This is a genomic window from Asticcacaulis sp. P2_B1 (assembly GCF_056404915.1).
Genome location: NZ_JBFUDD010000004.1, coordinates 228,045 through 285,715 on the forward strand (window position 1 = coordinate 228,045; position 57,671 = coordinate 285,715).

Sequence of the window (57,671 nt, forward strand, 5' to 3'; positions counted from 1 at the left end):
TCGACATAGCCGCCGACCGTCAGGTCGAAGGTTGAATAATCGGACATACCGTGCTTCAGACCCATAGTATGGCCGATTTCGTGCATGATCGTGGCCTGGCCCCAGTTGCCGATCTGGGGCGTCAGATAAAAGGGCTGAGGATTGCTGGCGCTCTTGCCGACCCATATATCGCCGTCGGAAGCGTCGCTGCCTGGGAAATTGCCCTCGGCAGAGGCTTCCTGCGTGCTGCTGGTCTGGGAGATGCGGATATTGCCGTGGGTATCTGCGGATTCCGTAACCTGGGTAAAGGTCACGTTCGTATAGGCACTGATCAGGCCAAAGGCATATTGCGCTGCCGTTTGTTGTTGGGCGTTAAGCGCGACCTGATGGAGCAGAAAGTCGGGCTTGTAATACGGCGTGTTGTAATTGGTCGCGTCAGTCGGGAAGCTGTAGGTCAAGTTGAGGGTCGACCATTTCGAACCGAACAGGGCGGCATCTATGTCCTGATTGCCGCTGAAATGCCAGGTGCCGTCTTGCTGATATTCCGTGAGCTTTTCGGTCAAACCTGGACCCGAAGCGCCGGTCAGGCCGCCGGTCGAGGACGTGCGCCCGCCACCATCGGCAAAGCCAGTGGGGAAGTGATAGGCGCCATCGGTCTGGCTGCCGCGCGTGACCACGGCGACCGGATCGAGAAGGCCATGTTGGGAAAAGGCATCGCCATTGTAGCCGAGCGTCGCCGCGGTCAGGCCCGTAGCCAGTCTGGCGCTGCTCGCCAAGGCATCGTCAGCGCCCGAGGCCGGCGCATCGAGATTGGTGGGTACGGCAAAAATACGCGACGAATTGATATATGGATTAAACATGGCAAAACCCCCTGAAATGTAATTGTCACATTCCTGCCATGGTTAACACAATATTACCAGTATTAAATAACAACTCTAGGTGTTTAGTTACCACACCATATGTGCATTGACATCGACCACGTTGGCATTCCACACGGTGATGACATTGCTGCCACCAAGGCTGATTACGACATCATCGCCCGATTGCGAGATGAAGCCCGGTTGCGCGACACCGTGGGTATAGGTGTGGACATCGATACTGTCGCCCTCTCCGGCTGAAAAGTCCGCGATGGTGTCGGCGCCGCTGGCGGTCGAGAAGACGAAGGTGTCGGCACCCAGGCCGCCCTGCAGCAAATCGGCGCCATAACCGCCATTGAGGCGATTATTGCCGTCATTGCCGGTCATATAGTTGGCCAGACTGTTGCCGGTGGCATTGATATCGTCGCTACCTTGCAGGTTTAGGTTCTCGACCTGGAGCCCCGACAGGCTGTAGCTCACGTAACTCACGACAATGTCGGTACCGCCGCCGACCATTTCGGAGACGACATCGCCGGTATTGTCGACCCAAAAGACGTCGTCGCCCTTGCCGCCAATCATGGTGTCGGCACCGGTGTCGCCATCCAGGGTGTCATTGCCGTAGCCGCCATCCAGGACGTTGGCGCTGGCATTGCCATAGATACTGTTATTGAGGCTGTTGCCGGTGCCGTTCATAGTGCCAATGCCGGTCAGGTACAGCAATTCGACGAAGGTGCCAGCCAGACTCCAGGTCAAGGTCGCGCGAACGGCGTCATAGCCCTGGCCAGTGGTCTCGATCACTTTGTCGCCAGCATTGTCGACCTGGAAATAGTCGTCGCCCGCGCCGCCATACAGGGTGTCGGCGCCCGCGTCGCCGTCGAGCGTATCGCCGCCGGCGCCGCCGGTCAGGACATTGGCGCCGCTGTTGCCGCGCAGGTAGTTGACGGCGTCGTCGCCGGTGGCGTTGATATCCGCGCCGCCGCTCAAGATCATGTCATGGACAAAGGTTCCGGATAGATCGTAGCTGACCGAGGCATAGATGAAGCCGAGACCGTTCGGGCCGCCATCGTCGCGCACCAGGTCGTTGACATCGTCGACGGTATAGTAGTCTTCGCCGGCGCCGCCGAACATCAGGTCGGCACCTTCTCCACCGTCCAGGCTATCGTCCCCGGACGTGCCGTAGACATACTGGCTGCCGGAAAGGTCGTTGGTCGCCAGGACTGTCTTCTGGTAGATGCTGCCGCTGGTGCCGCCGCCGGCATGGGCATAACTGGTCCAGGTGACGACGAAGCCGTCATCGGCCACACCCGTGACGCCGAACTGGCCGCCATAGCCGTTGCTGTCGCCCGTCGAGGGAATGAGCGTCTCATAGCCGACCCTGGTGTCGTCGCTATCAAAGCGCTGGAAACAGACCTGGCGGTAGGAGGCAAAGAAGTCGTCGGAATCCCAGGTGACGACATAGCCGCCACCGCTCAGCGCCGCGACCCGAGGGGTCAGGTTGTCGCTCGGCATGTGCGTCGTTACCAGGACGTCACCGCTCAGGTCGGTGTCGTCGGCGGCGTAATGGCGCAGGTGGATCTGGGCGTCGTCACCGCTGGTGTGGACGGCCTGCCAGGCGACGACATAGCTGCCATCATTGAGCACCGTCGTCGACGGGGCACCGGATGAGAGGTCAGTTGCCGAATCGAGGCGGGTTTCCCCGTCAATGGCGACGCCGCCCGAGGTATAGTGCTGGGAAAAGATACCGTTGGCACCGGGCTGGTCCCCGTGCCAGGCGACGATGAAGCTGTCGTCGTGGAGCACGACGATGTCGGCATTGTCCTGGAAGCCGGCGGTGGTGGAGTTGACGCGGGTCTCGACCCCGACCCGGTCGCCGGTGGCGTTGTAGCGTTGCATGTAGACGCCGGGATCGGCGCCGATAGTGTCCTGGGTCCAGCCGTCCCACGCGACGACATAACCGCCGTCGCTCAACGGCTTGACGACGGAATCGGCCTGGGCGCTGTGGACGGTGGTATTGACGAGGTCGGCCGAGCCGACGGCGACCCCGGTGGCGTCGAAGCGCTGCATATAGACGCCGTAGCCGTCGCTGTCCTGGACGTCGCTGGTCCAGGTGATGACGTAGCCTCCGCCGGCAAGGCCGGTGACCGCGGGCTCGAGCTGATCGTGGTCCGTATAGGTGTTGATGCGGGTTTCGCTGCCGACCGCATTACCCGTGGCATCGTAGCGCTGGGCGTAGATTTCGTTCTTGTCCTGGCTGTTGTCGCCGCCGTACCAGACGATGATATAGCCGCCGTCAACGAGGTGGGCTATGGCGGGGCGGAAGTCACCGGCGGCGTCGACGACGGTATTGACACGCGTTTCCACGGTGTTGGTAAAGACACTGACCATGACAGATCTCCCTGTTTTATGGCATGTGTCCAGCAGCCCGCCGCCATCCGGTCACCCATATAGCGACGTTATCATCTGGCGAAACCATGGCAACTGGTAAAGTTTACCAGACGATATGGCCGGTCAGATCGGCGACCAAGGTATTTTGCACCGTAATGACATTGCCGCCGCCGAGATCAATGACGGTATCATTGCCAACCTGGCTGAGCAGCAAATCGTTTTCCGTGCCCTGGGTATAGGTATGGATATTGATGCGGTCGTTGTCGCTGGCGGAGAAGTCGGTGATGGTGTCGACGCCGCTGCCGAAGCCAAACCAGAAGGCGTCGGCGCCCGGGCCGCCGGTCAGGGTGTCGTGGCCGAAGCCGCCGATAAAACGGTTGTCGGCATCGTTGCCGATCAGGATATTGTCCTGGCCATTGCCGGTCGCCTGATAGGCGGTGCCGGTCAGGTGCAGGGTTTCGACGAAGGTGCCGGCCAGGCTGTAACTGACGGAACTCAGGATGGTGTCATTCCCCTCGCCGTTGATTTCCTTGACCACATCGCCGGCGTTGTCGATCGTATAGGTGTCGTCACCCTTACCGCCGATCAGGATATCCGCCCCTGCTCCGCCGTCGAGCCAATCATTGCCCGCTCCGCCGGTCAGGGTGTTGACGCCGTCGTTGCCGGTCAGGGTATTGGCCAGGCTGTTACCGGTGGCGTCGATATTGTCCGTGGCGGTCAGGGTCAGGTTTTCGACAAAGGTCCCAGCCAGAGTGAAGGTGACCGATGAGAAGACCAGGTCCGTACCCTGACCCGACAGTTCCGTGACGATGTCGGCGGCGTTGTCGACATAAAAGGTGTCGTCGCCGAAGCCGCCAATCATGGTGTCGGCGCCATAACCACCATCCAGGGTATCATTGCCGCCCATGCCGGTCAGGACATTGTCGGAGGTATTACCGGTCAGGACGTTATTCAGGCTGTTGCCTGTGGCGTTATGAGCTAAGGCCGTCAGGCTCACATCCTCGGCATTGATGCCGGACAGGCTGAAATTGACGGCGGAAAAGACGGTATCGTGGCCTTCGCCGGCTTTTTCGACGACCGTGTCGCCGACAGAATCGACAATGAAGGTATCGTCACCCAGACCGCCGGTCATGGCGTCGTTACCTTGGCCACCGATCAGGGTGTCATTGCCGGCGCCGCCATTCAGGGTGTCGTTGCCGCTCGAGGTTTGCAGGATATTGCCCTGGCCGTCGCCGGCCAGGGTGATGTTGGTAAAGACCGCGGTCAGGCCGAGGGTGGCATCCGCCGACGCGCCGGTGGCCTGGACATTGACGTTCTCGAAATGGCTGATCGTGTTGCTACCGCTGCCGAAGGTAAAGATGCCGGTCGAGAGATCGATGCTGAGCGCCTGGGCAACGAAGCTTGAGCTGTTGCCACCATAGCCGATTTGCAGCACCAGACTGTCATTGCCGTCACCACCGTCGAACGTGTTGCCGGAGATGGACAGGCTGCCGCTACCGGCGTCTGGTGTGGGCTGGCCCGGCAGAGGCAAGCTGGACAGGCCGCCCGTGGCGCCCATGATGGCGGTCAGGCTGTCGTCGCCGCTACTCCCGGTGAAGCTGTTATCCGCGATCGTTGTCGACGCATTGCCGCCATGGCCGTTCACCGAACCGGAACCGCCCTGCCCGCCCATGGCCGTCAGGCTGACTCCGCCCGTGGTGAAGTGAAGTTGGTTGCCGGTAAAGGTCAGGCTGGCATTGCCGCCATAGCCGCCGTGGCCGCGTGTGCTGCCGCCGCCGCCATTACCGCCGTTACCGCCCTGGACCGTGGTGGAAAACTGCGTAGTGAGGCCGGCCGCGGTCACGGTGTTGTTGGTGAAGGTCAGTCCCGCCCCAAGCGCGGTCCCGCCGCCGCCGCCCACCCCTTGGGTCGAAATACCGCCGCCGCCGCCCGTACCGCCCGCGCCCCCCGGCCCGCCGGTCACGGTGATGGCCGCGCTCAGTAGGGTCACGGAATCGACGCCAAGCGACCCAAGGCCGCCCCGGCCGCCGGAAGCACCGACACCGCCGGTCAGGCCGGGGTCAGCCGGGCCGCCGGGGCCGCCGGGGCCGCCAATACCGCCGGCAACAAGGATCGTGACGGCGGTGACGCCGAAATCGGCCTGACCAAGTGTAATCTGTTCGGCGCCGCCGTCACCGCCGGAGAGGCCCCCGAGGCCGCCTACGCCGGGTATGTAGCCGCCAGGCGCGCCGGGAGCTCCGGTCGTTCCGATATAATTGGCCATGTCACGCTCTCCAGATGTCTTGCGCCCCCGCGGCGTCCATCGCGATCACCGTTACGCGGCTGAAACCAAGCATCAAGGCGTGATCAAAAATGTTCCACCTGTCCAATAAACGTGAAACATCGTCAAAAAGCGGTGGAATAGGATCCACGAAAGCGTTACGCAATAACGTAGTGTATTGAGTCCCACCTTGTCATGGACGGGTACAATAATGCCTGACGACAGCGATCTGCACAGCTGGACCTATACCGGCGCTGAAGACGACGACGTGACCGTGGCGCGCATGGAGGCGCACCCCGCCTTTGCCGCGGCGTGCCATGCTCTGGCGCGCAACATGCTGGCGGCGGCCGAGGCCGACAAGGCGCTGAACGGCATCTTCATGGATGTCGGGCGCTATGCGGTGGCCTTTATAGCCATCCATCTCCACCTGACCGGCGGGCTGACCCTGCCGCGCCTGAAGGCGCTGACCATCGGATCGGGGCTATCCAGTCCCGGCCGGGCGCGTGCCGTCCTGCTCTACATGCGCTATCTCGGTTTTGTCACGCGTGGGGCCCGGACACCGGGAGAACCCGATTTGTTCGTGTTGACTCCGCGATGCGAGCAAGCCTGGTCGACGCATCTGATGGCGGCCGTGCGCAGTGCCGCAGTCATCGATCCGGCGGTCCTGCCCGTTTTGGCGGCCTTCGACCGTCCCGAGGTCTATCGGACATTCGCCACGGTGCACGGGGCGATGCTGATGTCATCCTTTACACGGGCGCCGAAGCGGGAGACGCCGTTTTTCAAGTCGTTCCTGCACCGCCACGCCGGCTCGTTTATCCTGTGGACGCTGATCCTGGCCGACGAGAGCGGATCGTTTCCGCCGCTGCGCACGCGGCCGCTGGCCATCTCCGACATGGCGCGGCGCTTCGGCGTGTCGCGGCCGCATATCCGGCGCATGTTCGAAGCCTCAGGGCGCGACGGCATGCTGACGCGCGACGGTGACGCCGTCGTGTTCGAGGCCAGTGTGCGAACCTTCCTGAGCTATCTCTATGCCACCCAGATGGTCTGGCTGGTCGCAGCGGCGGCCCGGACGCTGGAGGCGCATCCGGACCTCAGCCAGGCATCGGCTACCAGATAATATGGCTGCTGATATCGGCGATCGTCGCGCCGGCGACGGTAATGATATTGCCGCCGCCGAGATCGATCAGGGTATCGCCGCCCACCTCGCTGAGATAGCCTGATTGCGTCACCCCTTGCGTATAGGTGTGGACATTGATGCGGTCGTTTTCGATCGCGGAGAAGTCGGTAATCGTGTCGGCGCCGCTGTTGAAACCGAAATAGAAAGCGTCGGCACCGAAGCCTCCAGTCAGGGTATCGTGGCCGAAGCCGCCGATCAGGCGATTGTCGAAGGTGTTGCCGGTCAGGGTGTTGTCGAGGCCGTTGCCTGTCGCCTGATAGGCCGAGCCGGTCAGGGTCAGGTTTTCGACGAATATCCCCGCCAGGCTGTAGCTGATCGAGCTCTCGACTGTGTCGGTGCCCTGGCCTGTCAGTTCCTTGACGACATCGGTTAAACTGTCGACGATGTAGGTATCATTGCCCTTGCCGCCGATCAGGGTGTCGTTGCCGGTACCACCGTCCAGCGTGTCGTCACCGAGAAGCCCGGTCAAGGTGTTGTCGAAGGTGTTGCCGGTCAGGACGTTGTTCAGGCTGTTGCCGGTCGCCGTGAAGGCGGCGCCGATCAGGGTCATGTTTTCGGTAAAGCTGCCGGCCAGGGAGAAGTTGACCGAGGCCACGACCGTGTCAGCCGTGCCTTGATTGGATACTTCGACAACCGTGTCGCCGACATCATCGACCCAAAAGATATCGTTGCCCTTGCCGCCGGTCATGACATCGTGGCCCAGGCCACCGATCAGGGTGTCGTTACCCGCGCCTCCGTTCAGCGTATCATTGCCGGTGCCTGCCTGAAGATAGTTGGCGGCGCCCGTGCCGGTCAGGCTGATGTCGATCGAGGTCGCGGTGGCGACACCACCGGCAAAATAGCCGCCGTTGTAATAGACGATGGCGTTCTCAAAACCGTGGACCGTATTGGATTGGCCATCGACCAGGAGCACGCCGGTGGTCAGGTTGAGCGACAGGCTGTGGGCGCCGTAATCTGCCAGCAGGCCACCGGTAAAGGCCAGGGTCAGATCCAGTTCGTCATTGCCCGCGCCGCCTTCGAAATCATTGCCGGCAAAAGTCATGCTTGCGTCACCGTCGGTGGCGCTATTGGCCTGGCCGGGTTCTCCCGCCGCGCCGGCAACGGCCGACAGGGTGACGCCCAACTGGTCGTCGCCGGTGCTACCGCTCAGGGTGTTGTCGCTGAAATAGGTGCTGGCGTCGCCGCCGGAACCGGCAAAGCCGGCGTCGTGCTGGGTCGTGGCCGGGCTGGCAGCACCGCCGGCGCCGCCTTGACTGACCACTGAAACGGCGCCCAGCGTGAAATGGAAAGTGCTCTGCCCGACATCGGCTTCGGCGTCCCCGCCATTCCCGCCGATGCCGCCCGCGGCGGCGACGACAAGGTCTCCGTCAGGGTCGCCGCCGGCGCCACCCGCCCCGCCGCCGCCGCCCGTAGCGTGGATGATGGCGCCGCTGCCGCCGATATCGCTAAAGGTGCTGGTATACAGCGAGGTTTGCGCGTCGGCGGACCAGCCGCCATCGCCGCCCGCGCCCCCGAAGCCGAAATCGGCCGCGCCCATGCCGCCGGCTCCACCGGCGCCACCATTGCCGCTGAAGGTTTCGAGATCGACGCTTACGGTCGTGACAGCGGTTTCGTTTAAGGTGGCACGGCCGCCATTACCGCCGAAGCCGCCGGATCCTCCCACCAGGTCGAAGCCAATGGCAGCTCCGCCGGCACCACCCCAGCCACCGCTGCCGCCATAAACAATCAGATTGTCGTCGCCAGCCGTCGTGACTTCGGCCTGATTGAGCGTAATGTCTTCGTTCTGGCCCGAGCCACCTGCGCCACCGTCGCCATCACCCGGCAAGCTGTCCGTACCGTTTACGCCCGAAGTACCGATAATATCCAACATGGCCGCCGTCCCTGTATTTTTCTGATGACAGCGTTATCTGTAGGCGCAACGGTAAGGTTTAGCCATGGTGATGCGGTAATAAATTAAATTTATTATTGTGCGCCGCGGCGCAAACAAGCGAAAATTGTATCGCCTGTAGTACCTGAATATATCGGTGAAGACGTTGCCCCGTTTAGCCGCCCGGCGTCGTATCGTGAATATGACTGAGAAAGGCCGAATCCGTCGCATTGGTGTTCAGGACGGTTACCGTCATGCCATTGATCGTGATGACGGCATCGGAACCCACCTGGGTGACGACATAATTGGCCCCGACGTAACGGAAGTTGATCGTATCGCCCTCGGCCGCCGAGAAATCGGTGACGACGTCGTTGCCGGCATTTTGAGTAAAGGTGAAGGCATCGGCGCCGGCACCGCCCGTGAGTTGGTCGTCGCCAAAACTACCGTTGATATTATTGGCGGCGGCATTGCCGACGATCATATTGCCCAAGGCATTGCCATAGGCGTTCTGACCGGCGAGCAGAACGAGATTTTCCACCTGGTGTGTCGCCGGGTCGCCAGTCCCACCAAGATTGTAGTTCGATGTCGCGTAGATGGTGTCGTTCCCGCCTCCGGCCAATTCGATGACAACATCCTGGTTGGTGTCGACATAGTAGCTATCATCTCCAGCACCACCACTCAGGTGATCAACGCCGGCGCCGCCATCCAGGACATTGTTACCGGCATTGCCGGTCAGTTTATTGCTGCCATCATGTCCCGTCAGGTTGAGATCGGCCGAACCGGACAGGGTGGCGTTCTCGAAATTGGCGTAATTCGCCAGATCAATGGAGAAGGGTGCTACGACCGTATCCACACCGCCTCCGGCAAGTTCAACAAGCGTGTCACTGGCATCGATCCAGTAGACATCGTCTCGTGCGCCCCCAATAAGGGTATCCGCGCCGCCGCCTCCCGTCAGGACATTGTCACTCGCGTTGCCGGTCAAAATATTGTCCAGACCGTTACCCGTTACATTGGCAGCCAGGGCCCCCATCAGGGTCAGGTTTTCGACAAAGCCTCCGCTCAAACTGAAACTGACCCGGCTATAAACGATATCCGTGCCCTGGCCGGATAATTCAGTGACGGTGTCGCCGCTATTGTCGACCCAATAGGTGTCATTGCCGGCACCACCGACCATAGTGTCCTTACCCGCACTGCCGTCCAGGACATTATTGCCGGCATTGCCGGTGAGGACATTGTTCGCGCCATTGCCGGTGCCATTGACATTGGCCATGCCGCTCAGTGTCAGATTCTCGATCTGGGTGTCGACCAGGCTGTAGTTCAATCCCGTCACGACCGTGTCCGTGCCGCCATTGGCCAATTCGACAATGCTGTCGGAAAGATCGTCGATCCGGTAGGTGTCATTTCCCTTGCCGCCGACCATGGTGTCGGTACCGCCCCCACCGCTCAGCACATTGTTCCCGCTGTTGCCGGTCAGAAGGTTATCCAGTCCGTTGCCTTGGGCGTTGATATCGCCGGTGCCGGTTAGGGTCAGGTTTTCGATCGCCGTACCGCTCAGGCCGAAGCTCACCGAGGCCATGACGGTGTCCATGCCTTGGCCGGTATAATCGAAGACCTTGTCGCCGGCATTGTCGACGACAAAGGTATCGTTGCCATTACCTCCGTACAGGCTGTCGGCGCCCAGGCCGCCATTGAGCACATCATTGCCGTCAAGGCCGCGCAAAGCGTTATTGCCGGCGTTCCCGGTCAAAAGATTTCCCATGGTATTGCCAGTGCCCAGACGGTTAAATACGCCCGTCAGGGTGAGGTTTTCCAGGTCATCCGTCAGTACGTAGGAAACGCTGGATTCGACCGAATCCGTGCCTTCACCGCCGTATTCGGCGACGATATCGCCAGTATTGTCGACAATATAGGTATCGTTGCCCGAACCACCGATCAGGACGTCGGCGCCCAGTCCGCCGTCGATCCGGTTATTGGCGCCATTGCCGGTGATCGTATTGTTAAGGTCGTTGCCGGCGGCCGAATAGTTGCCTGTCCCGATCAGGGTCAGGTCCTCGACATTGGCGCCCAGGGTGTAGCCGAGATGAGCGTAGATGTGGTCGAGGCCCTCATTGGCGCCTTCGGTGACGACATCGCCGGCATTGTCGACAAAGTAGGTATCGTCGCCCGTGCCGCCGTTCAGGGTATCCTTGCCAATACCGCCATCCAATGTGTCGTCGCCATCCTCGCCATAAAGAGTATCATTGCCGGTACCGCCGTCGACCGTGTCGTCGCCAGCGCCGGCCTGGACGGTGTCATCGCCGCCAAGCGCCTTGATGGTGTCCCCGGCCGTCGTGCCGGTCAGGGATTCGCCGGCGTCGGTGCCTGTGATTTTCATGGACGTCTCCTTGGATGGAAGCTTGGTGGCGAATATACTGCCGAAAGGATGGAAGTATGACTGAGGAAAGGTTGGTGCGCACGACAGGAAGACGCCGCGCGGCGCCGTATCCGCCTAATCGATAAATTGAATCCGTGTAAGCAGGCTATGGTCGGCCAAGGTGTTCAGGAAAGTGATGGACTGGCCTTTAAGAGTGAGAACAGCATCAGGGCCTGCCTGCGTCAAGCCGTAGTGACTGCCGATATGATAAATCCTTACCACATCGTGTTCGGCGATTGAGAAGTCGGTGATGGTATCGTGGCCGAAATTGCCGATGAAATCAAATTCATCACGGCCGGCGCCACCCGTCAGCCGGTCATTACCATAATCGCCCAGAATCACGTTGTTGGCGCTGTTGCCTGTCAGGTTGTTGTCCAAGGAATTGCCTTCACAAAGAACGGCTTGCGACCCGGTCAAAACCAGGTTTTCCACAAATGTCCCGAACAGGTTGAACGGACCGGCGGCGTAGATGGTGTCCGTACCTTCACCGGCGTGTTCGATGACACGATCGGTTGAATGGGCATAGTAGACATCGTTGCCCGCCCCGCCGGCCATGGTGTCTCCGCCAAACACGCCATCGAGAACATTATTGCCGCTATTGCCGGTCAGGACGTTGGCTTCATTGTTACCGGTTAGATTGACATTGCCGTTTCCGGAGAGTGAGACATTTTCGACATTACGATAGACCTGAAGGTCGATGGAAAAGCCGGCCTCAATAGTATCGTTGCCTTCGCTGGCCCATTCGGTGACAGTGTCGTACGTGTCACCCAGTTGGTAGATATCATTGCCCGGACCGCCGATCAGTGAATCGGCGCCAAAACCGCCATTCAGGACATTGTTGCCGCTATTGCCGGTGAGGACGTTGCCAAGGCTGTTACCCATGGCATTGATGGAGTTGGTTCCAACCAAGGTCAGGCCTTCGACAAAACTGCCGCTCAGGCTGAAGCTGACAGCGGCCATCACAATGTCGATGCCGCTATCGTTACGCTCGACGACTTGATCGCGGGCATTGTCGACATAGTAGGTATCGCCGCCCGTACCACCGATCAGTATGTCGGCGCCGATACCGCCGTCCAGGATGTCATTCCCGCTGCCACCGTCGACGGTGTCATCGCCCGCGCCGGCGTGGACGGTGTCGTCGCCGCCCAGCGCCTTGATGGTATCGCTATCGCCTGTACCGGTCAGGGATTCGCCCGCGTCAGTGCCCGTGATTTTCATGAGGGGCCTCTTGGCTATTTAACCGTGTTGTATGTGACTGAGGAAGTCTGGATCCGTGGCGTTGGTATTGAGAACAGTAACGGTTTGACCATTTAAAGTGATGACCGCGTCGGCACCGACCTGGGTAATGACAAAGTCATGAGTTGTATCGTTGAAAAGTATCCTGTCGCCTTCCGCCGCCGAAAAATCAGTGATGACATCCGCACCGAACGCTCGCAGGAAATGGAACGCATCCGCACCGGCGCCGCCCGTGAGACGATCATTGCCATAACTGCCGTCGATATAATTATCTCCGGCGTTGCCGATCAAGGTATTGGCCTGCGAATTACCCAGGGCATAGTCGGAGGCAGATCCGGTTAGAATGAGCGTTTCGACGAAAGTCCCATAAAGATTGAAGCCCGCGGCCGCATAGACCGTATCGTTACCGCCGCCGGCGCTTTCAACGACCCGGTCGTCCGCACGAGCGGCATAGAAGATATCGTCGCCGTCGCCGCCTATGAGAGTATCGGCGCCGGCACCCCCGTCCAGCACATCGTTGCCGCTCCCGCCATCGATATGGTTAATGCCGGCATTGCCGGTGAGGTGATTGTCGAGCGAATTGCCAGTAGCATTGATATCACCACTACCCTTCATCACCAGGTCTTCGACAAAGGCGCCGGCCAGGCTGAATGTAACCGAGGCATGAACGACATCCATGCCCTCGCCGGCATTTTCCACGATGTGGTCGCCAGCATTCTCGACGACATAGGTATCATTGCCGGCGCCACCAATCATGGTGTCGTTGCCGTCGAGGCCGCGCAGAACGTTGTCCCSGGCATTGCCTGTCAGCACATTGRCCAGTCCATTACCGGTAGCGTTGAGATTGGCGCTGCCCGTGAGTGTCAGGTTATCGAGATAGGCGCCGAGTTGATAGGACATGCCGGTAATAACCGTGTCGATACCGGAGCCAGGATCCTCGACAAGGGTGTCGCTGCCATCGACAAAATAGGTATCGTTGCCAAGGCCGCCTATCAGGGTGTCGACGCCCCCACCGCCACGCAGCGCGTTGTCCCCGCTATTGCCGACAAGGGTATTACCCAACCCGTTGCCCGTGGCATCGATATTGGCGGCGCCGGTTAGGTTCACGTTTTCGATGGCCGTGCCGCTGAGGCTGAGGGTCACTGAGGAAAACACCCGGTCCGTTCCCTGGCCGGTATAGTCGTGAACCGTGTCACCGGTGTTGTCGACATAGAAGACATCATCACCCATGCCGCCATACATGGCGTCTGCGCCGGCGCCGCCGGTGATAACATCATTGCCGTCATTGCCGCGCAGGGTATTGGCTCCCGAATTGCCGTTCAGCACATTGTCGAGGGCATTGCCATTGCCGTAGCGATTACCGCTTCCCGTCAGGGTCAGGCTTTCGAGATTGTCGCCCAGGCTGTAGGACGCAGAAGCTTCGACCGAGTCGGTACCCTCGCCGCCATATTCGACGACCAAGTCGTTGACGTTATCGACAACATAGGTGTCGTTGCCGATGCCGCCGACCAGGACATCGCCACCCAAGCCGCCATCGAGGCGATTATTACCGACATTGCCGGTGATCGTATTGTCGAGGTCGTTGCCCGTGCCGGCATAGTTGCCGCCACCGATCAGGGTCAGGTTCTCGACATCGGCGGTCAGCTCGTAACTGAGATGGGCGATGACATTGTCGGTGCCGGCGTCGGCCAGTTCGGTGACGCTGTCGCCGGCGTTATCGACATAATAGGTGTCATTCCCCTGGAGGCCAGCCAGCGTGTCAGCGCCAAAACTGCCGTCCAGAATGTTATCGCGAAAGGTACCTGTGATGACATTGTCGAGACGATTACCGGTACCCTGTTCGGCGGAACTGCCCACCAGAATAAGGTTTTCGACATTTTCGCTCAGCACCATGCTGGCGCCCGAGGTGACGGTGTCGATCCCCTCATTTACGCCTTCGACAATGGTGGCGCCGTCCTGCGTGAAATACTGGTCGTTGCCCGATCCGCCGTACAACGTATTGAGCGGCCCATTCCCGGTCAGGACATCGTCGCCGTCATCTCCATAAAGCATACCGAAGCCACTATTGACCGTGATCGTGTCATTACCAGCCCCACCGTGCGCTTCTTCGTGAAACCCGATGCCGTTATCTGCTCCCAGGTGAATGATGTCATCGCCATCGCCTCCAAAAGCCACATCGTTGCCGCCATTGCCTTCGATGGTGTCATTGCCAGCCAGGCCTTCGATATGGTCGTCGCCGGCTGTGCCAGTGAGGTGGTCATTTTCCGGTGTGCCCGTGATATCCATGTTTGTCTCTCCTGTGTCTGTCTAAAGCGTCCGCAACCGTATGCTGCTACCACACCATGTGGGCGGCGACGTCGGCGGCAGTGGCGTTAAGGATGGTGATGGTGGCATAGCCGAGGTTGATATGGACATCGCCGCCTGACTGGACGATCAGGTGATCCTTGGCGTCGCCGTGGGTCAGTGCGTGGGTGTCGATATGGTCGCCCTGAGCACCTGAGAAATCGCTAACCGTGTCATTGCCGCCGGTCTCGAAGACAAAGGTGTCAGCCCCCAGGCCCCCGCTCAGAACATCATGACCGTAGCCGCCGTTAAGAACATTATCCCCGCTGTTGCCAGTGATGACGTTATCGAGATGGTTGCCGGTACCATTGATATCGCCGCTACCGGTCAGGACCAGGTCCTCGATAAAGTTGGCACGGCCGGTCAGCGACCACGACACAGAAGCCATGACCGTATCGTGGCCCTCGCCATCGTTTTCGATGACCCGGTCGCCCGTATCGACGATAAAGGTATCGTTGCCGGTGCCGCCATAGAGCGCATTATGCCCCTTGCCGCCGTCGAGCGTATCATTGCCGCCCCAGCCATAGAGGCTGTCGTCGCCGCTCAGGCCGCTCAAGCTATTGGCGCCGTCATTGCCGGCGATGACATTGTCGAGGCCATTGCCCGTGCCATTAATGGCGCCCGTTTCGGACAGGGTCAGGTTCTCGAGCCATGTGCCCAGCGTGAAATCGATGGAAGACTGCACCAGGTCGGTGCCGGCATTGGCGCCGCCGACATTGTCATAGACGCGGTCGCCGGCATTATCGACGACAAAGGTGTCGTCGCCGGCCCCGCCTTCCATGCGGTCGCCGCCGCCCTCACCATTGATGATGTCATTGCCGGCGCCGCCATAGAGGGCATTGGCCGCGGCATTGCCGGTGACGACATTGTCGAGTGCATTGCCGGTACCGCTGATCGCCGTGCCGGTCAGCAGCAGGGTCTCGATATTGTCGCCCAGAACATAGCTGACCGAGGATTCGACCGTGTCCAGCCCGGTATCGCCATATTCGACGGCGACATCGCCGCTGTTGTCAACAATAAAGGTGTCGGAGCCGATGCCGCCATATAGGGTATCGGCGCCCGCCTTGCCGTCCAGCCAGTTATTGCCGTCATTGCCGGTGATGATATTGGACAGCGCATTGCCGGTGCCGGCATAGTCACCATTGCCCTGAAGCGTGAGGTCCTCGACATTGTTGGTCAAGGTGTAGCTGATGTGCGAAAAGACGCTGTCGTGGCCTTCTCCCACCAATTCGACCACGCCGTCGCCGGTATTGTCGACATAATAGGTATCATTTCCCATGCCGCCCTTCATGGTATCGCCGCCGAATGCCCCGTCGAGAATATCGTCGCCCAGACTTCCGGTCAGCAGATTGTCGAGCCCATTGCCGACGCCGTGACCGTCGATCGTCAGGTTTTCGAAATTGTCACCCAGAACGTAGAAGCTTGGACGATTGTAATTTTCGATGCGAACGGTGTCGATGCCTTCACCGACGTTCTCGACAAGAGTGCCAATCTGGCCCGTTTGGGCACTGGCCTGGATAACATAGGTGTCGTTACCGTTACCGCCATAGACATGCGAGGTCGCATCACGCATGTCGAAGGCCAAGAGATCGTTGCCGTCTCCGCCATAGAGATTGCAGTTGTAAAACTCTCCATTGACATAATCATCGCCAGCGCCGCCGTCGATTGTGGTATCGTGAATGTAAGAAGCCGTTATCGCGTCGTCACCGGTGCCGCCAAAAACCTGGTTGCTGTTCCCATAGAGGCTGACTCGGTCATCGCCGGCACCGCCGAAAACCTGATTCCCGACTCCTCCGACGGTAATCTGATCATTGTCGGCGCCGCCGTCCACCAAGCCATTCGACCCGGACATGGTCATATGATCCCGGTTGGCATCGCCATAGATCATGCTGCCGGACCCGGAGGCGGAAATCGTGTCATAGCCATTACCGCCATGGATGACGTCACGGCCACCATTGCCGTTCAAGGTATCATTGCCGTCATTGCCGTCGATCGTGTCATCACCGGTCGTGCCGGTGTAATTGTCGTTGGTCGGTGTTCCCACAAAAACAGCCATGCTTGTCTCTCCCGTAAATCATTATAGATGTTGGTATTTTTACCAAATAATATTCAAATGCGCTGTGTCGGCGTTGAGCACGGTAATGACATTGCCGCCGCCCATGTCGATCTGCACGTCGCTGCCGACCTGGATCAGCCATTCGCTGTGCACGACATTGACCGAAATGGCGTGAAGATCGATGGTGTCGCGATGGGCCTCCAGACTGTCGGTCGCGTGATAGTCGGTGATCGTGTCGGCGCCGCCCTTCTTTTCGAACAGGAAGGTGTCATAGCCTTCGCCGCCTGTCAGGGTGTCGGCGCCGAAGCCGCCCGCCAGGATATTGTCGCCGTCATTGCCGATCAGGGCATTGGCCAGGCTGTTGCCGGTAGCGTTGATGTTCGCCGTGCCGGTCAATTGGAGGTTCTCGACGAAGCTTCCGGCCAGGGTCCAGGTGAGCGAAGCGTGGATCGTGTCGGTGCCGGCGCCGGCCTTTTCCGTCACCACGTCACCGGCATTGTCGACCCAGAAAGTATCGTCGCCGGTGCCGCCGATCATGGTGTCCGCGCCCGCGCCACCATCCAGGGCATCATTACCGGCGCCGCCATCCAGCTTGTTGATAGCGCCATTGCCGGTGATGACGTTGCCGTCGCCATTGCCGGTACCGTCGATCGCCGCCGATCCGGTCAGGGTCAGATTGTCGACATTCGCCGCCAGTTTCAGGGTTATCGACGACAGGACGGTGTCCGTGCCCTCGCCGACGGCTTCGACGATCGTGCTGCCAGCGGCATTGACAATATAGGTGTCGTCGCCCAGCCCGCCGGCCAAAACATCCGTGCCGCCACCACCGCTCAGCACATCGTCGCCGCCCATGCCGAACAGCGAATTATTACCGCTATTGCCGGTGATGGTCTCGCTGTCATCGCTGCCGGTACCGTTGATATTGCCGGTGCCGGTGAGCAGGAAAATTTCGACGCCCGTGGCGATAGTGAAGCTCACTGCTGCCTTGACCGTATCTACACCTGTATCGCCGAATTCCAGGACATAGTCGTCGGCATTGTCGACCATATAGGTATCCGAACCGATACCGCCGATCATGGTGTCGGCACCGGCCTGGCCATCGATCAGGTTGTTGCCGTCATTGCCGGTCAGGATGTTTTCGGAGGCATTGCCGGTGGCGCTGTAATTGCCGTTGCCTTGCAGGGTCAGGTTCTCGACATTGGCCGATAGGGTATAGCTGACGTGCGACCACACGCTGTCATTGCCTTGCCGTGCCGCCTCGACGACGACATCGCCGACATTGTCGACATAGTAGCTGTCGTCGCCGGCGCCGCCCTTCATGATATCAGCACCGACCGCGCCGTCCAGGACGTCGTCACCGTTCAACCCGGTGAGAACATTATCGAGGCGATTGCCGGTGCCGCGGCCGCTGGCGCCGCTGCTGTCGGCCAGCAGGACGAGATTTTCCAGATTGGCGCCAAGAGTGTAATTGCCGTAGGCCTGGACGGTGTCGATCCCCTCGCCGGCATTTTCCAGCGGCGCCGTATGGATGCTGGCATTGGGGCCGACAATGTAGGTGTCATCGCCTACACCGCCGGAGGCAATAGCGGCGTCGCCGGTACTCAGGATATAGATCGTGTCGTTGCCTATCCCGCCGTACACCTGGTTATCGATGCCGGAAACGTGGATGATATCGTCACCATCATCACCATAGCCGATGCCACCGGTTGCGTTGACCGTCACTTGGTCATTACCCACACTCCCGACCGCCAGGCCACCGGTGCCGTCGAGACGGATTATGTCATCGCCGTCTTCGCCGTATAGCAGATTGGCGGCGCCGTTCGCGGACAGGTTATCATTGTCGATGCCGCCGTTTTCGTGCGTGTTGTCGCCGATGACCTGGAGGTTATCCGCCCCGACATCACCCGTGAGAATATTGTTGTTGCCGCTAATGGTCAGGTGATCGTTGCCGTCTCCGCCGATGAGGGTATTGGTGTTCGAATTGCTGCCGCCAAAGCTATCGTTACCGGCGCCGCCATCAAAATAGTTATTGTCGCCGGTATAAAGTGAAACATTGTCGTTACCGTCACCGCCATAAATTTTGTGCCGGCTACTATAGGTCGCAGTGGCGGCAAAATCGATGTAAAACCGGTCATCACCAGTCCCACCATCTATCACGTTAATGCCACCGTCCGCATGGATAATATCATTGCCGGCGCCGCCGGTAATGGTGCAATGTGAGCCCTTGCTGACAATCTGGTCGTTGCCGTCGCCGCCGTCGAGGACGTCACGCCCTCCCCAGCCCAGGATTTCATCGTCGCCACCCAGGCCCTGGATGTTGTCGTCGCCGCTACTGCCATTCAAGAAATTGTTGCCAGCGTTGCCCACCAAAGTGACCATGGTCGTTTCTCCTGCCGTTATATATCGTCCTAAAAATTCGGTATCGGCTGCGCCGGTTTGGTACTGCCGGCGCCGCTTACAAATTTACCAATTCATATGGGCCGCGACATCGGACGCGGTGGCGCCCAGCACGGTAATCGCGTTGCTGCCGCTGAGGTGAATGGTGACATCGCCGCCGGTCTGCTCGATGCGGAACAGCTTAACCGTGCCTTGGGTATAGGCGTGGATGTCGATGGTATCGCCGTCGCCGGCGGAAAAGTCGGCTATTGTGTCGACGCCGCTGGTCTGGTTGAAGACGAAGGTGTCTGCGCCCAGGCCGCCGGTCAGGACGTCGTGGCCGAAGCCGCCGTCCATGCGGTTATTGCCCCTGTTGCCGGTAATGACATTGTCGAGATGGTTGCCGGTGGCGTCGATATTAGTGCTGCCGGTCAGGATCAGGTCTTCGATAAAGTTGGCGCGGAAATTCAGCGACCATGTGACCGAGGCCATGACCGTGTCGTGGCCTTCGCCGATGTTTTCGACCACGCTGTCGCCGGTGTCGACGGTACAGGTGTCGTCGCCCATACCGCCGGCCAGGACATTATGACCCTTGCCGCCGTCGAGGGTGTCATCGCCACCCAGGCCGTAGAGGGTGTCATTGCCGCTCAATCCGTTCAGAACATTCGCGCCGTCATTGCCGGTGATGACATTGTCGAGGCCGTTGCCGGTGCCGTCGAGATCGGCCGCGCCGGTCAGGGTCAGGTTTTCCAGCAAGGTGCCGAGCGTCCAGCTGAGCGAAGACACGACCAGGTCCGTGCCGGCATTGACGCCGCCGGCATTGTCATAGACGCGGTCATTGGCATCATCGACGATATAGGTGTCGTCGCCGGCCCCACCTTCCATGCGGTCGCCGCCGGCCCCGCCGTCCAGCCAGTCATTACCCGCCAGGCCGTAGAGGGCGTTGACGGCGGAATTGCCGGTGATGACATTGTCGACGGCATTGCCGGTGGCGTTGGCGGCCACCGCTCCGGTTAAGGTCAGGTTCTCGAACCAGGTATCGAGCGTAAAGGTCCGGCCGACGCGTATGGTGTCGATGCCGCTATCGCTATATTCGACGGCGAGGTCGCCCGGATTGTCGAGCACATAGGTGTCCGAGCCTATGCCGCCGATCAGGGTATCCGCGCCGGCGCCGCCATCCAGCCAGTTATCGCCATCATTGCCAGTGATATAGTTGTCGAGAGCGTTGCCGGTGGCGGACAGATTGCCGTTACCGAGCAGAGTCAGGTTTTCGACATTAACCGTCAGGCTATAGTCGACATGGGTGAAGACGATATCCTGTTTGCCTTCGCCGGCCAGTTCGATCACGATATCGCCGGCATTGTCGACATAATAACTGTCATTGCCCGCGCCGCCCGTCATGGTGTCGGCGCCGAGATCACCATCGAGGATATCGCCTTCCTCGCTTCCCGTAAGAATGTTGTCGGTACGATTGCCGATGCCGTGCCCGCCCATATTGTTGGCAGCTACAATGACAAGATTTTCGAGATTGGTATCGAGTCGGTACGTCAGATTGTCTTCGACATAGGCGGTATCGACGCCTTCGCCGACGTTTTCGATAATGTCGGCGTTAAAGTTTTCATAGACGTGATAGGAATCGTCACCAACTCCACCGACAGCAAGACCRCCATTTCCGGACCTGAGGTAGATAATGTCGTTGCCAATTCCGCCATAGGCCCGGGCATTGTTACCGTCGAAGTAAAGCGTATCGTTGCCGACGCCACCTTCACCCCAACCGTTATCGCGGACAAAAAGGCGATCATTGCCGTTTCCGCCAATACCGTGACCGTTGGCTACACCTACTGAGTCATCGCCTTCGCCACCATCGGCGACGCCGCCTACGCCATTAACATTGACGTTATCGTTGCCAAGGCCACCATGAACAGTGCCGCCTATCAATGAGGTGCTACTCAGGCCGTCATTGCCGTCGCCACCTTCAAGGACAGAATCGCGGCCGGACGCGCTGACGAAGTCGTCCCCCGAGCCACCATCGAGAAAGCTGTCGCGACCGGCGGCCTCGATGCCATCCCGTCCAGCCCCGCCATAAATGGTGACACTCAACGGACTGGTGCTTTCTATGCTGTCATTGCCGTCGCCGCCGTCGAGCACGTCATGCCCGCCATAGCCACGGATATCGTCATTGCCGCCAAGACCTTGAATATTATCGTCGCCGGCCGTGCCCTTGAGCAGGTTATTGCGGCCGTCGCCCACGAGATTAACCATGGTCGTTCCCTCTTGCTGTTTCGTTTTTTTATGGTCGAACGCAAGCCCCCCGGTCCGCCTACAGCGGAAGCTCGGAGCTAGGGTTAACAGCGAATGGTTTCAACAGCAAGCGTATCGCGGCATTGTGACCCGCGGGCGAGATCCGCGACTACCAGACGATATGGGCGGTTACATTGGCGACAGTGGCACCCAAAACGGTGACGACATTACCACCGCCCAGCGTGATCACCACATCACCGCCGGACTGGGCCAGGATGTTGCTGACGGTGCCATGGGTATAGGCATGGAGGTTGATCGTGTCACCTGCCACGGCCGAGAAGTCGTCGATCGTGTCGGCGCCGGATGCCGTTTTGAACAGGAAGGTATCGGCCCCGCTGCCGCCGTGCAGCAGATCGGCGCCATAGCCGCCGTCCAGGACGTTGTTGCCAGTATTGCCGGAGAGCGTGTTGGCCAAACTGTTGCCCGTGCCGTTGATGGCTCCGCTACCGCTCAGATAGAGGTTCTCGACGGCCTGGCCCGACAGGCTGAACGTGACGCTGGAGGTCACCGAATCCACGCCCTGATCGCCGCCTTCGATCACGACATCGCCACTGTTATCGACCCAGTAGGTGTCGTCACCCTTGCCGCCGGTCATGGTGTCGGCGCCGCCCAAACCATTCAGCGTGTCGTCGCCATAGCCGCCGGTCAGGGTGTTGGCGCCGGCATTTCCCGACAGCGTGTTGTCGAGGCTGTTGCCGGTAGCAGCGAAATCACCGGTGCCGGTCAGCATCAGCGCTTCGACGAAACTGCCGGTCAGGCTGTAGCTGAGCGAGGCCTGGACCGTATCATTGCCCTGTGCTGTCAGGTCCTTGACGACATCGCCGGCATTGTCGACGACATAGGTATCGTCGCCTACACCGCCATACAAAATGTCGGCGCCGGCGCCGCCATCCAGCGTGTCGTTGCCTGCAGTGCCGATCAGGGTCTGGCTGCCCGTGAGGTCGGTCGTGGCGGCGAAGACCTTTTGAAAAATACCGGCCGGCAGATTGCCCGCCTGGCCGCGGCTGGTCCAGGACACGACGAAGCCGCCGTCATCCAGGCCGGCGATCGATAATTCGTCGTCGAAGCCATTGTAACCGCCGCCCTCGCTGACCAGGGTCTCGGGGCCTATCTTGTTGCCCAGGCTGTCGAAGCGTTGCAGGTAAACGTCGTCATTGGCGGTATTAAAGACGTCGCGCATCCAGGCGATAACATAGCCGCCGTCGCTTAATGCGGCGACGTGCGAGGTAATCGAGATATGGGGGTCATCGACAGTGATCGGGTTGTCGCCGCTGATGACACCGCCCGCGGCGTTAAAATGGGCGCTATGGATCTGCACGCTGGCCGGCACATCGTCGGCCGTGGTCCAGCTGGCGACATAACTGCCGTCGGTCAGGGTGGCGATGGCCACCGTCCCGGTCGAGTCATTGCCCAGCGTATCCAGCTGGGTTTCGCCGCCCACCGCGTTGCCGGTTGCGTCATAACGCTGAACGAACACGCCCGGGCTGAAAAGGTTGGCGCCGAAGCCGTTCCACACGATGAGATAGCCGCCGTCGTCCATGGCCGCGACGGCCGATATCCCCTGGGCGCCGGCCGTCGATGTGCTGACATGGACTTCGCCACCGACCGTGTCACCCGAACTGTCGTAAAGTTGTGCATAGACGCCTGTGCCGCTGCCGTCCTGCCCCAGGCTTTGCCAGGTGACGACATAGCCGCCGCCCTCAAGGCCGGCGATCGCCACGCGGTCCTGATCGTTGGCCGTCGCGGTGTTGGCGCGCTGGACATCGCCGCCGACGCCCGCGGAATCGAATTGCCGGAGATAGACGCCAGTACCGCTGCCGTCGCCGCCCGTCCCCAGCGTCCAACCCACGACATAGCCGCCGTCGCTTAAACCCGTCACGAACGGCTGCGTTGCCTCGCCGGCGGCCTCCGCCGCCACCAGGAAACGCCCGCCGACCGCGTCGCCGTCGGCATCGTAGCGTTGGGCATAGATATCGCGCGCACCGGCGCCGCCGTCATCGCGCCAGACGACGATGTAGCCGCCGTCGTCCAGACGCGCCACGGTCGGATCACGGGCGCCGTTCGTCTGGGACACGCTATTGACGGCCGTTTCGGCGCCGACATCGAGGATGCTCGTCATGATCTGTCTCCCTGGCATGGGCAGGCTCAGCGGCCACCCTTGCGGGAAGTCTTACCACGCAGGTAGCGAGGTACAAATCACAAATAACGTTGTTACTTTATACTCTTTTACCACACCATGTGTGCGCTGACATCTGCGAGCGTGGCGCTGAGTACGGTGACGACATTGCCGCCACCGAGGTCGATCTGGACGTCCCCGCCGACCTGGCTGAGCCAGGTTGGCTGGACGTGACCGCTGGCCACGGCGTGGACATTGATGCTGTCGTTTTGCGCGGCGGAGAAGTCATGAATATAGTCGGTTCCGCTGGCGGTGCCGAAGACGAAGGTATCAGCGCCCAGGCCGCCATAATAATGGTCGTCGCCATAGCCGCCGTTGAAACGATTGTCGGCGCTGTTGCCGGTCAGGATATTGTCCTGCGAGTTGCCGGTGGCGTCGATATTACCGGTCCCCGTCAGGGTCATGTTCTCGGCGAATTGGCCGGCCAGGCTGAAGCTGACCGAGGCATTGACTTGATCGTTGCCCTGGCCGTTCAGTTCGGTGATGGTATCGCCGGCATTGTCAATGACATAGGTGTCCGAACCAAAGCCACCGACCAGGCTGTCAGCCCCGGCGCCGCCATCCAGCGTGTCGTCGCCCGAAGCTCCCGTCAGGGTATTGGCGGCGGAATTGCCGGTCAGCGCATTGTTCAGGCTGTTGCCGGTGGCATCGATGATACCGGAGCCGGTGAGCACGATATTGTCGGCATAGAAACCATAGAGGCTGAAGCTGACCGACGCCATGACGGTGTCAGTGCCTTCGCCATTGAAATCCCAGACAACATCGCTGCTGTTGTCGACGATATAGGTGTCGTCGCCTATTCCCCCCGTCAGGATATCGGCGCCCGCGCCGCCATCCAGTGTATCATTGCCACCCAAACCGATCAGGCTGTTATCCGAAGCGTTACCGATAATAATATTGGCCAGGGCATTGCCGTAACAATAGGCCGCCGTGCCGGTGAGCGTAATGTTTTCAAGATTGGCGCCCAGGGTGAAATTGACGGAGGTCAGGACCGTATCCGTGCCCTCGCCCGGGTTTTCAACGGCCACGTCGCCGGTATTATCGACGGTGTAGACGTCGTCGCCGGCCAGGCCGGACATGGTGTCAGCGCCGGTGCCGCCGTCGATCGTATCGTCCGAACTGGTGCCCGTAAGCGTATCGTTACCTGTTGTGCCGACAATATTGGCCATGACCGTTCCTCCGTCCCGCGGTTTTTGTTGTTATGCTTACGCCACTACAACGCCACGCCACGCGATCCACCCGACGGCGGAAACTTGGTGTGGAGGTTAGCAGCGAAACATGACAGTCGCAATACAATCGCGTTTTCGTGAAGGGCCGAGAGGTTATAACTTACCAGACAATGCGGGCGTTGACGTGGCCCCTTCGCGAACGAATAGACTATGGCCCAAAAAATTCATGACATCGTCACCCTTCTCCGCTAAACGCGCGGCATGATTATTCAGACCGAACACGACACCATCGAGGAAAAGGGCTGGGCCACCGCCAAGACCCTGGCCGAAGCCCTGCCCTATATCCAGATCTACGACCGCGAGATCGTGACGATCAAGTATGGCGGCCATGCCATGGGCGAGGCCGAAACAGCGAAAATCTTCGCCTCGGACATCGTGCTCTTGAAGCTCCTGGGCATCCATCCCGTGGTCGTGCACGGCGGCGGGCCGCAGATCTCGGCCATGCTGGGCCGCGCGGGCGTCAAGTCGACCTTTATCGACGGCCTGCGCGTCACCGACGACGCCACCATGGAGATCGCCGAGATGGTGCTGTCCGGCGCCGTCAACAAAGAAATCGCCAATTGGATTACCCGCGCCGGCGCCGAAGCCGACGTCCGCGGGGTCGGTCTCTCCGGCAAGGACGCCGGCCTGATCACCGTTGAAAAGGCCACGCGCACGCGCAAAGACCCCGACAGCATGATCGAGCAGGTCGTCGATCTCGGCTTTGTCGGCGAGCCCAAGAATGTCGACGACAAGCTGTTACGTACCCTGATCGACGATCCGAACCACGACTATGTCCCGGTGATCGCGCCGATCGGCGTGTCGGACGACGGCCATACCTTCAATATCAATGCCGATACGGTGGCCGGCGCGGTGGCCGGCAAGCTCAATGCCAAGCGCATGTTGCTGTTGACCGACATCGCCGGCGTGCTCGACGAAAACAAGAAGCTGATCCGTCAGATGTCGGTGTCGGAGGCCCGCGAGCTGATCGCCAGCGGTGTCGCCAATGGCGGCATGATCCCGAAGCTGGAAACCGCCATCATGGCGATCGAAGCCGGGGTCGAGGCCGTGGTTATTCTCGACGGCCGCCGTCCCCACGCCATGCTGGTCGAGCTCTTTACCGAGCACGGTGCCGGCACGCTTATTCAGCGGGACGGTGAGTAAGGGTGAGCACGCTTTCCCACGTCGATACCTGGATTTTCGATCTCGACCAGACGCTCTATCCGCACGAGGCCGAGGTCATGGCCCTGGTCGAAGGCAAGATGACCGCCTTCGTGGCGCGTGAGACCGGCATGCCGATGGCCGAGGCCTATGCCCTGCAAAAGCGCTATCTCAGCGAACACGGCACGACTCTGGCCGGCCTGATGGCCTACCACAATATCGACCCGTACGCCTTCCTCAACGAAGTCCACGACGTCTCGCTCGACAACCTGCATCCGGATCCGGAACTCAACGGCCTGATCAAGGCGATGCGCGGCCGCAAGCTGGTCTTCACCAACGGCGACAGCCGCCACGCCGTGCGCATCTTAGACAAGCTGGACATGACCGCCCTGTTCGAAGGCGTTTTCCATCTCGAACATGCCAACTTTATCCCCAAACCCAATTTGGTGACTTTTGAGAAAATGATGAAGGCCCACGCGGTCGATCCGCGCACCTCGGCCTTTTTCGAGGACAGCCCGAAGAACCTCAAGCCGGCGCACGGGCTCAGCATGAAGACCATCCTGGTCGGGCCCAAGGCCATCGGCAATACCGACGACCATGTCGACTTCCGTAGCCCGTCGCTGCTGATCTTCCTGCGCGACAAGCTGCCGGCACTGCTGGCCTAAAGAAGCCCTGACACGGGCGCGCTCCGGCAATTAGGACTTGATCGCGCCACGTTCCGCCCTTATGGCCTAGCGCATATTTTTCCTCCCCTTACGAAAGCCTGCTCCATGTCCGACCTGGCCGCCTTCAAAGACGATATCGAAGCCGCATGGGAGGTCCGCGACACCCTGACACCGGGCTATCACGGCCAATATCGTGAGGCCGTCATGGGCGCGCTCGACATGATCGATTGCGGCCGTTTCCGTGTCGCCGAAAAGAAGGACGGCGTGTGGGTGACGCACGACTGGCTGAAAAAGGCCGTCCTGCTGTCGTTCCGCCTCAACGGCAATCAGTTGATGCACACCGGCCGCGGCCTGTTCGAACAGGCGCCGTTGGGGCCCTATTGGGACAAGGTGCCCAACAAGTTCGCCAAGTGGAGCGCCGACGACTTCACCGCCGCCGGTTTCCGTGCCGTCCCGGGATCGATCGTGCGTCACGGCGCCTTTATCGCCAAGAACGTCGTGCTGATGCCGTCCTTCGTCAATATCGGCGCCTATGTCGATGAGGGTTCGATGGTCGACGGCTGGTCGACGGTCGGTTCGTGCGCCCAGATCGGCAAGAACGTGCACCTGAGCGGCGGCGTCGGCATCGGCGGCGTGTTGGAGCCCCTACAGGCGGCGCCGACCATCATCGAAGACGACTGCTTTATCGGCGCGCGTTCGGAAGTGGCGGAAGGCGTTATCGTCGAGCAGGGCAGCGTCCTGTCGATGGGGGTTTACCTGTCGGCTTCGACCAAGATTATCGACCGGGCGACGGGCGAAGTCTTCCGCGGCCGCGTACCGTCGTACAGCGTCGTCGTACCCGGCTCCCTGCCAGATCCGAAAGGCGGGCCGTCGCTTTATTGCGCCGTCATCGTCAAGCGTGTCGACGCGCAGACACGAGCAAAGACCGGTATCAACGAACTGCTCAGAGACTAATTCTTTAATCTCCTCCCTATTTCGCAGAAATGGGGAGGTGGCAGCGCAAGGCCGCAGGCCGCGTCGCTGACGGAGGGGTCGCCCCATGCACCTGGTAACTTTCCAAGCCTTAGCCGAATTCCCCGACCGTCTGGAAGCGCATTTCAACGCCTTTGCGCCGGAATATCGCCAATGGTCGCCGCCATCCTGGGCCGGCAGCCCCAGCGAGGACTTTACGGCGCTTGAGCAGATCTGCCATGTCCGCGATATCGAAATCGACGGCTATCAGGTGCGGTTTGCCAGGACGGTTGGTGAAGATCATCCGTTTCTGCCGGGCGTAAACGGGTTCACACTTCGGGATGAGCGGAACTATGCCGGCGCCGATCCGGAAGAGGTCCTGGCCGATTTTCGCGCCGCCAGGGCGCGAACCTTGAGCATTTTGGAAGGCCTGACACCTGAGCAATGGGCGCGGACGGCCGAGTTCGAAGATTACGGCCCAACGACGGTTGTCGGCCTGATGCACTATTTATGCAGCCATGATCAGCAGCATTTGGCCGGGTTGCAATGGCTATTGGGCAAGACCAACGCCAACTAATGGGGTTTGGGGTCCGCGACCTCATACCTTTTCTTACTTCCTTCTTTGACCTTGGCCCGTTGGGCCGGGTCGAAGAAGGAAATAGGGAAGACTTGGGGGCGCAGCCCCCAAACCCCGTTAGTTCACAGTCGGCTTCCCGATCGCCAGCGCATCCCCGTCAAATCCGACATGGATGACGTCGCCATCAACAACGGCCCCGCTGAGGATCTGCTTGGCAATCCCGTCGACCAGCTCTTTCTGAATCACCCGCTTCAACGGACGCGCCCCATAGGCCGGGTCGTAGCCACGCTCGGCCAGGTGGTTCAACGCCGCCTCATCGATGCTGAGCGTCATGTCGCGATCTTTCATCAGCTTCTCCAAACCCTTGAGCTGGATGCGGACGATGTCGTGCATGTGCGCCCGATCGAGACGATGGAACAGGATCATCTCGTCGATACGATTCAGGAATTCCGGACGGAAATGCTTGCGCACGGCGTTCAGCACCAGCGGACGCACGACCTCAATATCGCCGCCCTCCTCCATATTGACCAGGACATCCGAACCCAGGTTCGACGTCATGACGATCAAGGTATTGCGGAAGTCGACCACCCGGCCCTGGCCATCGGTCAAACGGCCGTCGTCCAGAACCTGMAACAGGATATTGAACACGTCCGGATGCGCCTTTTCGACCTCATCGAACAGCACGACTTGATACGGCCGGCGGCGAACCGCTTCGGTCAAGGCCCCGCCTTCGTCATAACCAACATAGCCCGGAGGGGCGCCGATCATGCGCGAAACCGAGTGCTTTTCCATATATTCCGACATGTCCAAACGAGTGATCGCCGTCTCGTCGTCGAACAGAAACTCCGCTAAAGCCTTGTTCAGCTCGGTCTTGCCGACGCCGGTAGGCCCCAGGAACAGGAACGAACCGATCGGACGATTCGGGTCCTTCAATCCGGCGCGGGCGCGACGAACCGCATCCGAAACCGCCGTCAGAGCCTCGTCCTGGCCGACGACGCGTTGCCGCAGCTTGTCTTCCATGCTGAGCAGCTTTTCGCGTTCGCCTTCCAACATCTTGTCGACGGGAATACCGGTCCACCGCGACACGACCTGGGCGATCTGGGCGGCATCGACCACTTCCGGCGTCAAGGGCTTGTCCTCGGCCGTGTCCTCAGCCTTCGCCAATTGCTTCTCAAGATTCGGAATCGTGCCGTACAGAATCTCCGACGCCTTGGCCAAATCACCCGCCCGCTGGGCATTGGCCAGCTCGATACGCGCACGATCCAGCGCTTCGCGTGAACGCGCGGCCGAACCGACCTTGTCCTTCTCGGCCTTCCACTTGACGGTCAGGTCGAGCGACTTTTCTTCCAGCTCTTCCAGGTCTTCCGTCAAACGTTCCAGACGCGTCTTTGAACCGGCATCGGTTTCCTTTTGCAGGGCCTCGCGCTCAATCTTCAACTGCACGATGCGGCGGTCGTACTCGTCGAGCTCTTCAGGCTTGGAATCGACGGCCATGCGGACGCGCGAGCCGGCCTCGTCGATCAGGTCGATCGCCTTGTCGGGCAGGAAACGATCGGCGATATAGCGGTTGGACAGAGTCGCCGCGGCAACGATGGCGCTGTCGGAAATGCGCACACCGTGGTGAACCTCGTACTTTTCCTTCAGGCCGCGCAGGATGGAAATCGTGTCCTCGACGGTCGGCTCGCTGACGAAAACCGGCTGGAACCGCCGCGCCAAAGCCGCGTCCTTTTCGACATGCTTGCGATATTCGTCGAGCGTCGTGGCGCCGACGCAATGCAGTTCGCCACGCGCCAGGGCCGGCTTCAGCAGGTTCGATGCATCCATGGCGCCATCGGACTTGCCGGCGCCAACCAGAGTGTGCATTTCGTCGATGAACAGGACGATCTCGCCCTCGGCGGTCGTGACCTCGTTGAGCACGGCCTTCAGGCGTTCCTCGAACTCACCGCGGTACTTGGCGCCGGCGATCAACGAGCCCATGTCGAGCGCGAACAGCTTCTTGTCTTTCAACGATTCCGGCACATCGCCGTTGATGATGCGCATGGCCAGGCCTTCGACGATGGCGGTCTTGCCGACGCCGGGTTCGCCGATGAGGACGGGGTTGTTCTTGGTGCGGCGGGCCAGGACCTGGATGGTGCGGCGGATTTCTTCGTCACGGCCGATGACCGGATCGATCTTGCCGTCGAGCGCGGACTGGGTCAGGTCGCGGGCATATTTCTTCAAGGCATCGAAGCCGTTTTCAGCCGTCGGACTGTCGGCCGTCTTGCCCTTGCGGAACGAAGCGACGGCGTCCTTGAGCTGCTTCAGCGAAATGCCGGCGGCCTTAAGGAAGGTCGGCCCTTCGGTCGTGTTCAACGCGGCAACCAGCAAACGGTCGGCGGTGACATAGGAATCACCGGCCTTCTTGGCTTCCTCCTCGGCCTCGTTGAACAGCTTGGCCGTGTCATTATGCATATAGAGCTGAGCGGCACCGGTGACCGAGGGCAGCTTGCCCAGGGCCAGGTCGACGGCGACCGTAAAGGCGTCGGCACGGCCGCCGGCCAGGCCGATCAGGCGCGATGCCAGCGATTCCTTGTCCTCGGTCAGTGCCTTGAGAACGTGGACGGGCATGAAATATTGGTGGCTGTTGCCCTGGGCAAAGCTCTGAGCGCTTTGGATAAGCTTTTGAGTTTTTTCGGAATATTTTTCGATATTCATAGTGGTATCGGCTCCCCTGACGGCGAAGTGAATGTGGTGGACGGTCCTTGAAAAAGCAACCGCGATGGGCGTTCACGGCTCGATATAGTGTGACATTTGAACCACACAAGGTCTTACCGCAAAGAATCAGGTGAAACCTTGACGCCAATCAACTGCCGTCCGCCGCCATGACCCAGATCCGCAATGGCGCAGGAAAAGATAGATGCCATGGCTGGAAAAGCCGGAACGATGCCACTATAGTGCCCGCATGAAATACATGCTGGAAGACAAAGTGTTTTATCCCGCGGCAGCCGTGCTGGCCTTGCTATTGATCGCCATCAGCATTGCCTGGCCCCAGGGCCTCGGCAAGCCATCGCCCGCGCCGTTCGGCCACGCGGTCGTCATGCCGGACTATTTCCGCATGGTCCATGACGTCGAAGCGCGCCGCAAACGTCAGGCGCAGGAAAAGGCCATTCGGCTCAAGGCACAGGAAGCGCTGAAGAAAGACGCGGCGTCTGTGGCTTCATCGTCTTCCCCGGCCTTGCGCCCCGCTCTGAAACGTTGAGCCTCAATCGTTCCACTTCAAGCCTGTTCATTTTCGGCTATGGCCATATAGGCGCGGCCCTGGCTGACCTGGCACGCGCGGCTGGTTACGCGATCCATGCGACGGCCCGGAGCGCCGATAAACGGGAATCTCTCGAAAACGTAGGCATAAAGGCCGTCGACCCGGCCGATCCTAAGGCCTTGCGCCAGGCCGCCTCGGCCGACGCCATGCTGATCACGCCGGCGCCCGGCGACGACGGGTGCCCGGCCTTTGCCGCCACGTCCGGCCTGGACCGTTTACCGCCTTGGATCGGCTATCTTTCGACCACCGGCGTCTATGGCGACCGCGGCGGCGGCTGGGTGTTTGAAGACAGCGAACTCAGGCCCAATTCCGCCGAAGGGCGCCGTCGGGTCATCGCCGAACAGCAGTGGCTGGGTCGCGGCGCCCAGGTGTTTCGCTTACCCGGCCTGTACGGCGCCGATCGCAATGTGCTGTTGCGCTTGCGCGATGGTACGGCCCGCCGCGTCGACAAACCCGGCCATGTCTTCTCCCGCCTGCATCACGACGATTGCGCCACCGCCCTGATGGCCAGCCTGAACCGACCGCGCTCTGGCGGCATCTATAATCTCTGCGACGACGAACCCGCCTCACCCGACGATGTCCTGGTGTTCGGGGCAGAGTTGATGGGCCTTCCCCTGCCCGGCTTTACCGAGATCACACCGGCCATGGCGCGTTTCTACGGCGACAACAAACGCGTCTCCAATGCCCTGGCCAAGGCGGAGCTGGGCTGGGCCCTGCGCTATCCAACCTATCGTGAAGGCCTGCGGGCCCTTTACGCCCCACATTAAAAAGATTAGCTATAATATTACACCAAGGGGCGACTCACAGGAGCGGCCCAAGGAGCCTGCATGCCTTCACCCAATGTTAAAACCATGGTTGTCACCGGCGCCTCTTCCGGCATCGGCGCCGAATTCGCGCGGCAGTACGCGGCGCGCGGCTGCAACCTGGTCCTGGTCGCCCGCCGGCTCAATCGCCTCGAAGACCTGGCCCACGACCTGATGGACCGCCATGGCGTCCAGGTGACCTGCCTGGCGGCCGATCTGGGCAAGCGCGACCAGGTCATACACCTGTTACAACGCTTGAAAGAGCTTGAGATTCAAGCGGATGGCCTGATCAACAATGCCGGCTACTCCCTGGCCCATACCTTCGCCAAAACCACGGTCGACCAGCAGATGGACTTCGTCGAAGTCTGTGTCAGTACCCCGACCTACCTGGCGCGCGGCCTCCTCGACCATATGTTGGAACAGGGCTATGGCCGTATCATCAATGTCTCGTCCATGGTCGCCTTCTCGCCCGGCGCCGCCGGCCACACCCTCTATCCAGCCGCCAAATCCTACATGTTGAAGTTCTCGCGCTCCCTGGCGGCCGAGGTCGCCGACAAGGGTGTGCTGGTGACGGCGCTCTGTCCAGGCTCGACCGAATCGGAATTCCAGACCGCCAACGGCATGCAGGAAGTCCTCAAGAACAAAAAGTCGCGCTTCGTCCAGACCGCCGAAGAGGTGGTCGCCGCCGCCATCCGCGCCAACGAAGCCGGCCGCGAAGTCATCGTCACCGGCCTGTTCAACAAGTTCGCGGTAGCCACCATGACCCTGCTGCCCGACTTCATCATCACCCCATTGATCCGCTGGGGTGCCAAAAAATATCAGGTAAAGGAATAGGATGCCCGAGACTGCCCCCGCTACCGAATCCACCCATTACGATCTGATCGTTATCGGCTCGGGCGCCGGCGGCGGTACCCTGGCCTATGCTGTCGCCAATTCCGGCAAGAAGATTCTGATCCTCGAACGCGGCCAGGAACTGCCGCAGGAGCCGCAGAACTGGGACGCCAAGGCGGTGTTTATCGACCACCGCTACCGCACCAAGGAAACATGGGTCGACAAGAACGATCGCCCCTTCATCCCCAACACCAATTACTGGGTCGGCGGTAATACCACCTTCTATGGCGCCGCCTTGATGCGCATGAAGAAGCGCGATTTCGAAGCCGTCGAACACGCCGACGGCCTGTCGCCGGCCTGGCCGGTGACCTATGACGACATGGCGCCGTGGTACGAAAAGGCCGAAAAGCTGTGGCGCGTCCACGGCACGCGCGGCATCGACCCCAATGACCTGCCGGAGGACCCGCCCTTCCCCTACCCAGCCGTCACGGACGATCCCGGTGTCGCCAAGCTGAAAACGCACTTTTCCGATATCGGCTGGCATCCCTCGCCCCTGCCTCTGGGCATCAATCGTGATGAAAAGAACCCGCTAACCTCGCACTGCGTCCGCTGCACGACCTGCGGTGGCTATCCCTGCCTGCTCAAGGCCAAGAGCGATGCGCGCACAATCGTCCTCGATCCCATTCGCGCCCTGTCCAATGTCACCATCCTGCCCGGCCATAAGGTCATCAATCTGGTCACCGACGGCACCGGCAAGACCGTCACCTCGGTCGTCACCGAAGGCGCGGACGGCGCCATCGTCACCTTTACCGGTGACCTGTTCGCTGTGGCCGCCGGCGCCGCCAACAGCGCCGCCATCCTGCTGCGCTCGGTATCGGCGAACCACCCGCACGGCCTGGCCAACGGCTCGGGCCTGGTCGGCCGCAACTACATGTTCCACACGACCTCGGCCGTGATTTCGATCCTGGCGGATAGATTCGACTCGACCTTCCCCAAAACCTTTGCCGTCAACGACTTCTATTTCGGCGAACCCGACGGCTCCTATCCCTATCCGATGGGCCAGATTCAGCTGTTGGAATATATGTCGGGACAGACCCTGGAAGGCCAGATCGCCGATATCATCCCGCCGGCATTGATCCCGAACTTCCTCACCGACGACATCGCCAAGCATATGGTCGCCTTCCTGACCATGAGCGAGGATTTGCCGCGACTCGAAAACCGCGTCACCCTGACCGAAACCGGGCAAATCAAACTGACCTATACCGCCAATAACCTGCAGTCCCACCTGCGCCTGACCAAGCGGCTGGAGGAGGGTCTGAAGGGATTCAGCCTGCGCCAGCACACCCTGTTCGAGCCGCATTTCGAGATCGACCAACTGCTGCCGCTCTATGGCACGGCGCACCAATGCGGCACCATCCGCTTCGGCCGCGACCCGTCGACCAGCGTGCTCGACGTCAATTGCAAGGCGCATGAGCTCGACAATCTCTACGTTGTCGACACCTCGTTCTTCGTTAGCAGTTCGGCCGTCAATCCGACCCTGACCACGGTCGCCAATGCCTTGCGTGTCGGAGAACACCTGTTGGAACGCTGGGCGTGAAACTCGCAGCCCTATGCGGCAGCCTGCGCAAAGGGTCGCTGAATGCCGCCCTGATCGAGGCTGTCGCCGGTTTCGGGCTGTGCCAGGTCGAGCGCGTCTCGACCATCCTGCCACCGTTCGATCCGGACCTGGCCGATGACGCACCTGCCGATGTCGTGGTCTTTCGCGAAGGCCTCAGGCGCGCCGACGCCATCCTGATCTCGGCGCCTGAATACGCCATGGGCATACCGGGCGTCTTAAAAAACGCCATCGATTGGACGGTCGGCAGTTGCGAATTCGCCCATAAGCCGACAGCCCTGATAACCTGCTCGGCTTTGGGCGAAATCGCTCATCAGGCCATGTTGGAAATTTTGCGGGTGCTGGAAGCACGGATCACGCGGGAAACGACCCTTTTGATGTCGCACAACCGCACCAAGATCCGAAGCGACGGCACCATTATCGATGCGGAAGCCGAGCGACAGACGCGGGCGGTTATCGAAGCGCTGATAGCCCAACTGGCCCCTACCGACTGATCTAACGAGCAATTCATCTTATAATTGCCGAACATATAAAGCCAACCTAAAGACGATTGTTCTGGAGCGCCTAACTCAAAACGTACCACATCTACTCCGAATGAAGTCCAGACATGGTTTATGACATTGATTTTATACAAAAAATGCCTCTCAGACCGCGCTCCGAATGGCATTCGCGACGCTCCGAATAGAGCGGCCGCTCCGAAGTCAGTAGGCTAAGGCCGTGCCATCCTTGCGCATTTCGGTGGCGGCGCCATAGGCCCGTCCCAAGGGCTGCGGACGGTTCTCAATCGCCTGATAACCACCGAAGCCGCCGTCCGAAGCGCCCATCTGCCAACCCAGCGCGATCAGGCCGGCGCGCGTGTCGTCCGGCACCCCGCTTTCCAGCCGCAAGGTGCCCGTACCGATCGCCTCTTCGCCGGTCGGCTCCGACGAGCCTTCATGGTGCCAGCGCGGCGAGTCGCCGGCCTCCTGCAAACCCAGCCCATATTCGATCAGATTGACCAGGATCTGCGCCTGGCCTTGCGGCTGCATGTCGCCGCCCATGACGCCGAACGACAGCCACGGCGCCCCATCCTTCATGGCAAACCCGGGAATGATGGTCTGGAACGGCCGCTTACCGGGCGCATAGATATTGGGCGAGCCGTCCTTCAGCGAGAACAGCTCGCCGCGGTCCTGGAACATGAAGCCCAACCCGTCGGCCACCAGCCCCGAGCCCATGCCGCGGTAGTTGGACTGGATCCAGCTGACCATCATGCCGCTATTGTCCGAGACGGTAAAATAGGTGGTGTCGCCCTTGGTCGGCGCCTCGTAAGGCACGACGCGCGGAATAATGCTGTCCGGGCGGATTTTCGCCGCCTGTGACTTGGCATAGTCCTTTGACAGCAGGGCTTCGATCGGCGTTTTGGCGAAGGCCGGATCAGCGAAGAATTTGGCGCGGTCCTCAAAGGCCAGGCGCTTGGCCTCAACCTGAGTATGGATCGACTGGACGCTTTGAAAACCCATGGTTTTCAGGTCGAAATTTTCCAGGATGTTCATAATCTGCAGCGTCGACAGGCCTTGCGAATTGGGTGGCAGACCCAACACTTCGACACCGCGATAGGTGGTGCGGATCGGCTCAACGAACTCGCCTTGGTGGGCTGCCAGATCCTCGCGCGTCATGAAGCCGCCGATACGCTTGAAATAGCGTTCGATGCGTTCGGCGATTTCGCCTTCGTAAAAGGCCCGCGCCCCGCCGGCGGCGACCAGACGATAACTGGCGGCCAGATCCGGGTTACGGAAGATCTCACCTTCGACCGGGGCGTGACCATTAGGCGCCCAGGTCTTCTGCGCATTCATCGTTTCCGGCAAGGCGCGCTTGGGATCGAGGAAGATCTTGAGATTGCGGTCGATATAGTAGGCGATGGTTTCCGATACCGGTACGCCCTCTTCGGCCAGGGCAATCGCCGGCGCCAGCAGGTCCTTGAACGGCAGCTTGCCGTAACGCTTGTGCATCTGCCCCCAGGCATCGACGGCGCCAGGCACCGAGACCGGCAGGATGCCCAGCGAAGGGATATGGCCGCCCGGCGAATGTTGGCGGACATAGTCGAGGCTCATGCCGCGCGGCGAACGGCCGGAGCCGTTGAAACCAATGACCTTTTTCAGCGCCGGGTCATAGACCATGCAAAAGGCGTCGCCGCCCATGCCGCAGGATATCGGCTCGAGAAACCCGAGTGCCGCATTGATGGCGATAGCGGCATCGATGGCCGAGCCGCCGCTGCGCAGGGTCTCGATACCGATCTGGGAAGCGATGGGATGGGCGGTCGCCGCGGCGCCGTGGATCCCCCAGGCTTCGGATCGCGTGGCGAACGGCGCCCCCGTGATACGGTCGCCGAAATGAACCGTGCCGGCCATGGCCTGGGTGGCAAGAGCGGCCGGCAGGGCGGCCAGAAAGGAACGTCGCTTCATCGATAGCCTCCCGTGACGGATAGCCTATCTGGTTCCAGTTTCAACGGTTTGGCAAGCCCGCAATTCAGCCACCATGGCGACCAGCAAATCGAGGTCCTGCGGCCGCGACAAACGATGGTCGCCGTCCTTGATCAGGTGGATATGGGCATTGGGCGTGGTGAAGGCCTCCAGCAGTCGAACACCGTGCTGCCATGGCACCAGATCGTCCTGCATGCCATGAAGAATGCGCACCGGGCCGTCGAACGGAATAGCGCTATCCAGCACATCGTGGCGCGCCGCTTCAGCAAAGAAGGCCTGGGACAACGGCACCGGCCGGTCATAGCCTGGCATCATATGGACGCCCGAGACGTCGAGCGCCCGGCGCTCTTCCGGGCTCATGCCGGGCAGCATCAGCTTGGTGGCGAAATCGGCGGCCGGCGCCAGGAAGCCGGCGGCCATCACGCGCTCCGGCCGCGCTTGGATCAGCCGTGACAACATATGCCCGCCCATGGAGGAACCGACACAGACCAGCGCCCCTTCGGTCAGTCCATCGGCGACGGCGAGGACATTGTCGAACCAGCGGCCGACGCGCGCCTCTTCGAACACCCCGCCGGTTTCACCGTGGGCGAAATAGTCGAAACAGAGAAAATCCCACCCCTTAGCCCGCGATTCGGCGCTCAAGCGGGTGATCTTGCTGCCGGTCATGTCGGAGAGAAACCCGCCCAGCCACAGGATGGTCGGGCCCTCGCCGCGGATATGGCGCCAGGCGATGCGATCGCCATTGGGCGCGTCGAGGTACGACGCAGGCTCTTGATTTGATACAGCTTCCATCATGCTTGACTTAAAGCCGGACGCGGCCCCATACAAGCCTTCATGTCCGCCTCATCCTTCACCGGCTGCGTTTTACAGGTCGTCCCCGAACTCGATACCGGCGGCGTCGAACAGACCGTGCTCGATGTCAGCGACGCCATCATCAAGGCCGGCGGCCGGGCCATTGTCGCCACCCGCGGCGGTAAGCTGGTCGAGCGGTTGACGAAGCTGGGCGCCACGGTCGTCCATCTGCCCGTCCACAGCAAGAACCCGTTCACCCAGTTCCAGCTCTATTTTACCCTGCGCAAGCTGATCCGCCGCGAGAGCGTCGACATCGTCCACGTCCGCTCGCGGGCCCCAGCCATGGCCGCCATCGCCGCCGCCCGCGCCGAAAAGATCCGCAGCGTCGCCACCTATCACGGCATCTATAACGCCAAATCGTCGCTCAAGCGCTGGTACAACAGCCAGATGACGCGCGCCGACATGACGATCGCCAATTCCGACTATACCCGCGCCCATATCCTCAGCACCTATCCCGAAGTGCCGCCCGAGCGCGTCATCAGCATCCCGCGCGGCATCGACCTGAAACGCTTCGACCCGGAAGCCTTCGACGTGCGCAAGATCATGGCGCTCGACGAAGCCTGGGGGACGGATCGCAACGACAATCGCGTGCGCTTCCTGCTGGCGGCGCGTCTGACCAAATGGAAGGGCCAGGTCGCCGTCATCGAAGCCGCCGGCCGGTTGAAAAAACAGGGCATCGACAACTTCCATGTCTTCCTGGCCGGCGACGATCAGGGCCGCAGCGACTACAGCCGCGCGCTCGGGCTGCTGATCGAGGACAACGGCCTGGTGGATCACGTCAAGCTGGTCGGCCACGTTACGGACATGCCCAGCGCCTATAGCCTGTGCCATTTCGCCCTGGCGCCTTCGCTCGATCCCGAAGCCTTCGGCCGCACCGCCGTCGAGCCCCAGGCCATGCAGCGGCCGGTTCTGGCCGCCGCCCATGGCGCCACGGTCGAGACCGTCATCGACGGCGTCACCGGCTGGCTGGTGCCGCCGGGCGATATCGACGCCTGGGCCGAAGCTATGCGCAGGGCCATGAACTTGAGCGAAGAACAACGCTTCAGCATGGGCGTCAAAGGCCGCGCCCACGTCAAGGCCAACTTCGGTCTCGACGTCATGTGCGAACGCACCCTTGATGTTTACCGCGCACTGCTTATCTTGAACACACGCCCGTATCGCGGCTAAATCACGTACATGAATCGCATAACCGCGATCACTTTTCCCGAATATTTAACCGATTGCGGCTATTGGGGATTGATAGTCGCCTTGCGACTCGTCATAATCCGCGCGCAATCGCAAACCGCCTCTGCATCCCATTAACTACCGTAGGAGAACGACCTATTCGTCGCCCAATCCAAGCCCCGCCCCCTAAAGACGGCCCCCGCATCAATCAGGACATCAAGGTCCCCCGTGTTCTCTTGATCGACGCCGCCGGCGAAAAGCAAGGCATCATGCCGACCTCCGCCGCGTTAGAAGCCGCCGAAGAAGCCGGACTGGACCTCGTCGAAGTGTCGCCTACCGCTGACCCGCCGGTCTGCAAGATCCTCGATTACGGCAAGTACCGTTTCCAGGAGCAGAAGAAGAAGGCCGAGGCGCGCAAGAAGCAAAAGGTCGTCGAAATCAAGGAAATCAAGCTTCGCCCCAATATCGATATCCACGATTATGAGGTGAAGGCCAAGGCGATGACGCGCTTCTTCGAAGAAGGCGACAAAGTCAAGGTAACGCTACGCTTCCGCGGCCGTGAAATGGCCCACCCGGAATTGGGCATGAAGCTGCTGCAAAAGGTCAAGGCCGACTTCGAACCGACCACCAAGGTGGAATACGAGCCGAAGATGGAAGGCAAGCAGATGATCATGATCCTGGCGCCGAAATAGGCCGCCGGAATTAGGTTTCAAATAACCCCGTGGTCATGCCGCGGGGTTTTTTGTTGGTTGTGTCGCCGACTTGGTGCAATTTGACGGCACAGTCTTCAGGATATCCGTCATGCACTTCATTCAATTCGATCGCGCCAATTTGCCCGAGCCCGAACATACGACGCCGGCGTCGGACAAGGTCATCGACGGCGATCCGCGCTTTACCTTGTGGACCCTGGACGCGTCGGAAGACGATACGCGCTTTGCCGGCTATTGGGCGTCAACGCCGGGGACTTGGCGGGTCAGCTACGACGAATGGGAATATTGCGCTTTGGTCGAAGGCCATGCCATTGTCACCGAGGATGGCGGCCAACCGGTGCACCTGAAACCCGGCGACCATTTTATCTTCCGGCCTGGCTATGTCGGTCAATGGCAGGTCGTCGAACCTGTTCTGAAGACTTTTGTCGTCATCATACCGGCAGCTTGTGAGGCTTAGGTTTCCTCAACAGCGCCGCTGGTGAAAAGCCTGTGATCAGGGCCGTGCCGGTGATCACCAGAACGCCGCCGAGGGCGGTATCCCAGCCGACATGTTCATGCAGGAACAGCCAGCCCCACAGTGTACCGAAGACCGGCACCAGGAAGGTCACGGTCAGGGCCGACGGCGCGCCGACCTGATCGACCAGCTGGAAATAGAGCATGTAGGCAATGCCGCTGCACACCACGCCCAGGGCGACAATGGCGGCAATAACGCCCAGCCCCGGCATGTGCTCGGCCGGAAAGAAAGGTGCGATCGGCAGCAGCGCGACGGTGGCGCCCCACATGCTGCCGTGGGCGTTGGAAAAGGCGTCGCTACCCTTGGCGGTTTTCGAATAGGCCGCGGCGACGGCGTAGAGGAAGGCGGCGAACAGCCCGGCTGCCAGGGCAAGCCAGGCCCCCGCACTGAAGCTGGCTGTGTCGAAGCCGACAAGGACCGAGACTCCGGCAATGCCGAGCACCAGCCCGCTCAGCGCCTTGACCGAGGGGAAGTGCCGCGTCCAGATGGCTGCGATCAGGGCGCCCCAAATCGGCGACGTCGCATTGAGGATCGACAACAACGACGCCGATAGGCTGTGGGCGGCATAGGCGAACAGGACGAACGGAATGGCCGAATTGAGCAGGCCGAGGATAAGAAAGTGTTTCCACTGGCCTTTGACGTCGAGCCGGCGTTTTTGCACGACCGCGACACCGAGCAGGAACAAGGCGGCCAGGGCCACACGGATCGTGATCAACATGACCGGGCCCATGACGGGAGCGCAGATACGCATGAACAGGAAGGAGCCACCCCAGATGGCGCCGAGAGCGATCAATTTCAGGAAGGCGGATAAGGTCATGCGCCTGAGATAGGGAGGGCCTGCCCGACTGTCACGCCGAATCTTGCGATTGAAACCATTTTGGCGCCTTGTTTATGTCCGCTGGCAGAAACCCTACTCCCAGAACTCCTGTTCCTCGGGAATGCGATTAAAAGCGATCTTGGCGCCGACGAAATCGTGCAGCTTGGTCCGCGGCCCGATCGTGATAGCGTCCTTGCCGAAACGCTGATTGAGGCCGTCGAGTGCCGTCAGCAGTTTCATATGGCGGCTGTCCTCATGGGCCTCGGGCGTCCAGCCGAACAGGTCGGGCGGCGCATCGGCCGAGACCATTTGCAGGCAGGTGACCCCGATCTTGCGCACTCGGCCCTCGGTCAGCTTGATGGCGCATGCAGCCCACAGGTCGTCCATGGCTTGCAGCAATCGAAAACTGTCCGAGGTCGCCGTAAAGCGCGTCTCGGCCTGAGCCTTGCCCTTCATGCCGCGCAGCGACAGGTTCAGTCCCGTGCATTTATAGCCCATGCGCCGCAACCGTGATCCGCATTTGGCCGTCAGTCGCCGGGCGACACCGCGCGCCGCGTCGAGACCGCGCAATTCCGCCGGCAGCACGTGCGAATGGCTGATCGACGACCGCACCGTCTCCGCCTCTTGCGGGTCGGTACCGTGCAGGGCGTAGCAGAAGTTTTCCCCCATCACCCCACCCCAGATCTGGCGCAGTCGCGACGGCGACAGGGCCCACAATTGCGCCACATCGAAGACGCCAGCCTGGTTCAGCCGCAGCTTCATACCGCCGCCGATACCGGCAAAATCGTCGATCTTCAAACCCAGCAATTGCCCCGGCAACTGATCGCGGCGCAGCACGGTCAGGCCAAGCGGTTTGCGCATATCGGCCGCCGTCTTGGCCAGCAGCCGCGACGGCGCCAGGCCGATGGAAGCCGTCAGGCACTCGCCGACATGTTCGAGAATGCGCCTCTGGATACGGTGCCCCAGGGCGCGCGCCGGCGCCTCGAGGCGTTGCGGGCCGGTGAGCCGACAGGCGACCTCATCGATCGAGCAGACTTTTTCGACCGGCATCACGCGGTCGACCTGCTCCAATATCTTGTCGTGCAGTTCGACATAGCGGTCCGGCCGCGCTTCGACGATCGCGATATCGGGACATATGGCCTTGGCATCGCGCACGCCGGTGCCGGTCTTGATGCCCAGGACCTTGGCTTCCTGGCTGGCGGCGATGGCCGAGGTATAGTCCGACATCACCGGCACGACGATCAAGGGCCGGCGGCGCAGGCGGTAATCATCCTGCTGTTCGCAACTGGCGAAATAGGAGTTCATATCAAGATACAGCCAGCGCAAATCGCCGCCGTCCGCCCACGGGTCCTCTTCGCCTGTCCTGATCGTGCCATCCGCCATGACCGGAACATAACGAGAACATTCGAGAGAAGTCAAGACAGAACTTGTCTCGAACCTATTTAGGCCTGGGCACCGACTTGGCGCGCAGCATCAGATCGGGCTTGAGATAGAGCTGGGCCATTTTCTGCACATCGGCGGGGGACACCGCCATATATTGCCGCCACAGATCGACGCGGTATTTCCACAGCTTGTCGTTGCCGTAGAGGCCGGCAATGACGGCCTGCCAATCGTCATTGGTCTTGTATTTATCGCCGATGCCGTTGACCAGGGGTGAACGCGCCCGGTCCAGTTCATCATTGGTGACAGGCTGGGCCTGCAGGTCGGTGGCGATCTTGGTGACGGCGTCGTAAAAGGCCTGGTCCATGTCGGGTTTTATCGTCGCCTGAGCCCAGATATAGCCGTAGCCCTTGAAGGTTTCGGACAGGTTGGTCGCGGCTTGGGAATCGTAGGTCGCGCCTTCGTGTTCGCGCAGTTCGTCGTTCAGCCTGCCGTCGAACACCGCCGCCAGCAGGTCCATCGCCCGGGTCGAGGGAATGTCGGCCAGGGCGTCGGTCGCCGGGAAGGCGGCGAAAGCCACTTCCTGGTCGTCGCGGCCATCGTGATAATAGACCTGGGGCGTGCGGTCGGTCGGCAGGGCGATATGATCGGCACCGGGCGCCGGCGTGTAATGGTCGGGGACCGGCGGCAAGGTCGCGAAGGTGCGCTCGACCTGACGCAGGGCGGAGGCCTCGTTGATATCGCCGGAGATGGTGATCTCTATCGGAACATCGGTCATGGTCTTGCGCAACATGGCCTTCATATCGTCGAGCGTGGTCGCTGCCATTTCCGCCTTGGTCGGGAAGCGCGCCCGCGGATCATTGCCGGTGAGATAGCCGCTGAGCCCGATATTGAGAACATTGCCCGGGTCGGTCGTCATGGTGCTGTAGACATAGTCGAGCGACGCGATCTTGCTGGCGAAGGTGTCGGCGCGGTAGCCGGGATCGGTGACATAGGCCATCAACAGCTGCATTTCGGTATTGTAGCTGTCGGTGGTCGTCGTCCCGGACAGCATGGCGCTGTCCTCGTCCAAACTATAGGTGACGCTGACCGTCTTGTCGGCCAGGGCCTTTGTCATGGCGTCCGGCGAAATCTTGGTCAGCCCGCCGTCGACGACATCGAAGATATTGGTCTTCTGCAGCAACGGCGAATCCGCCGGCGAAAACAGCTTGTTGCCGCCCGCGAAACGGACACTGACAATGACCTCGTTCTTGATCAGGGGCGATGACTTGATATTGACGACGACACCGTTGGGATAGACGAAGCGGTCATAATCGAGCAGATTGACGACTTGTTTCCTAGCCGCCTTCACCGGCGGACCGAAATTTGTATACGGCCAGGCGACGGCCGTGTCTTGTGTCCAGACAGCATCGGTCTCGCCCTGGACCTCGGTATAGGCCGCCTTCATGGCGTCGGCGTCGAAAACCGCCGGGTCCTCACCCTGGCGCGCCAATAGCGGCCCGTCGCCGTCGAACAACCATTTGGCCAGGACATTGGTGGCATCGACCGTCAGGGCGGGACGGATCTTGGTCCACAGATCAGCATATTGTTGCGCGGAAATATAGACGCCGTCGTCATTGATGGCGTCTTCCAGATCACTGGCGACGCTGTCGCTGAACTGGGTCTTCTGCGTCTTGACCAGATTGCTCATCTGGGCGTCGGTCTGGTTGACGAAGGCGGCGACCTCGGCGGCGGTCACGCCCTGGCCGACAAATTGATGCAGGGTTTTCAATGCCGCGATGAAGGCGGCCTTCTGCTGGCCGGGCCTGGGAACGATGGTCAGCCAGGTGGTATTACCGCTGAGGGTTTGATTGTCATAGGTGACACTGGCGCTGAGATAAGGAGCGTCGGGACTTTGCGCCAATTGCTGATAACGCGCATTGAGGATCTGGGTCGCCATATATTTGATCATGCCGCGCGTCCGGCTCTGGGTCGTGTCGGGCAAATCGATCATCGGGCGGAACCAGGTCGCGCTCACCGACTCGTAGAGGTTCTTTTCGGTATAGAGAGTGGTGTTCAAACCCTTCGGCTGGTAGGCGCCGTAATCGACCGTTTTGGGCGGCACCGAACGCGCCGGCGCCCAGTCGCCGAACTTGACGCGGATACGCTTTTCCATGGCGTTGAGATCGAAATCGCCGACCACGATCAAGGTGGCGTTTTCCGGCCGGTAGAAATCGTCATAATAGTCGACGATCGCCTGACGCGGCGCCGTCCTGATGGTGTCGACCAGGCCGATCGGGTTGCGCTGCGTATAGAGCTGGCCCTTGAAAGCGGCATCGATAAAGGCCTGCTGGGCGCGGGCTTGGGGCGAAGCACGCAGGCGTTCTTCGCTGAGCACCACACCGCGCTCGCGCTCGATGGCATCGGGTGCGAAGGTCAGATTGCCTGCGATCTCGCGCAGGATGAACATGGCGGTCTCAAACTGGTTGCTGTCATTGCCCGGCAGGTTGAGGACATAGTCGGTGGTTTCATAGTCGGTGAAGGCGTTGACGTCCTGACCGAAGGCGAAACCCTCGCGCGCCAGGATCTTGGTCAGTTCGCCTTCCTTGATATTGGTCGACCCGTTGAAGGCCATGTGCTCGACGAAGTGGGCCAGTCCGCGCTGGTTGTCGCCTTCCTGCATCGATCCGGCGCCAATGCGCAGGCGCAACGCCCCGCCGCGGGCCGTCGCCGTATTCTTGTAGAGGATATAGGTCATGCCGTTGGGCAGACGGCCATAACGCGCCGCCGGATCGGGCTTGAGGTCGCTCGCATCCTGCGCCCAGGCAATGCCTTGACCCAAGGCGCGCAGCGGCGGCGCGGCATGGACTGGCGCGACAAAAGCCAGAAGGCCCAGCACGGCAAGACCCAGACTTATCAGACGTGCGACCGACATGCGATATTCCCCCTAAACCACCAGTCTGTACCTGTCCTGCCCACTAAATCAAGGGGCCGTCAGCACGACCGACGGCGCCGAGCGTTCGTGCGGGCCGTGATAGACGGCTTCGACATTGTGACCGTCGGGATCGAACAGGTAGGCGCCGTAATAGCCTGGGTGATAGTCGCGGAGACCCGGCGGGCCATTGTCGCGTCCGCCCGCCGCCAGGCCGGCCTCGTAAAAGCGCTTGACCGTCTCTTCGTCGGCCGCCTGAAAAGCGATATGGACATGGCTGACAACCCCATCGGCCGGGCTGACATAAAGTTCGTCGGCCGTGAAGGCATTGGGAAGATTGAGAAAGGCAATCTCGGGATTTACGGCACCTAGGACGGCGCGGTAGAAGCGCTCGCTGGCGGCCAAATCGGCAACGCGCAGGTGGACGTGATCGAACAGACGTCCGCGATGAAACTGCATGGAACTACCTCCTTGTGGCGCCCCGGCCCAAGCTTAGGACCTGATATTGGCTATGGCAATATGGAAAGCTTCCCTACTGTATCTTGACTCAAACTATGGCACAGTCGGATCGTTCATCTGAGGAGACCGCCATGAAACTGCCCGTGATATCGGCCATTGCCGTGCTCGGCATCCTGACCGCCTGCACGCCGGCCACGCCGTTTACCGTCACTGGCGGCGACATTCAGGAAGGGCGGTTTACCCACGCCCAGATGTTCAAGGGCTATGGCTGCACCGGCGACAATGTCTCCCCCTATATCACCTGGGAAGGAGCGCCCAGCAATGTGCAGAGCTTTGCCGTTACCATCTTCGATCCCGACGCCAAACCCAAGGGCTGGTATCACTGGCTGGTCGTCGATATCCCCGGTTCAGAGCGGTCCCTGGCGCCGGGCGCCGGCAGTGCATTGCCGCTGGGGATGATGCAGACGAAAAACGATTACGGCGTCGCGGGCTATGGCGGACCGTGTCCGCCGCCGGGCGAGGATCACCACTATGTTATGACGGTCTACGCCTTGAAGGTGACGTCGCTGCATGTGAACCCGGCCATGGCGCCCGCCGATGTCGTAGCGAAAATCAAGGCCAACGCCATCGCCGAGTCCCAGGTGACGGCCAAGGCGAAACGGTAGGCTGGAAGCCGGCTTTTCGGACCGGGACGGCCATCACGCAGTTGCGATAAAGAAACTATCGCAATCAAAAGCAAATCGTCTATAAAACCGATTATGTCAGAGTTCACTCCTGTAACCGCGCCGGCGGATGACCTTGTCGCGCCCAAATATCCGGCGGCCCTGGCGGAGCCGGCGCCGGGATTTCATGACAGCGAAGTCACGCCCGAACCTCACAACGACGAAAAGAACGAACGCACCTTTTTCCGCGGCAGGCTGCTGCGTACCATCCGCAACTTTATCGCTGAAAACGGCCCGCTGGCCGCCATGTTCGCCGTCGTCTTCGTCAATCTCGTCGGGTTCGGCATTATTGTTCCGCTGATCACCTTCTTTGCCGAGGACCTGAACGCCGATCCATGGCAGGTGACCCTGATGTTCACCGCCTATTCCCTGGGCCAGTTCTTCGCCGAGCCGTTTTTCGGCCGGTTATCCGACCGTATCGGCCGCAAACCCATCCTGATCATCTCTACTGCGTTGAGCGTTCTCTTTTACGTCGCCCTCGCCTATGCGCCCAATATCTGGATGGCCATCGCCATCCGTTTCTTCAGCGGCATCAGTTCCGGCAATATTTCGACCATTCAGGGCTATGTCTCCGACATGTCGAAGCCCGAACAGCGTTCCCACCGCATGAGCCTGATCGGGGCCGCCTTTTCGCTCGGTTTCGTCATCGGACCGTTTATCGGCGGCATGTTGAGCCACGAAAATTTCGACGGCAACAAGTTCCGCCTGCCCATGCTGGGCGCCGCGGTTCTGTCGGCCATCGCCTGTTTCGGCGTCATGCTCTATGTCCGCGAAAGCCGCCAGCGCGTGGTCCAGGCCGCGCCACAGCAGAACATGTTGAAGACCGCCCAGGAAGCGATGAAAAACCCGGTCATTGTCCGCGTCATCCTGGCGACACTTTGTTATATGGCCGCCTTCGCCGGCCTGGAATCGACCTTCAGCCTGTGGTCGAACCAGCGCTTCGGCTGGGGCCCCAAGGAGATCGGCGCCATCTTCCTCTTCATCGGCGTCACCGCTGCCCTGATGCAGATGGTGCTGATGCGCCCCCTCGTCCGGCGCTACGGCGAAAGCCGCGTCCTGGCCGGCGGTCTGTTTGTTTTCGGCGCCAGTTTCGCCCTTCAAGGCATCAACCATATCGGCTGGCTGATCACGCCGATCGTCATGCTGGGGACGCTGGGTCAGGCGGTTATCTTCTCATCGATCTGCGCCGTTATTTCGCTGGCATCGCCCCCCGACAAGCAGGGCGCCATGCTGGGGCTCAACATGGCGACGGGCGCCATTGCCCGCATCACCGGCCCGTTGTTCGCCGGTTTTTTCTTTAGCCAGTTGGGGCCGGATGCGCCGTTATGGATGGGCGCCGCCATGACCGTGCCGGCGGGTCTGCTGGCGCTGCAGATCGGTAAGGTCAAAAAGACACATGGATGAGTTCCAGCAGGCGTGGCATCGCTTCCACCCCAATACCTTCCCGATCGGTCATTTGCTGAAGGACAGCGACGGCTGGAACCTGACTCGTTTCCACCTGCTGCCGGGTGGCCATACGACGGCCCAAACATCGGACCAATTGCGCGACCTGCTGACGCGTTTCAATACCGTCGCCACAGCGACACTGGGCGAGGACGCGCCGTGCTATATCATGGCCTTGCAGTCAGCCAACGAGAACAAACCGCATCGTGCCCGCATGGAGCGGTTGAAGCGCCGGTTCAAGCTGCAGCCCGGCTGGCAGTTTTTCAGCACCAGCGATGCTCTGGCCTATACGGTGTGGTCGGGTGACTTGACCTGGCGCAGCGGCGGCTTCAACCGCCTGCTGCTGCATATCTACCGCCAGGATCTGTGGGACATTATCCTGATGAACAAGGCGACGGGGGCGGTGTTCTATGCCTACGATTCCGGTGCCGATGTGTCGCAGCCGACGCCTCAGCAACTGATCGCCCTGGTGTCGAAATTCTATGGCTGGATGCCGACGAACGGCAACGGCTTCCTGCAATTCAACACGGCCCAGATGGCCGGCGTTAAATTTCAGGTGACGCCGTCCTGCGCCGACGCCATCCAGGCCGTCACCGCTAAACAGCGCTGATCATGTCCCGCCAACGGCCCGTCAGGGCGTCGTAGTCCGGCTGCTCAGGGTAACTTAGTTCATCGTCCGCAATACAGACAAAGGCCTGTTTCGAACGCGTCCAGATATGGCCCGCCGGTCTGAGCCAACGCGCATCGTCGAAACTGCCACCCTTGATGTTGAACGCCTCGGCGCCAGGCTTGCGGCCGTGAAACAGCCGCGTTCCGCAGTTGGGGCAGAACTCGCAATATTTGTCGCGGCCGCTGTCGGCTGTGGTGGTGTAGAGAGCAAGCTCCCCCGTGACCTCGACATCGCCGGACTTGACACGAACGGATTCGCCAAAGGCCGATGATGACTGTTTCTGGCAATCGGTGCAGTGGCAGAGATAAAAGACCAGCGGCGCGGCCTTCAGGCTGTAGCGGACGGCGCCGCACTGGCAGCCGCCCAAAATCGGAAATGCGGGCAATGTGACCCTGTCCATGGGCAATCTCTCAATATCCGTAACTTGTGGGCCGTGGGAGACGGGTTTAGATGAAGGTGAACGCGGGTACAATTCGGGGGTGGGGTATGATGCGCTTTTTATCGATATTGGCGGTCGTGGCCGGCCTGCTTATGGCCCAGCCGGTGTGCGCCCAGGATGCCAACCCTGACGCCAATACGGGCTATTACGGTGTGGCCTGCAGCGACCATGATGCCGACTGGCAGGCGGCCTCCGCCGGTGCGACGACAGACCGCAAACTGCCGTCAGGTCAGGTGGCGACACCAAAGGGCACCTTCACCCAGATATTCACCTGCACGGTCGCCGGTCACAAGGTGCGGATGAACTTCGCCTTGCGGCCGGTTTCCGGTTTCCATTGCGGCTACACCGACGATATTCGCATTTCGGCCTGGGTCGACGGGGTGAAGGTTATCGACAACCGCCAGGCCGGCGATTACGACGCGTGCATGACGCCCGATGCACCCGCCAATAATCTCGAGATCTGGCGCGTCCTGGTCGATGACAAAATGCGTCTGACGATGTGCGATCGCCTGATCGATTCCGAGCAGACCGCCCCCCATGCCGCGGCCGATATCAAACCCGGCCAGAGCGAAGAGAAGGCGGAAAACGAAAACGGTGAGACCTATTATTATCTCAGCCAATGCCGCTTGACCGACCTGTCGGGGCAGACCGCCGTCATCGATCCCTGGTTCGACGGCACAAGCGTCAAACGTACACCGCCGACCCTGGATTTGGCCATTAATACCGCGGCCTTCTGCCCAAGCCTGACGCCCGTCTTCCTGAGCAATAAGACACCGCAGGTCGACGATGCCCTGCCGCCCTATCGCAAGACGCGTCTGACGCTCGACGGCCTGGACTACGATACGGCGCCGATGGACGACAAGGCCGGCGAGGTCGCGACCTTTGCCGTCGATATCGACAACGACGGCGTGGCCGACACGGTGACCTATAGCGAACAATTGGCCGGTGAGGACCCCGATGGCGACTATCCCGGCCAATATAGCTGGCACAGCGGCAAGACCGGCAAGGACATAGTCGTCACTGCCACCTTGCTCAACGCGCCGGTCCATTGGAGCGCGACGCCCGACCAGGATCCGATCCGCGACGACACGACCTTTATCGACATCGAGGGCAGGTTCTATCTCTACAAGGCCGACAATGGTTTCGTCGACGGCTTTACCAGTGTTGGCGCAGATGGCGTCGAGGCCGAGGATGGTGCAACTGATGGCGATACGGCTCCGTCGCGCCATATCTACGAACTACATAATGACGGCACAGCGATGGAACTGTGTGCCTGGAAGGCTCACAAGCGCCCGGAAGAATTCCTTTAAGCCCTTGCCTTCCCGGCCCTGTTCGTGTAGAGCCACCCGTTCTTACCGACCCGCCGGGCCAAAGGCATGCCTGGGCGGGTCTTAAACTCTTACAGAGGGCGGTTCCAACCGAACCGTACATGAAATGCCCAAGTTGAAGACCAAGTCGGGCGCTAAAAAGCGTTTCCGCATCACTGCCTCAGGCAAAGTCAAGGCTGGCGTCGCCGGCAAGCGTCACCGTTTGATCTCGCACAATGCGAAATATATCCGTCAAAACCGCGRCACCCAAGTGATGTCCGCGCCGGATATTATCAAGATCAAATCCTACATGCCTTACGCCTAAGGAGCAGTGACACATGGCACGCGTTAAAAGAGGCGTAGTTTCTCACGCCAGACACAAGAAGGTTCTGAAGCTCGCCAAGGGTTTCTACGGCCGTCGCAAGAATACCATCCGTACCGCCAAGGCCGCCGTCGACAAGGCCGGCCAATACGCCTACCGCGATCGCAAGGTCAACAAGCGCAACTTCCGCGCCCTGTGGATCCAGCGCATCAACGCTGCTGCGCGTCTGGAAGGCTACACCTACTCGCAATTCATCCACGGCCTGAACCTTGCCGGTATCGACATGGACCGCAAGGTTCTGTCCGACATCGCCATGAACGACAGCTCGGGCTTTAGCGCCATCGCCGCTAAGGTGCGCGCGGCCCTGGCCGCCTAGGCTTTTCAAGCTACCGAAAAAGCCCCGCACCTTCACCGGTCGCGGGGCTTTTTTTTGGCCTTTCACCCGGCCACCCTTTCGCTTAAAGACCTACCGACTTCACTTACAACGACAGACGACATCATGACCGTTTACGCCGAACTCCAAAGCGATATCGAAGGCGAAATCAACGCCGCCGCCGACCTCTCCGCACTCGACGCCGTGCGCGTCTCGGCGCTGGGCAAGACCGGGCGCATTTCGGGCCTGCTCAAAACCCTGGGCTCGCTGCCGCCCGAGGAACGCAAAGCCACCGGCGCCGCCATCAACGCCGTACGCGATGCCGTCCAAGCGACTCTCGACGCCCGCAAGGAAACCCTGGAAGCCGCCCACCTCGCCGAACGCCTGAGCAAGGAGCGCGTCGACCTGTCCCTGCCGGCCGCGCCGCGCCCCAAAGGCGGCGTCCACCCGACGCTCCAGGTCATGGACGAAATGGTCGCCATCTTTGCCGACATGGGCTTCGAGGTCGCCGAAGGCCCCGATATCGAAGACGATTTCCATAACTTCACCGCGCTCAACTTCCCGGAAAAGCATCCGGCGCGCGAAATGCACGACACCTTCTTCTTCAATCCCGACGAAAACGGCGTCCGCAAGCTGTTGCGCACCCACACGTCGCCGGTCCAGATCCGCACCATGGTGAATGGCAAGCCACCGTTTCGCCTGATCGCGCCCGGCCGCGTCTTCCGCTGCGACTCCGATCAAACCCACACCCCCATGTTCCACCAGATCGAAGGCCTGGTGATCGACAAGGGCGCGCATATGGGCCACCTGAAATGGGTGCTCGAAACCTTCATTTCGCGCTTCTTCGAGACCGATAGCGTCGTCACCCAGTTCCGCCCGCACCACTTTCCCTTCACCGAACCCTCGGCGGAGCTGGATGTGCGCTGCTCGTGGGAAAAGGGCGAACTCAAGGTCGGTCAGGGCGACTCATGGCTCGAAGTCCTCGGCTGCGGCATGGTCCATCCCAACGTCCTGCGCAATTGCGGCATCGATCCCGATGAGTACCAAGGCTTCGCCTGGGGCATGGGCGTCGATCGCCTCGCCATGCTGAAATATGGCGTGCCGGATCTGCGCGACATGTTCGCCGCTGATACGCGCTGGCTGGCCCACTACGGCTTTAGTGGCTTTGCCGCGCCGAACAGCGCAAGCGGACTCTCGTAAGAAATAAGACAAGGAGGCCCAGCCTCCTTGACCTCGAAACAAAGACAAGAACCATGAAATTCTCTCTCAGCTGGCTTAAAGATCACCTGAAAACGCAGGCGACCATCGACGAAGTGGCCGCCGCCATGACTATGGCCGGGCTTGAAGTCGAAGACATCCACGATACATCCAAGGCGCTGCTGCCGTTCAGCGTCGCCAAGGTCGTCTCTGCCGCCAAGCACCCCAATGCCGACAAACTGCAAGTCCTGCAGGTCGACACCATTGATGGTCGCAAGGAAATCGTCTGCGGCGCGCCCAATGCCCGCGCCGGCATGACTACCATCTATGCTCCGATCGGCGCCTATGTTCCCGGCCTCGGCGTCACCCTGGTCGAAAAGCCCGTCCGCGGCGTCGTCTCCAACGGCATGATGTGCTCGGCCGCCGAGCTCCAGCTTAGCGACGAACACGACGGCATTCTCGACCTGTCCGATGACCTGAAAGTCGGCACGCCGGCCACCGCCGTCTTCGGCGTCGAACCCGTCATCGATTTCGAAGTCACCCCGAACCGCCCCGACTGGCTGGGCGTCCACGGCATCGCCCGCGACCTCGCCGCCACCGGCCTCGGCACGTTCGAGGAAAAGGCCGTTCCGTCTATCAAGGGCGCCTTTCCCTCCACCATCAAGGTCGTGGTCGACGGCGATGCCTGCCCCTATTTCACCGGTCGCGTCATCCGCGGCGTCAAGAACGGCCCCTCGCCGGCATGGCTGCAGGACAAGCTGAAAGCCATCGGCCTGAAGCCGATCAGCGCCCTGGTCGACATCACCAACTACCTGACCTATGACCGCGCCCGGCCGCTGCACGTTTATGATCTCGGCAAGCTGACCGGCGACACCCTGACTGCCGGCCTACCGGCCGAAACCTCTGACGCCGCCATGCTCGACGGCAAGACCTATAGCGTCACCCCCGACATGTGCGCCATCATGGATGCCTCCGGCGTGATCGGCCTGGGCGGCATCATGGGCGGTGACTCGACCAAGGTCGACGACACCACCTCCGACGTCTTCCTCGAATGCGCCTGGTTCGACCCGATCCGCACGGCCCAGACAGGCCGCACCACCACCATAACCTCGGATGCGCAATACCGCTTCGCCCGTGGCGTCGATCCCGAATTCGTCCTGCCCGGTCTCGAACTGGGCACGCAACTGATCCTCGACATCTGCGGCGGCGAGCCATCCGAGGCCGTTGTGGCCGGCGAGGCGCCGAAAGGCCGGCCGAACGTATCCTTCGATCCGGACTATGTCGCGCAATTGACCGGTCTCGACGTCTCGCATGACGACATCAAGCGCATCCTGCGCGCTCTTGGTTTCGGCGTCGTCAGTGAGGGCAAGACCTATGACGTCTCCGTGCCGTCCTGGCGCCGCGATGTCGATGGCAAGGCCGATCTGGTCGAGGAAGTCGCGCGCATCTATGGCTTCAACAATATCCCGGCCACGCCCCTACCCGTCGTCAATCCGCGACCGGGCGGCGTTCTCACCGCCCAACAGGCCAAGGCCCGCACCGCCCGCCGTGCGCTGGCCGCCTATGGCTACAGCGAAGCCGTCACCTGGTCGTTCATGCGCCAGGACTGGGCGAAACTGTTCGGCGGCGGCGCCGACGCGCTCGTCCTGGCCAATCCGATCGCCTCGGAACTGAACTGTATGCGCCCCAGCGCCCTGCCCAACCTTCTGGAAGCCGCCGGCCGTAATGCCGCCCGTGGCCACGCCGGCGCGCAACTGTTCGAAATCGGCCCCATCTATCAGGGCCTGGAACCGGGCGACCAGAAGCCGGTCATCACGGCCTTGAAGGCACCCGACAAGTCTCGTCATTGGCAGAACCGCAATACCGACGCCCTGTTCGCCATCAAGGGCGATCTGATGCGCCTGCTTGAAGACATGGGCGCGCCGGTCGCGTCACTGCAACTGGTGCAAGGCCAGAACGCCAGCCATTGGCATCCCGGCCGCTCGGCCCGCCTGCAGCTGGGGCCGAAGCAGATCGTCGCCGAATTTGGCGCCCTGCACCCCAGCGTACTGAAGGCCATGGACCTCGACGGCGATTATGTCGCTTTCGAAATCCGCATCGACAATCTGCCAGCTGGTAAATCCAAAGCCGGCAAGTCGCGCGGCGCTCTTGTGACGTCGAACCTGATGCCGCTGACCCGCGACTTCGCCTTTCTGGCGGCGGATAGTCTGGCGGCCGGCGACCTGGTTCGCGCCGTCAAGGGTGCCGACAAGGTCCTGATCGGCGACGCCCAGGTGTTCGATGTCTATACCGGCGCCGGTGTCCCCGACGGTCATAAGTCGCTGGCGATCGAGGTGACCATTACCCCGACCGACAAGACCCTGACTGAACCGGAGATCGAAGCTATCGGCCAGAAGGTCGTGGCGGCGGCTGGAAAATTAGGCGCAGTCTTACGCAATTAGGATGGGCTGGCTTTCTCGGTAATACGTGATACCTTAATTCAAAATAAGAATTTGGGGCGAGGCGTATGTTGAGGGAAGAGGCGGATCGGCCGGACACGTGCGTCCGCGCGTATGATATCGATCATATAACAACCAAGGAAACCTACAGTGACAGTGGTGGCGTGCCGCCTGCTGCAGCGCTTGGTGTTGTCGCAGCCTCATCGGTGGCGCTCAGTGCCTGCGGCGGAGGTGGCGGCGGAGGCGGTGGTTATTCCCCGCCCCCACCGCCGCCTCCGCCACCCGCCCTGCAATACACGGTGACCGAGGCCGCCCGTTTCCTGCTGCAGGCGCAATTCGCCTTTACCGATGCCGATGTCACCAGCGTCCGCACGTTGGGCTATTCCGCCTGGCTCGATCAGCAGTTTTCCGTGTCCCTGTCGCAAACGGCCCAGGCCTGGCTGGACGGTCAGGGCCACAATGTCCCCAAGGCCAACGGCAATTATTTTGACCCCACCATGGGCGATTGGATGGCCTGGCGTGTCACCATGACAGGGGCCGACCAGCTGCGCAAACGCTGCGCCCTGGCCCTCTCCGAAATGATGGTGACCTCGCTCAATCCGATCGACGGCTTCTGGCCGCCCTATGTCATCGGCGCCTATTGGGATCTGTTGAACAAGGACGCTTTCGGTAATTTCCGCACGCTGTTGGAAGACATCACGCTCAACGCTTCGATGGGCCTGTTCCTCAATACGCGCGGCAATATCAAGGAAGATCCGGCGACCGGCCGCGAGCCCGACGAGAACTATGCCCGCGAAGTCATGCAATTGTTCACCATCGGCCTGTACGAACTGAACCTCGACGGCACGGACAAGACCGACGGGCTGGGCAACAAGACCGAGACCTATACCCAGGACGACATCAGCAACCTGGCCCATGTCTTTACCGGCTACGATTGGAACTATAGCCGGGTGACCTGGCAGAACACGCCCTTCCTGCCCTATGCCATCCCGACCACCGAATTCGCGCGCGACCCAATGTCGTTCGACGCCAGCAAACACTCCGACCTGGCCGTCACCTTCCTGGGCACCACCATTCCGGCCAATACGCCGGGCGCAGCGGCCCTCAAGACAGCCCTCGACACCCTGTTCAATCACCCCAATGTCGGTCCCTTCTTCGCCAAGCAGATGATCCAGCGTCTGGTGACGTCGAACCCGTCGCCGGCCTATGTCGCCCGCGTCGCCGGCGCCTTCAACAATAACGGCTCGGGCGTCCGCGGCGATTTGAAGGCGGTGTGGAAGGCGATCCTGACCGACACCGAGGCCCGCACCCTGCCGACCGACGACAAGAGCGGCAAGCTGCGCGAACCGATGATCCGCTGGATCCAGTGGGCGCGCCTCTTCAACGTCTCCAGCGATACCGGCCTCTGGCAGATCTACGATACGTCGGGCAGCGACTGGGGCCTGGGCCAAAGCCCGCTGCGTTCGCCGTCGGTCTTCAACTATTTCCGTCCGGGCTATGTACCGCCGCATACGGCGATTGCCGATGCCGCCGACGTGGCGCCGGAATTCCAGCTGCATAACGAAACGACCACCGCCGGCTATATCAACTTCCTCACCTCGACCATCCGCACCGGTTACAGCGACGTCAAACCGAACCACGCCGAAGCCCTGGCCCTGGTCACGGACTCGCAAGGCCTGCTCGATTGGCTCAACCTGCATTTCAGCGCCAACCAGATCTCGGCAACGACCATAGCCGCCATGAAAACCGCGCTCGACACCCATACCGTCGGCGCCGGCTCGTCCGACAGCGAAAAGCTGGACCGCATCTGCAATGCCGTCCTGATGGTCATGTCCTGTCCCGAATATCTCATTCAGAAGTAGCGCAACATGTACATCAATCGCATACCCGATCTGCACCGCCGCGCCTTTCTGAAACGCAGCCTGGCCCTGGGCGCCATGGGCGCCGCAGCACCTATGGCGCTGAACCTGGCCAGTGTCGGTGAAGCCGCCGCCATGGACGCCAGCGATTACAAGGCCCTGGTTTGCATCTTCTTCTACGGCGGCAACGACTATGCCAACACCGTTATCCCCTACGACCTGCCCAATTACGATCTCTATAGCGCCATCCGTGGTGGCGGCGCGGGGCGGACGCGCGGCGGTATTGCGCTGGGTCACGACGAACTGGCCGGCACCGCCCTGCATACCCTGACGCCGCAGACCCTGACCAATGACGTGCAATATGCCCTGGCGCCGGAAATGCCGGGCGTCGCCGCCCTGTTCAATGCCGGCCACGCCGCCATCCAGCTTAATGTCGGGCCCTTGGTCGTGCCCCTGACGCTGGCGCAATACAACAGCGGCGACAAGAACTTCCCCTTGCCGCCCAAGCTGTTTTCGCACAACGACCAGCAGTCGGTATGGCAAGCGCTCGGCTCGGAAGGCGCGACTGTCGGCTGGGGCGGGCGTCTCGGCGATCTGGCGCTGAGCAGTAACGCCACCAGTATGCTGACCTGCATCTCGGCGTCCGGCAATGCGGTTTTCGTTTCCGGCAATACCGCGCTCCAGTATCAGCTTAGCCCAGATGGCGCGATCCCGATCTGGGCGGCCAAGGGCTCCAGCTTCGGCTCCACGGCCGTGTCGGACACGCTGAAGACCCTGATTACCCAATCGCGCACCCACCGCATGGAAAACGAATTCACCAAGGTGACCCAGCGCTCCATGGACCTGGAAGGCATCGTCAATACCGCTCTGGCGCCGGTTTCCCTGACCACCAATTTCGATCCGAACGGCCGGCCAAACGGTTTGGCCGACCAGCTCAAGATCGTCGCCAGGCTGATCGGCGCGCGCTCGGCGCTCGGCGCCAAACGCCAGGTCTTCTTCGTCTCGATGGGCGGCTTCGACAACCATGACGGCCTGATGGAAAACCACGGCGGTTTGATGGGCGCCTTCAACGAAGCGATCACCGCCTTCTATGCCGCCAC

Annotated in this window: 43 protein-coding genes (2 of these 43 cut by a window edge); 23 read left to right on the forward strand and 20 right to left on the reverse strand. The window is 60.9% G+C overall.

The features are described from left to right. The 3 genes from AC1DX3_RS12960 to AC1DX3_RS12970 form a co-directional block, all read right to left on the reverse strand. Nucleotides 1-839: the 5' portion of a M10 family metallopeptidase C-terminal domain-containing protein gene (locus AC1DX3_RS12960; protein WP_476989716.1), read on the reverse strand. 3,010 nt of this gene lie to the left of the window's left edge; the window shows 839 of its 3,849 coding nt (coding positions 1-839); the start codon lies at nt 837-839; its stop codon lies beyond the left edge, outside the window. Nucleotides 840-926: 87 nt separating this feature from the next. Further along, on the reverse strand, nt 927-3,221 hold the full coding sequence (locus AC1DX3_RS12965) for a calcium-binding protein (protein WP_476989717.1): 2,295 nt from the start codon (nt 3,219-3,221) through the stop codon (nt 927-929). Between the two features lie 103 nt (nt 3,222-3,324). Continuing rightward, entirely contained in the window at nt 3,325-5,484 is a 2,160-nt protein-coding gene (locus tag AC1DX3_RS12970) for a beta strand repeat-containing protein (protein ID WP_476989718.1), read from the reverse strand. A gap of 208 nt (nt 5,485-5,692) precedes the next feature. Here AC1DX3_RS12970 and AC1DX3_RS12975 point away from each other — a divergent pair, with 208 nt between their 5' ends. Then, nucleotides 5,693-6,598, forward strand: coding sequence for a hypothetical protein (locus AC1DX3_RS12975; protein WP_476989719.1), 906 nt, complete (start codon nt 5,693-5,695; stop codon nt 6,596-6,598). Here AC1DX3_RS12975 and AC1DX3_RS12980 read toward each other — a convergent pair. The 9 genes from AC1DX3_RS12980 to AC1DX3_RS13020 form a co-directional block, all read right to left on the reverse strand. After that, complete coding sequence (locus AC1DX3_RS12980) at nt 6,588-8,528, reverse strand: hypothetical protein (RefSeq protein ID WP_476989720.1); 1,941 nt, start codon at nt 8,526-8,528, stop codon at nt 6,588-6,590. The genes AC1DX3_RS12975 and AC1DX3_RS12980 overlap by 11 nt on opposite strands. Before the next feature lie 172 nt (nt 8,529-8,700). Beyond that, on the reverse strand, nt 8,701-10,899 hold the full coding sequence (locus AC1DX3_RS12985; RefSeq protein WP_476989721.1) for a beta strand repeat-containing protein: 2,199 nt from the start codon (nt 10,897-10,899) through the stop codon (nt 8,701-8,703). A gap of 114 nt (nt 10,900-11,013) precedes the next feature. Next, entirely contained in the window at nt 11,014-12,156 is a 1,143-nt protein-coding gene (locus AC1DX3_RS12990; RefSeq protein WP_476989722.1) for a calcium-binding protein, read from the reverse strand. Nucleotides 12,157-12,174: 18 nt separating this feature from the next. Beyond that, complete coding sequence (locus tag AC1DX3_RS12995) at nt 12,175-14,460, reverse strand: beta strand repeat-containing protein (RefSeq protein ID WP_476989723.1); 2,286 nt, start codon at nt 14,458-14,460, stop codon at nt 12,175-12,177. Nucleotides 14,461-14,506: 46 nt separating this feature from the next. After that, nucleotides 14,507-16,573 (reverse strand): beta strand repeat-containing protein, encoded by a 2,067-nt coding sequence (locus AC1DX3_RS13000; RefSeq protein WP_476989724.1) that lies wholly within the window; start codon nt 16,571-16,573, stop codon nt 14,507-14,509. 39 nt (nt 16,574-16,612) lie between these two features. After that, nucleotides 16,613-18,952 (reverse strand): beta strand repeat-containing protein, encoded by a 2,340-nt coding sequence (locus AC1DX3_RS13005; protein WP_476989725.1) that lies wholly within the window; start codon nt 18,950-18,952, stop codon nt 16,613-16,615. Between the two features lie 84 nt (nt 18,953-19,036). Beyond that, nucleotides 19,037-21,211 carry a beta strand repeat-containing protein gene (locus AC1DX3_RS13010; RefSeq protein WP_476989726.1) on the reverse strand — a complete coding sequence of 725 codons (2,175 nt, stop codon included), beginning with the start codon at nt 21,209-21,211 and terminating at the stop codon, nt 19,037-19,039. Between the two features lie 148 nt (nt 21,212-21,359). Further along, nucleotides 21,360-23,369, reverse strand: a complete 2,010-nt coding sequence (locus AC1DX3_RS13015) for a hypothetical protein (RefSeq protein WP_476989727.1) — start codon at nt 23,367-23,369, stop codon at nt 21,360-21,362. A 107-nt stretch (nt 23,370-23,476) separates the two neighbouring features. Then, nucleotides 23,477-24,595, reverse strand: a complete 1,119-nt coding sequence (locus AC1DX3_RS13020; protein WP_476989728.1) for a calcium-binding protein — start codon at nt 24,593-24,595, stop codon at nt 23,477-23,479. 261 nt (nt 24,596-24,856) lie between these two features. Between AC1DX3_RS13020 and argB the strand changes: the two genes are divergently transcribed. The 4 genes from argB (at nt 24,857) to AC1DX3_RS13040 (ending at nt 27,988) form a co-directional block, all read left to right on the forward strand. Further along, nucleotides 24,857-25,798 carry an acetylglutamate kinase gene (gene argB / locus AC1DX3_RS13025; RefSeq protein ID WP_476989729.1) on the forward strand — a complete coding sequence of 314 codons (942 nt, stop codon included), beginning with the start codon at nt 24,857-24,859 and terminating at the stop codon, nt 25,796-25,798. Between the two features lie 2 nt (nt 25,799-25,800). Beyond that, nucleotides 25,801-26,460 (forward strand): pyrimidine 5'-nucleotidase, encoded by a 660-nt coding sequence (locus AC1DX3_RS13030; RefSeq protein ID WP_476989730.1) that lies wholly within the window; start codon nt 25,801-25,803, stop codon nt 26,458-26,460. Nucleotides 26,461-26,565: 105 nt separating this feature from the next. After that, a complete protein-coding gene (gene dapD / locus AC1DX3_RS13035) occupies nt 26,566-27,414 on the forward strand; it encodes a 2,3,4,5-tetrahydropyridine-2,6-dicarboxylate N-succinyltransferase (RefSeq protein ID WP_476989731.1) in 849 nt (282 codons plus the stop codon). An 85-nt stretch (nt 27,415-27,499) separates the two neighbouring features. Continuing rightward, nucleotides 27,500-27,988: a DinB family protein gene (locus AC1DX3_RS13040; protein WP_476989732.1), complete on the forward strand. Its 489-nt coding sequence runs from the start codon at nt 27,500-27,502 to the stop codon at nt 27,986-27,988. Nucleotides 27,989-28,105: 117 nt separating this feature from the next. Here AC1DX3_RS13040 and clpB read toward each other — a convergent pair whose 3' ends face one another. After that, nucleotides 28,106-30,682 (reverse strand): ATP-dependent chaperone ClpB, encoded by a 2,577-nt coding sequence (gene clpB / locus AC1DX3_RS13045; protein ID WP_476989733.1) that lies wholly within the window; start codon nt 30,680-30,682, stop codon nt 28,106-28,108. Between the two features lie 202 nt (nt 30,683-30,884). Here clpB and AC1DX3_RS13050 point away from each other — a divergent pair, with 202 nt between their 5' ends. Genes AC1DX3_RS13050 through AC1DX3_RS13070 form a run of 5 tightly spaced genes read left to right on the forward strand, consistent with a single transcriptional unit; the run spans nt 30,885 to nt 35,029 of the window. After that, nucleotides 30,885-31,226 carry a hypothetical protein gene (locus tag AC1DX3_RS13050; RefSeq protein ID WP_476989734.1) on the forward strand — a complete coding sequence of 114 codons (342 nt, stop codon included), beginning with the start codon at nt 30,885-30,887 and terminating at the stop codon, nt 31,224-31,226. Further along, nucleotides 31,223-32,053, forward strand: a complete 831-nt coding sequence (locus AC1DX3_RS13055) for a Rossmann-fold NAD(P)-binding domain-containing protein (protein WP_476989735.1) — start codon at nt 31,223-31,225, stop codon at nt 32,051-32,053. The genes AC1DX3_RS13050 and AC1DX3_RS13055 overlap by 4 nt, the downstream gene beginning before the upstream one ends. 60 nt (nt 32,054-32,113) lie before the next feature. After that, a complete protein-coding gene (locus tag AC1DX3_RS13060) occupies nt 32,114-32,923 on the forward strand; it encodes an SDR family NAD(P)-dependent oxidoreductase (RefSeq protein ID WP_476989736.1) in 810 nt (269 codons plus the stop codon). Between the two features lies 1 nt (nt 32,924). Beyond that, entirely contained in the window at nt 32,925-34,517 is a 1,593-nt protein-coding gene (locus AC1DX3_RS13065; protein WP_476989737.1) for a GMC oxidoreductase, read from the forward strand. Continuing rightward, a complete protein-coding gene (locus AC1DX3_RS13070; protein WP_476989738.1) occupies nt 34,514-35,029 on the forward strand; it encodes an NADPH-dependent FMN reductase in 516 nt (171 codons plus the stop codon). The genes AC1DX3_RS13065 and AC1DX3_RS13070 overlap by 4 nt, the downstream gene beginning before the upstream one ends. A 207-nt stretch (nt 35,030-35,236) precedes the next feature. Here the strand turns inward: AC1DX3_RS13070 and ggt are convergent, their stop codons facing one another. Then, a complete protein-coding gene (ggt, locus tag AC1DX3_RS13075) occupies nt 35,237-36,976 on the reverse strand; it encodes a gamma-glutamyltransferase (RefSeq protein ID WP_476989739.1) in 1,740 nt (579 codons plus the stop codon). 24 nt (nt 36,977-37,000) lie between these two features. Continuing rightward, complete coding sequence (locus tag AC1DX3_RS13080) at nt 37,001-37,789, reverse strand: alpha/beta fold hydrolase (RefSeq protein WP_476989740.1); 789 nt, start codon at nt 37,787-37,789, stop codon at nt 37,001-37,003. A gap of 39 nt (nt 37,790-37,828) precedes the next feature. On the opposite strand from AC1DX3_RS13080, the gene AC1DX3_RS13085 reads away from it, so the two are divergent. From AC1DX3_RS13085 to AC1DX3_RS13095, 3 genes are all read left to right on the forward strand, one after another. Beyond that, complete coding sequence (locus tag AC1DX3_RS13085) at nt 37,829-39,013, forward strand: glycosyltransferase family 4 protein (RefSeq protein ID WP_476989741.1); 1,185 nt, start codon at nt 37,829-37,831, stop codon at nt 39,011-39,013. Nucleotides 39,014-39,180: 167 nt separating this feature from the next. Next, nucleotides 39,181-39,702, forward strand: coding sequence for a translation initiation factor IF-3 (infC, locus tag AC1DX3_RS13090; RefSeq protein WP_476989805.1), 522 nt, complete (start codon nt 39,181-39,183; stop codon nt 39,700-39,702). 109 nt (nt 39,703-39,811) lie between these two features. Then, nucleotides 39,812-40,177, forward strand: coding sequence for a cupin domain-containing protein (locus AC1DX3_RS13095; protein ID WP_476989742.1), 366 nt, complete (start codon nt 39,812-39,814; stop codon nt 40,175-40,177). Here AC1DX3_RS13095 and AC1DX3_RS13100 read toward each other — a convergent pair. The 4 genes from AC1DX3_RS13100 to AC1DX3_RS13115 all read right to left on the reverse strand — a co-directional run bounded on the left by AC1DX3_RS13100 (nt 40,152) and on the right by AC1DX3_RS13115 (nt 45,801). Continuing rightward, complete coding sequence (locus AC1DX3_RS13100; RefSeq protein ID WP_476989743.1) at nt 40,152-41,051, reverse strand: DMT family transporter; 900 nt, start codon at nt 41,049-41,051, stop codon at nt 40,152-40,154. The two genes, AC1DX3_RS13095 and AC1DX3_RS13100, sit on opposite strands and share 26 nt — an antisense overlap. Nucleotides 41,052-41,144: 93 nt before the next feature. Then, nucleotides 41,145-42,470, reverse strand: a complete 1,326-nt coding sequence (locus AC1DX3_RS13105; RefSeq protein ID WP_476989744.1) for a Y-family DNA polymerase — start codon at nt 42,468-42,470, stop codon at nt 41,145-41,147. Nucleotides 42,471-42,489: 19 nt separating this feature from the next. Next, complete coding sequence (locus tag AC1DX3_RS13110; RefSeq protein ID WP_476989745.1) at nt 42,490-45,345, reverse strand: M16 family metallopeptidase; 2,856 nt, start codon at nt 45,343-45,345, stop codon at nt 42,490-42,492. Between the two features lie 48 nt (nt 45,346-45,393). Next, nucleotides 45,394-45,801: a VOC family protein gene (locus tag AC1DX3_RS13115; RefSeq protein WP_476989746.1), complete on the reverse strand. Its 408-nt coding sequence runs from the start codon at nt 45,799-45,801 to the stop codon at nt 45,394-45,396. A 131-nt stretch (nt 45,802-45,932) separates the two neighbouring features. On the opposite strand from AC1DX3_RS13115, the gene AC1DX3_RS13120 reads away from it, so the two are divergent. The 3 genes from AC1DX3_RS13120 (at nt 45,933) to AC1DX3_RS13130 (ending at nt 48,576) form a co-directional block, all read left to right on the forward strand. Beyond that, nucleotides 45,933-46,466 carry a YbhB/YbcL family Raf kinase inhibitor-like protein gene (locus AC1DX3_RS13120; RefSeq protein WP_476989747.1) on the forward strand — a complete coding sequence of 178 codons (534 nt, stop codon included), beginning with the start codon at nt 45,933-45,935 and terminating at the stop codon, nt 46,464-46,466. A 93-nt stretch (nt 46,467-46,559) separates the two neighbouring features. Further along, nucleotides 46,560-47,927 (forward strand): MFS transporter, encoded by a 1,368-nt coding sequence (locus AC1DX3_RS13125; RefSeq protein WP_476989748.1) that lies wholly within the window; start codon nt 46,560-46,562, stop codon nt 47,925-47,927. Next, nucleotides 47,920-48,576 carry a DUF3885 domain-containing protein gene (locus AC1DX3_RS13130; RefSeq protein ID WP_476989749.1) on the forward strand — a complete coding sequence of 219 codons (657 nt, stop codon included), beginning with the start codon at nt 47,920-47,922 and terminating at the stop codon, nt 48,574-48,576. The genes AC1DX3_RS13125 and AC1DX3_RS13130 overlap by 8 nt, the downstream gene beginning before the upstream one ends. On the opposite strand, the gene AC1DX3_RS13135 is transcribed toward AC1DX3_RS13130, so the two are convergent. Further along, on the reverse strand, nt 48,563-49,036 hold the full coding sequence (locus AC1DX3_RS13135; RefSeq protein WP_476989750.1) for a GFA family protein: 474 nt from the start codon (nt 49,034-49,036) through the stop codon (nt 48,563-48,565). The genes AC1DX3_RS13130 and AC1DX3_RS13135 overlap by 14 nt on opposite strands. Before the next feature lie 86 nt (nt 49,037-49,122). Between AC1DX3_RS13135 and AC1DX3_RS13140 the strand changes: the two genes are divergently transcribed. From AC1DX3_RS13140 to AC1DX3_RS13170, 7 genes are all read left to right on the forward strand, one after another. Next, on the forward strand, nt 49,123-50,385 hold the full coding sequence (locus AC1DX3_RS13140) for a hypothetical protein (RefSeq protein ID WP_476989751.1): 1,263 nt from the start codon (nt 49,123-49,125) through the stop codon (nt 50,383-50,385). A 124-nt stretch (nt 50,386-50,509) separates the two neighbouring features. Then, complete coding sequence (gene rpmI / locus AC1DX3_RS13145; RefSeq protein ID WP_476989752.1) at nt 50,510-50,707, forward strand: 50S ribosomal protein L35; 198 nt, start codon at nt 50,510-50,512, stop codon at nt 50,705-50,707. Between the two features lie 13 nt (nt 50,708-50,720). After that, nucleotides 50,721-51,080, forward strand: a complete 360-nt coding sequence (rplT, locus tag AC1DX3_RS13150; protein ID WP_476989753.1) for a 50S ribosomal protein L20 — start codon at nt 50,721-50,723, stop codon at nt 51,078-51,080. A gap of 123 nt (nt 51,081-51,203) precedes the next feature. After that, the gene (gene pheS, locus AC1DX3_RS13155) at nt 51,204-52,277 is read left to right on the forward strand and encodes a phenylalanine--tRNA ligase subunit alpha (protein WP_476989754.1); all 1,074 of its coding nucleotides are present in this window, start codon (nt 51,204-51,206) and stop codon (nt 52,275-52,277) included. A 53-nt stretch (nt 52,278-52,330) separates the two neighbouring features. Further along, the gene (gene pheT, locus AC1DX3_RS13160; protein WP_476989755.1) at nt 52,331-54,715 is read left to right on the forward strand and encodes a phenylalanine--tRNA ligase subunit beta; all 2,385 of its coding nucleotides are present in this window, start codon (nt 52,331-52,333) and stop codon (nt 54,713-54,715) included. Nucleotides 54,716-54,780: 65 nt separating this feature from the next. Beyond that, the gene (locus tag AC1DX3_RS13165; protein WP_476989756.1) at nt 54,781-56,574 is read left to right on the forward strand and encodes a DUF1800 domain-containing protein; all 1,794 of its coding nucleotides are present in this window, start codon (nt 54,781-54,783) and stop codon (nt 56,572-56,574) included. Between the two features lie 6 nt (nt 56,575-56,580). After that, nucleotides 56,581-57,671, forward strand: partial view of a DUF1501 domain-containing protein gene (locus AC1DX3_RS13170; protein ID WP_476989757.1) — the 5' portion only. 337 nt of this gene lie beyond the right edge of the window; the window shows 1,091 of its 1,428 coding nt (coding positions 1-1,091); the start codon lies at nt 56,581-56,583; its stop codon lies off the right edge, out of view.

Excerpts from the sequence above, each read along its gene's own strand:
- AC1DX3_RS12965 (WP_476989717.1), bottom strand. The coding sequence starts at position 3,221 with ATGGTCAGTGTCTTTACCAACACCGTGGAAACGCGTGTCAATACCGTC.
- AC1DX3_RS12970 (WP_476989718.1), bottom strand. The coding sequence starts at position 5,484 with ATGGCCAATTATATCGGAACGACCGGAGCTCCCGGCGCGCCTGGCGGC.
- AC1DX3_RS12975 (WP_476989719.1), top strand. The coding sequence starts at position 5,693 with ATGCCTGACGACAGCGATCTGCACAGCTGGACCTATACCGGCGCTGAA.
- AC1DX3_RS12980 (WP_476989720.1), bottom strand. The coding sequence starts at position 8,528 with ATGTTGGATATTATCGGTACTTCGGGCGTAAACGGTACGGACAGCTTG.
- AC1DX3_RS12985 (WP_476989721.1), bottom strand. The coding sequence starts at position 10,899 with ATGAAAATCACAGGCACCGACGCCGGCGAATCCCTGACCGGCACGACG.
- AC1DX3_RS12990 (WP_476989722.1), bottom strand. The coding sequence starts at position 12,156 with ATGAAAATCACGGGCACTGACGCGGGCGAATCCCTGACCGGTACAGGC.
- AC1DX3_RS13000 (WP_476989724.1), bottom strand. The coding sequence starts at position 16,573 with ATGGCTGTTTTTGTGGGAACACCGACCAACGACAATTACACCGGCACG.
- AC1DX3_RS13005 (WP_476989725.1), bottom strand. The coding sequence starts at position 18,952 with ATGGTCACTTTGGTGGGCAACGCTGGCAACAATTTCTTGAATGGCAGT.
- AC1DX3_RS13015 (WP_476989727.1), bottom strand. The coding sequence starts at position 23,369 with ATGACGAGCATCCTCGATGTCGGCGCCGAAACGGCCGTCAATAGCGTG.
- AC1DX3_RS13020 (WP_476989728.1), bottom strand. The coding sequence starts at position 24,595 with ATGGCCAATATTGTCGGCACAACAGGTAACGATACGCTTACGGGCACC.
- argB (WP_476989729.1), top strand. The coding sequence starts at position 24,857 with ATGATTATTCAGACCGAACACGACACCATCGAGGAAAAGGGCTGGGCC.
- dapD (WP_476989731.1), top strand. The coding sequence starts at position 26,566 with ATGTCCGACCTGGCCGCCTTCAAAGACGATATCGAAGCCGCATGGGAG.
- AC1DX3_RS13040 (WP_476989732.1), top strand. The coding sequence starts at position 27,500 with ATGCACCTGGTAACTTTCCAAGCCTTAGCCGAATTCCCCGACCGTCTG.
- AC1DX3_RS13050 (WP_476989734.1), top strand. The coding sequence starts at position 30,885 with ATGCCATGGCTGGAAAAGCCGGAACGATGCCACTATAGTGCCCGCATG.
- AC1DX3_RS13060 (WP_476989736.1), top strand. The coding sequence starts at position 32,114 with ATGCCTTCACCCAATGTTAAAACCATGGTTGTCACCGGCGCCTCTTCC.
- AC1DX3_RS13065 (WP_476989737.1), top strand. The coding sequence starts at position 32,925 with ATGCCCGAGACTGCCCCCGCTACCGAATCCACCCATTACGATCTGATC.
- ggt (WP_476989739.1), bottom strand. The coding sequence starts at position 36,976 with ATGAAGCGACGTTCCTTTCTGGCCGCCCTGCCGGCCGCTCTTGCCACC.
- AC1DX3_RS13080 (WP_476989740.1), bottom strand. The coding sequence starts at position 37,789 with ATGATGGAAGCTGTATCAAATCAAGAGCCTGCGTCGTACCTCGACGCG.
- AC1DX3_RS13085 (WP_476989741.1), top strand. The coding sequence starts at position 37,829 with ATGTCCGCCTCATCCTTCACCGGCTGCGTTTTACAGGTCGTCCCCGAA.
- AC1DX3_RS13095 (WP_476989742.1), top strand. The coding sequence starts at position 39,812 with ATGCACTTCATTCAATTCGATCGCGCCAATTTGCCCGAGCCCGAACAT.
- AC1DX3_RS13100 (WP_476989743.1), bottom strand. The coding sequence starts at position 41,051 with ATGACCTTATCCGCCTTCCTGAAATTGATCGCTCTCGGCGCCATCTGG.
- AC1DX3_RS13110 (WP_476989745.1), bottom strand. The coding sequence starts at position 45,345 with ATGTCGGTCGCACGTCTGATAAGTCTGGGTCTTGCCGTGCTGGGCCTT.
- AC1DX3_RS13115 (WP_476989746.1), bottom strand. The coding sequence starts at position 45,801 with ATGCAGTTTCATCGCGGACGTCTGTTCGATCACGTCCACCTGCGCGTT.
- AC1DX3_RS13120 (WP_476989747.1), top strand. The coding sequence starts at position 45,933 with ATGAAACTGCCCGTGATATCGGCCATTGCCGTGCTCGGCATCCTGACC.
- AC1DX3_RS13125 (WP_476989748.1), top strand. The coding sequence starts at position 46,560 with ATGTCAGAGTTCACTCCTGTAACCGCGCCGGCGGATGACCTTGTCGCG.
- AC1DX3_RS13130 (WP_476989749.1), top strand. The coding sequence starts at position 47,920 with ATGGATGAGTTCCAGCAGGCGTGGCATCGCTTCCACCCCAATACCTTC.
- AC1DX3_RS13135 (WP_476989750.1), bottom strand. The coding sequence starts at position 49,036 with ATGGACAGGGTCACATTGCCCGCATTTCCGATTTTGGGCGGCTGCCAG.
- AC1DX3_RS13140 (WP_476989751.1), top strand. The coding sequence starts at position 49,123 with ATGATGCGCTTTTTATCGATATTGGCGGTCGTGGCCGGCCTGCTTATG.
- rplT (WP_476989753.1), top strand. The coding sequence starts at position 50,721 with ATGGCACGCGTTAAAAGAGGCGTAGTTTCTCACGCCAGACACAAGAAG.
- pheS (WP_476989754.1), top strand. The coding sequence starts at position 51,204 with ATGACCGTTTACGCCGAACTCCAAAGCGATATCGAAGGCGAAATCAAC.
- pheT (WP_476989755.1), top strand. The coding sequence starts at position 52,331 with ATGAAATTCTCTCTCAGCTGGCTTAAAGATCACCTGAAAACGCAGGCG.
- AC1DX3_RS13165 (WP_476989756.1), top strand. The coding sequence starts at position 54,781 with ATGTTGAGGGAAGAGGCGGATCGGCCGGACACGTGCGTCCGCGCGTAT.